Source organism: Sediminitomix flava (assembly GCF_003149185.1).
GTDB lineage: Bacteria > Bacteroidota > Bacteroidia > Cytophagales > Flammeovirgaceae > Sediminitomix > Sediminitomix flava.
On the sequence record NZ_QGDO01000001.1, the window covers coordinates 1,787,814 to 1,845,484 of the forward strand.

At 36.4% G+C, this 57,671-nt stretch carries 50 protein-coding genes, 3 tRNA genes and 1 riboswitch (2 of these 54 cut by a window edge); of the genes, 25 read left to right on the plus strand and 28 right to left on the minus strand.

All coding sequences use genetic code 11. The annotated features are described in order from the left end of the window. The 5 genes from BC781_RS07050 to BC781_RS07070 all read left to right on the plus strand — a co-directional run. On the plus strand, positions 1 to 3,456 hold the 3' portion of the coding sequence (locus BC781_RS07050) for an Ig-like domain-containing protein (protein WP_109616488.1). 606 nt of this gene lie to the left of the window's left edge; only the last 3,456 of its 4,062 coding nucleotides appear in the window; its start codon lies off the left edge, out of view; its stop codon occupies positions 3,454 to 3,456. Beyond that, positions 3,437 to 4,366, plus strand: a complete 930-nt coding sequence (locus tag BC781_RS07055; protein ID WP_109616489.1) for a PorP/SprF family type IX secretion system membrane protein — start codon at positions 3,437 to 3,439, stop codon at positions 4,364 to 4,366. Before BC781_RS07050 ends, BC781_RS07055 begins: the two co-directional genes overlap by 20 nt. Positions 4,367 to 4,386: 20 nt before the next feature. Beyond that, entirely contained in the window at positions 4,387 to 6,639 is a 2,253-nt protein-coding gene (locus BC781_RS07060; RefSeq protein ID WP_109616490.1) for an OmpA family protein, read from the plus strand. Between the two features lie 76 nt (positions 6,640 to 6,715). Then, positions 6,716 to 7,351, plus strand: a complete 636-nt coding sequence (locus BC781_RS07065; RefSeq protein ID WP_109616491.1) for an HAD family hydrolase — start codon at positions 6,716 to 6,718, stop codon at positions 7,349 to 7,351. 186 nt (positions 7,352 to 7,537) lie between these two features. Further along, positions 7,538 to 8,290: an SDR family NAD(P)-dependent oxidoreductase gene (locus tag BC781_RS07070; RefSeq protein WP_109616492.1), complete on the plus strand. Its 753-nt coding sequence runs from the start codon at positions 7,538 to 7,540 to the stop codon at positions 8,288 to 8,290. Positions 8,291 to 8,344: 54 nt separating this feature from the next. Here the strand turns inward: BC781_RS07070 and BC781_RS07075 are convergent. The 3 genes from BC781_RS07075 to BC781_RS07085 all read right to left on the minus strand — a co-directional run bounded on the left by BC781_RS07075 (position 8,345) and on the right by BC781_RS07085 (position 8,668). Further along, a tRNA-Gln gene (locus BC781_RS07075) sits at positions 8,345 to 8,417 on the minus strand. A gap of 61 nt (positions 8,418 to 8,478) precedes the next feature. Then, a tRNA-Gln gene (locus BC781_RS07080) sits at positions 8,479 to 8,551 on the minus strand. Positions 8,552 to 8,595: 44 nt separating this feature from the next. Continuing rightward, positions 8,596 to 8,668: transfer RNA gene (locus BC781_RS07085), tRNA-Gln, on the minus strand. Positions 8,669 to 8,937: 269 nt separating this feature from the next. Here BC781_RS07085 and BC781_RS07090 point away from each other — a divergent pair. Continuing rightward, positions 8,938 to 9,129: a hypothetical protein gene (locus BC781_RS07090; protein WP_109616493.1), complete on the plus strand. Its 192-nt coding sequence runs from the start codon at positions 8,938 to 8,940 to the stop codon at positions 9,127 to 9,129. Here BC781_RS07090 and BC781_RS07095 read toward each other — a convergent pair. Next, positions 9,126 to 9,662, minus strand: a complete 537-nt coding sequence (locus BC781_RS07095) for a hypothetical protein (RefSeq protein ID WP_109616494.1) — start codon at positions 9,660 to 9,662, stop codon at positions 9,126 to 9,128. The genes BC781_RS07090 and BC781_RS07095 overlap by 4 nt on opposite strands. Positions 9,663 to 9,742: 80 nt before the next feature. On the opposite strand from BC781_RS07095, the gene BC781_RS07100 reads away from it, so the two are divergent. Continuing rightward, on the plus strand, positions 9,743 to 10,189 hold the full coding sequence (locus BC781_RS07100; RefSeq protein ID WP_109616495.1) for a type I restriction enzyme HsdR N-terminal domain-containing protein: 447 nt from the start codon (positions 9,743 to 9,745) through the stop codon (positions 10,187 to 10,189). Between the two features lie 5 nt (positions 10,190 to 10,194). Here the strand turns inward: BC781_RS07100 and BC781_RS07105 are convergent, their stop codons facing one another. After that, positions 10,195 to 11,082 carry a DMT family transporter gene (locus tag BC781_RS07105; RefSeq protein ID WP_109616496.1) on the minus strand — a complete coding sequence of 296 codons (888 nt, stop codon included), beginning with the start codon at positions 11,080 to 11,082 and terminating at the stop codon, positions 10,195 to 10,197. Positions 11,083 to 11,375: 293 nt separating this feature from the next. On the opposite strand from BC781_RS07105, the gene BC781_RS07110 reads away from it, so the two are divergent. From BC781_RS07110 to BC781_RS07120, 3 genes are all read left to right on the plus strand, one after another. After that, positions 11,376 to 11,597 carry a DUF2795 domain-containing protein gene (locus tag BC781_RS07110; RefSeq protein ID WP_109616497.1) on the plus strand — a complete coding sequence of 74 codons (222 nt, stop codon included), beginning with the start codon at positions 11,376 to 11,378 and terminating at the stop codon, positions 11,595 to 11,597. Between the two features lie 346 nt (positions 11,598 to 11,943). Beyond that, a complete protein-coding gene (locus BC781_RS07115) occupies positions 11,944 to 13,224 on the plus strand; it encodes an MFS transporter (RefSeq protein ID WP_109616498.1) in 1,281 nt (426 codons plus the stop codon). 157 nt (positions 13,225 to 13,381) lie between these two features. Beyond that, positions 13,382 to 14,674, plus strand: coding sequence for a sterol desaturase family protein (locus BC781_RS07120; RefSeq protein ID WP_109616499.1), 1,293 nt, complete (start codon positions 13,382 to 13,384; stop codon positions 14,672 to 14,674). Between the two features lie 45 nt (positions 14,675 to 14,719). Here BC781_RS07120 and BC781_RS07125 read toward each other — a convergent pair whose 3' ends face one another. Then, the gene (locus BC781_RS07125; protein ID WP_109616500.1) at positions 14,720 to 15,154 is read right to left on the minus strand and encodes a DUF2141 domain-containing protein; all 435 of its coding nucleotides are present in this window, start codon (positions 15,152 to 15,154) and stop codon (positions 14,720 to 14,722) included. 362 nt (positions 15,155 to 15,516) lie between these two features. On the opposite strand from BC781_RS07125, the gene BC781_RS07130 reads away from it, so the two are divergent. Further along, positions 15,517 to 16,359 (plus strand): helix-turn-helix domain-containing protein, encoded by an 843-nt coding sequence (locus tag BC781_RS07130; RefSeq protein ID WP_109616501.1) that lies wholly within the window; start codon positions 15,517 to 15,519, stop codon positions 16,357 to 16,359. A 68-nt stretch (positions 16,360 to 16,427) separates the two neighbouring features. Here BC781_RS07130 and BC781_RS07135 read toward each other — a convergent pair whose 3' ends face one another. After that, complete coding sequence (locus BC781_RS07135; RefSeq protein ID WP_211323675.1) at positions 16,428 to 17,828, minus strand: glycoside hydrolase family 47 protein; 1,401 nt, start codon at positions 17,826 to 17,828, stop codon at positions 16,428 to 16,430. 278 nt (positions 17,829 to 18,106) lie between these two features. After that, the gene (locus BC781_RS07140) at positions 18,107 to 18,679 is read right to left on the minus strand and encodes a 50S ribosomal protein L25/general stress protein Ctc (RefSeq protein WP_109616503.1); all 573 of its coding nucleotides are present in this window, start codon (positions 18,677 to 18,679) and stop codon (positions 18,107 to 18,109) included. 311 nt (positions 18,680 to 18,990) lie between these two features. On the opposite strand from BC781_RS07140, the gene BC781_RS07150 reads away from it, so the two are divergent. After that, entirely contained in the window at positions 18,991 to 19,668 is a 678-nt protein-coding gene (locus BC781_RS07150) for an SDR family NAD(P)-dependent oxidoreductase (protein ID WP_109616505.1), read from the plus strand. Between the two features lie 59 nt (positions 19,669 to 19,727). Here BC781_RS07150 and rpiB read toward each other — a convergent pair whose 3' ends face one another. From rpiB to BC781_RS07175, 5 genes are all read right to left on the minus strand, one after another. Next, entirely contained in the window at positions 19,728 to 20,159 is a 432-nt protein-coding gene (gene rpiB, locus BC781_RS07155) for a ribose 5-phosphate isomerase B (RefSeq protein ID WP_109616506.1), read from the minus strand. A gap of 66 nt (positions 20,160 to 20,225) precedes the next feature. Further along, on the minus strand, positions 20,226 to 21,461 hold the full coding sequence (locus BC781_RS07160) for a glycosyltransferase (RefSeq protein ID WP_109616507.1): 1,236 nt from the start codon (positions 21,459 to 21,461) through the stop codon (positions 20,226 to 20,228). A 392-nt stretch (positions 21,462 to 21,853) separates the two neighbouring features. Next, positions 21,854 to 22,648, minus strand: a complete 795-nt coding sequence (locus BC781_RS07165; protein ID WP_109616508.1) for a glycosyltransferase family 2 protein — start codon at positions 22,646 to 22,648, stop codon at positions 21,854 to 21,856. 60 nt (positions 22,649 to 22,708) lie between these two features. Then, the gene (locus tag BC781_RS07170) at positions 22,709 to 23,479 is read right to left on the minus strand and encodes an SDR family oxidoreductase (RefSeq protein WP_109616509.1); all 771 of its coding nucleotides are present in this window, start codon (positions 23,477 to 23,479) and stop codon (positions 22,709 to 22,711) included. Positions 23,480 to 23,490: 11 nt separating this feature from the next. Then, entirely contained in the window at positions 23,491 to 23,724 is a 234-nt protein-coding gene (locus BC781_RS07175) for a 4a-hydroxytetrahydrobiopterin dehydratase (protein WP_109616510.1), read from the minus strand. A gap of 337 nt (positions 23,725 to 24,061) precedes the next feature. Here BC781_RS07175 and BC781_RS07180 point away from each other — a divergent pair, with 337 nt between their 5' ends. The 6 genes from BC781_RS07180 to BC781_RS07205 all read left to right on the plus strand — a co-directional run bounded on the left by BC781_RS07180 (position 24,062) and on the right by BC781_RS07205 (position 32,694). Beyond that, complete coding sequence (locus tag BC781_RS07180) at positions 24,062 to 25,903, plus strand: LTA synthase family protein (protein ID WP_109616511.1); 1,842 nt, start codon at positions 24,062 to 24,064, stop codon at positions 25,901 to 25,903. A gap of 177 nt (positions 25,904 to 26,080) precedes the next feature. Further along, on the plus strand, positions 26,081 to 27,811 hold the full coding sequence (locus BC781_RS07185; protein WP_109616512.1) for a GAF domain-containing protein: 1,731 nt from the start codon (positions 26,081 to 26,083) through the stop codon (positions 27,809 to 27,811). 176 nt (positions 27,812 to 27,987) lie between these two features. Continuing rightward, the gene (gene nhaC / locus BC781_RS07190) at positions 27,988 to 29,418 is read left to right on the plus strand and encodes a Na+/H+ antiporter NhaC (RefSeq protein ID WP_245935586.1); all 1,431 of its coding nucleotides are present in this window, start codon (positions 27,988 to 27,990) and stop codon (positions 29,416 to 29,418) included. A gap of 177 nt (positions 29,419 to 29,595) precedes the next feature. Beyond that, positions 29,596 to 30,663, plus strand: a complete 1,068-nt coding sequence (locus BC781_RS07195; RefSeq protein ID WP_109616514.1) for an NAD-dependent epimerase/dehydratase family protein — start codon at positions 29,596 to 29,598, stop codon at positions 30,661 to 30,663. 196 nt (positions 30,664 to 30,859) lie between these two features. Further along, positions 30,860 to 31,975, plus strand: coding sequence for a sensor histidine kinase (locus tag BC781_RS07200; RefSeq protein ID WP_109616515.1), 1,116 nt, complete (start codon positions 30,860 to 30,862; stop codon positions 31,973 to 31,975). Then, positions 31,972 to 32,694, plus strand: coding sequence for a LytR/AlgR family response regulator transcription factor (locus BC781_RS07205; RefSeq protein WP_109616516.1), 723 nt, complete (start codon positions 31,972 to 31,974; stop codon positions 32,692 to 32,694). Before BC781_RS07200 ends, BC781_RS07205 begins: the two co-directional genes overlap by 4 nt. A 69-nt stretch (positions 32,695 to 32,763) precedes the next feature. Here the strand turns inward: BC781_RS07205 and BC781_RS07210 are convergent, their stop codons facing one another. Continuing rightward, complete coding sequence (locus BC781_RS07210) at positions 32,764 to 34,215, minus strand: catalase (protein ID WP_109616517.1); 1,452 nt, start codon at positions 34,213 to 34,215, stop codon at positions 32,764 to 32,766. 395 nt (positions 34,216 to 34,610) lie between these two features. On the opposite strand from BC781_RS07210, the gene BC781_RS07215 reads away from it, so the two are divergent. From BC781_RS07215 to BC781_RS07230, 4 genes are read left to right on the plus strand one after another with little or no spacing between them, the layout of a single operon-like run. Beyond that, positions 34,611 to 35,363, plus strand: coding sequence for a polyphosphate polymerase domain-containing protein (locus BC781_RS07215; RefSeq protein ID WP_109616518.1), 753 nt, complete (start codon positions 34,611 to 34,613; stop codon positions 35,361 to 35,363). Between the two features lie 23 nt (positions 35,364 to 35,386). Continuing rightward, entirely contained in the window at positions 35,387 to 36,088 is a 702-nt protein-coding gene (locus BC781_RS07220; RefSeq protein WP_109616519.1) for a DUF4956 domain-containing protein, read from the plus strand. 19 nt (positions 36,089 to 36,107) lie between these two features. Then, positions 36,108 to 36,767, plus strand: a complete 660-nt coding sequence (locus BC781_RS07225; RefSeq protein ID WP_109616520.1) for a DUF2490 domain-containing protein — start codon at positions 36,108 to 36,110, stop codon at positions 36,765 to 36,767. Next, positions 36,764 to 38,095, plus strand: coding sequence for a CotH kinase family protein (locus BC781_RS07230; protein WP_109616521.1), 1,332 nt, complete (start codon positions 36,764 to 36,766; stop codon positions 38,093 to 38,095). Before BC781_RS07225 ends, BC781_RS07230 begins: the two co-directional genes overlap by 4 nt. Before the next feature lie 149 nt (positions 38,096 to 38,244). Here BC781_RS07230 and BC781_RS07235 read toward each other — a convergent pair whose 3' ends face one another. Next, positions 38,245 to 40,245 carry a glycyl radical enzyme family protein gene (locus tag BC781_RS07235; RefSeq protein WP_146201641.1) on the minus strand — a complete coding sequence of 667 codons (2,001 nt, stop codon included), beginning with the start codon at positions 40,243 to 40,245 and terminating at the stop codon, positions 38,245 to 38,247. A gap of 736 nt (positions 40,246 to 40,981) precedes the next feature. Between BC781_RS07235 and BC781_RS07240 the strand changes: the two genes are divergently transcribed. Then, entirely contained in the window at positions 40,982 to 42,649 is a 1,668-nt protein-coding gene (locus BC781_RS07240; RefSeq protein WP_109616523.1) for a pyruvate dehydrogenase complex dihydrolipoamide acetyltransferase, read from the plus strand. Positions 42,650 to 43,011: 362 nt separating this feature from the next. Continuing rightward, a riboswitch (cobalamin riboswitch) is annotated at positions 43,012 to 43,201 on the minus strand. Positions 43,202 to 43,260: 59 nt separating this feature from the next. Here the strand turns inward: BC781_RS07240 and BC781_RS07245 are convergent. From BC781_RS07245 to BC781_RS07300, 12 genes are all read right to left on the minus strand, one after another. Beyond that, positions 43,261 to 43,926, minus strand: a complete 666-nt coding sequence (locus tag BC781_RS07245) for a DUF4097 family beta strand repeat-containing protein (RefSeq protein WP_109616524.1) — start codon at positions 43,924 to 43,926, stop codon at positions 43,261 to 43,263. Positions 43,927 to 44,002: 76 nt separating this feature from the next. Then, positions 44,003 to 44,788 carry a DUF4097 family beta strand repeat-containing protein gene (locus BC781_RS07250; protein ID WP_109616525.1) on the minus strand — a complete coding sequence of 262 codons (786 nt, stop codon included), beginning with the start codon at positions 44,786 to 44,788 and terminating at the stop codon, positions 44,003 to 44,005. A 26-nt stretch (positions 44,789 to 44,814) separates the two neighbouring features. Beyond that, positions 44,815 to 45,600 (minus strand): HEAT repeat domain-containing protein, encoded by a 786-nt coding sequence (locus BC781_RS07255; protein WP_109616526.1) that lies wholly within the window; start codon positions 45,598 to 45,600, stop codon positions 44,815 to 44,817. A 5-nt stretch (positions 45,601 to 45,605) separates the two neighbouring features. Further along, positions 45,606 to 46,142: an RNA polymerase sigma factor gene (locus tag BC781_RS07260; RefSeq protein ID WP_109616527.1), complete on the minus strand. Its 537-nt coding sequence runs from the start codon at positions 46,140 to 46,142 to the stop codon at positions 45,606 to 45,608. Positions 46,143 to 46,251: 109 nt separating this feature from the next. Next, positions 46,252 to 46,803, minus strand: coding sequence for a hypothetical protein (locus BC781_RS07265; RefSeq protein ID WP_109616528.1), 552 nt, complete (start codon positions 46,801 to 46,803; stop codon positions 46,252 to 46,254). A 457-nt stretch (positions 46,804 to 47,260) separates the two neighbouring features. Beyond that, positions 47,261 to 48,361: a tryptophan 2,3-dioxygenase family protein gene (locus tag BC781_RS07270; protein ID WP_109616529.1), complete on the minus strand. Its 1,101-nt coding sequence runs from the start codon at positions 48,359 to 48,361 to the stop codon at positions 47,261 to 47,263. Positions 48,362 to 48,528: 167 nt separating this feature from the next. After that, positions 48,529 to 49,521: an aldo/keto reductase gene (locus tag BC781_RS07275; protein ID WP_109616530.1), complete on the minus strand. Its 993-nt coding sequence runs from the start codon at positions 49,519 to 49,521 to the stop codon at positions 48,529 to 48,531. A 43-nt stretch (positions 49,522 to 49,564) separates the two neighbouring features. Beyond that, positions 49,565 to 50,362: a LytR/AlgR family response regulator transcription factor gene (locus tag BC781_RS07280; RefSeq protein ID WP_109616531.1), complete on the minus strand. Its 798-nt coding sequence runs from the start codon at positions 50,360 to 50,362 to the stop codon at positions 49,565 to 49,567. A 27-nt stretch (positions 50,363 to 50,389) separates the two neighbouring features. Next, positions 50,390 to 51,433: a sensor histidine kinase gene (locus BC781_RS07285; RefSeq protein WP_158281417.1), complete on the minus strand. Its 1,044-nt coding sequence runs from the start codon at positions 51,431 to 51,433 to the stop codon at positions 50,390 to 50,392. Positions 51,434 to 51,679: 246 nt separating this feature from the next. After that, positions 51,680 to 52,255 carry a cysteine hydrolase family protein gene (locus BC781_RS07290; RefSeq protein WP_109616533.1) on the minus strand — a complete coding sequence of 192 codons (576 nt, stop codon included), beginning with the start codon at positions 52,253 to 52,255 and terminating at the stop codon, positions 51,680 to 51,682. A gap of 75 nt (positions 52,256 to 52,330) precedes the next feature. Then, the gene (locus BC781_RS07295) at positions 52,331 to 52,918 is read right to left on the minus strand and encodes a phospholipid scramblase-related protein (protein ID WP_109616534.1); all 588 of its coding nucleotides are present in this window, start codon (positions 52,916 to 52,918) and stop codon (positions 52,331 to 52,333) included. 29 nt (positions 52,919 to 52,947) lie between these two features. Further along, positions 52,948 to 53,439 carry a GNAT family N-acetyltransferase gene (locus BC781_RS07300; protein ID WP_109616535.1) on the minus strand — a complete coding sequence of 164 codons (492 nt, stop codon included), beginning with the start codon at positions 53,437 to 53,439 and terminating at the stop codon, positions 52,948 to 52,950. A gap of 228 nt (positions 53,440 to 53,667) precedes the next feature. Here BC781_RS07300 and BC781_RS07305 point away from each other — a divergent pair, with 228 nt between their 5' ends. Next, complete coding sequence (locus BC781_RS07305; RefSeq protein WP_109616536.1) at positions 53,668 to 55,029, plus strand: cytochrome P450; 1,362 nt, start codon at positions 53,668 to 53,670, stop codon at positions 55,027 to 55,029. Position 55,030: 1 nt separating this feature from the next. On the opposite strand, the gene BC781_RS07310 is transcribed toward BC781_RS07305, so the two are convergent. Continuing rightward, positions 55,031 to 56,782 (minus strand): tetratricopeptide repeat protein, encoded by a 1,752-nt coding sequence (locus tag BC781_RS07310; RefSeq protein WP_245935587.1) that lies wholly within the window; start codon positions 56,780 to 56,782, stop codon positions 55,031 to 55,033. Positions 56,783 to 57,036: 254 nt separating this feature from the next. Between BC781_RS07310 and BC781_RS07315 the strand changes: the two genes are divergently transcribed. Further along, positions 57,037 to 57,671: the start of a chloride channel protein gene (locus BC781_RS07315; RefSeq protein ID WP_109616537.1), read on the plus strand. 1,144 nt of this gene lie beyond the right edge of the window; 635 of the gene's 1,779 nt are visible here — the first part of the coding sequence; it begins with the start codon at positions 57,037 to 57,039; the stop codon falls past the right edge of the window.

Sequence of the window (57,671 nt, forward strand, 5' to 3'; positions counted from 1 at the left end):
CATATGCTTATGTTCTGGAATCAATTGGAAAATGAAAATAATATGATTCTCTGCATCGAGGACAACAATGGAATAAGACCTGGTGGAGATCAAGATTTCAACGATTGTATTTTCTATGTCACTCCAAGTCCAAAATCAAATGCAGTAATCACCCCTGCCTTCGATAATGACCCTCCTGTGGCTTTAGACGACAATGCGACTACAAACTACGACTTCCCTGTCACCATTGATGTCATGGCAAATGACTCTGATCCGAATGGGGATGCTTTGCTACCAAGCAGTGTCTATATTATCAATCCTCCAAATGTTGGAGGAGCCCTTGCTATCGTAGACGACAACGGAAACATCACTTACAACCCTGTTGAAGGGTATGTGGGCCCCGATAGCTTTACTTATGCCATTTGCGATAACACCAGTCAACCCAAATGTGATACAGCCACTGTTTTCATTACCATTGAAGAAGGGAATATAGCACCAAGCGCTCAAGATGATTACTATACCATTGAGATTGGACAAAGTCTTACACAAAATGTATTAGAAAATGATTCAGATGAAGACAATTCATTCGACTTCAATAGTCTTCAAATCATAAACCCTCCTTCTGTAGAAGGCGCAATAACCGTAGTTTCCGATAGTGGCATAATATCATACATACCTCCTTCAGATTTTATAGGTCTAGATACCCTCAGCTATGAAATCTGTGACACTGGAAATCCTACAAAATGTACAGAGGCCACCGTTTACATCGATGTCATCCCGACAAATGAACCTCCTGTTTCAGAACCAGACAGTGCAGAAACAACCAATGAATTAGTAGTAAGCAAAAATGTATTAGAAAACGATTCTGACCCTGACGGACAACTGCACTTACCTAGCTTTGAAATTATAACTCATCCAAGTATTGCTGGTGCTTTCGTTTTCATTACAGACAGCACAATCACCTATACACCTCAGAGTACATTTGTAGGTAGAGATTCTGTACAATATCAGATCTGTGACAATGCCCAAAATGAATTATGTACAACGAACTGGCTTTACATTGATATATTAGAAGGAAACCAACCTCCAATTGCTAATAATGACACAACAGAAGTTATAGCAGGTAACTCCGTATCTATCCCAATCCTAACCAATGATATTGACACCGATGGAGAGTTTGCTTTAAATAGTCTACAAATCATTTCTGGACCTGTGATTGGCGGAGCTGAAGTAAGTATTTCCGACGATGGAACTTTAGTCTATACCTCACCTGCAAACTATACTGGCCCCGATGTTCTGTTATACGAAGTTTGTGACAATGGACTTCCTCAAAAGTGTGATATAGCTACTGTCATTATAAATATCATTGAACCTAATCAAGCACCAATAGCCACTTTAGATACAGTTTCTATTGTTGAAAATACAGAAGCTAGAATTCCTGTAGCAGCAAATGACCTTGACCCTAATGATGATTTAGATGAAGAAAATGTAGATATCATCGTCCCTCCGACTTCAGGGGGAAATGCTGAGATAGATAGTTCGGGAGTATTGGTTTATACCCCTCCCACAGATTTTGTAGGAACAGATACCATAGTTTATCAGATATGTGACCTAGGTGTTCCTCCACTTTGCGACACAGACTCTGTTTTCATTTCTGTTTTACCAACACCGAGTCCTCCTAATGAACCTCCTGTGGCTATCCGTGACGATGTAGAAACCGATGCAAATACACCAATAAACATCAAAGTTATAAAGAATGATGTAGACCCCGATAATAACATCGACTCTACATCAATTGAAATCATAACGCCATCTCCAATTTCAGGAACCGTTGTGGTAATTAACGATGATGGAAGTATCGATTACACCCCTGCCCCAAATTTTGTTGGTATTGATGTTTTAATCTATCAAGTCTGTGACGAAGAAGGGCTTTGTGATACAGGAATTGTATATGTCTCAATTGGCGGAGATCAAGATAATGAACCTCCATTAGCGCTTAGAGATGATGTAATGGGAAAGGTGGATAGTACACTCATCATTCCTGTTTACAAAAATGATATTGACCCTGAAGGTGAACTCGATACAATCTCTGTCGAAATTGTATCAACATCCAATCTTGAAGGAGCAATAGTTGAGCTTGATTCAACTGGAAATATCATTTATACACCTCCTACAGGCTATGTAGGTAACGATGTAGTTATCTACAAAATCTGCGACAAAGCTATTCCAAGATTATGTGATAGTGGTGTTTTATACATTACCATTGAAGAAGAAGATGAAGTTATCCCTGTTAATAATCCTCCTATCACCACCAATGATAATATCAGCATTTACCAAGGCGATACAATCTGTGTTGATGTACTCGTAAACGACATTGATATAGATTTAAACCTAGATTCTACTTCATTGTCAATTGCAGATGGACCTTTAGGAAGTGGCGCTACTGCTTACATCAATGATGAATATAAAATTATCTATAAACCCGATTCAACTTTCACAGGGCAAGACATCATCATTTATAGTATTTGCGATAGTGGTGACCCTAAACTTTGTGACAGTGGAATCCTTACCATTCAAGTTCTTCCTGACACGACTACACAAGTTATAGACAACATACTCCCTGTAGTACAAAATGACACTGTTTACACCACTGTCAACTCTAGCATATTCGCCAATGTGCTAAATAATGATTATGATGACGATGATGGGATTAATAAGAATAGTATCACAATCATCGAATCAACTACACTGACGGGCGCATCAGCTATAGTTGCAGGTTTCGCAATTCAATACAACCCTTCTCCAGATTATATTGGAACGGATCAAATCGTTTACAGAGTATGTGATAAAGCTGAACTAGCCAACTGTGGAACAGCTATCTTAACCATCATCATTGAAGATGAAAACCAACCTCCTGTAGCTGAAGTTGATCAAGCATCCACAAAACAAAATGTAGCAATTACTATAAATCTTACTGAAAATGACGTAGACCCCGATGGAGAAATTGACAATACAAGTCTAAGAATCATAGAGGGACCATTGGTTGGAGGTGCATTTGCTAGAATTTTGGAAAATGGAGAAATAGAGTACACCCCAGAAGCGGACTACTATGGCTATGACACACTGACTTATAGGGTATGTGACAATCACAGAACCAAAGCCTGTACCACAAGTCAAGTGATCATTGAGATTCTTGACCCTAAAAGTTTACCACCAGACATTCCAAATGTCTTCACTCCAAATCAAGACGGCTACAACGATACCTTCTCTATTGACAATCTTGAAGGGCATTACCTCAATGAAATGGTCATTTTCAACCGTTGGGGACAGGAAATATATCGAAAAGGAAACTATAACAATGACTGGGATGGCTACAATCAATTAGGTAACCCATTACCGGGCGGTACCTACTATTACATTTTCAAATCATTTACTACTGGCACCCAATACTCTGGCTATGTTGTTATCAAAAGATAAATCACTTTTACTCTTATTTCTACTACTTCCTATTTTAGGTTTTGCTCAGCAAGACCCTATGTACACGCAGTACATTTACAATAGGATGTCTATAAACCCTGCCTATGTAGGAAGTAAAGGGGGACTCAGTGCTATGGCTTTGCACAGAAGTCAATGGCAAGGTGTGGAAGGTGCTCCTTCTACTCAAAACATTTCACTTCACTCCCCCATCCTAGACAATGAAATAGGTTTAGGACTGAGTGCGGTTAGAGATCAGATAGGAATAAGTAGCCAAACACAATTAGCTTTTATGGCATGTTACCGAATCATCGGACATAACAAAGCACTTAGTTTTGGACTTTCGGGAATAGCCAGCAACTATCAGCATGACCTTTCCCAGCTGAATCCTCAAAATCCGCAAGACCCATTATTGCAAGGAACCGCTACCGAATCATATTGGCAGCCCAATGTAGGTATCGGGATTTACTATTACACGCATAATTATTTTGCAGGATTCTCGATTCCTAAACTTCTTCAACACAAATCTACAAGTACAGACACAGAACTAGGCTCTGAAACGGTCAGACATTACTTCTTAAATGGTGGAGTAAAATTCAACCTCTCAGATCAAGTCAAAATAGTACCATCTATACTATTCAAATTTGTAGAATCTGCACCACTACAAGCTGACATTAGTTCATTAGTTGTTTTGCAAGATCTTATTTGGCTAGGAGGAACATTCAGAACGCAAGATGGCTTGGCTTTGATGGCTCAAATTCATTTACCGCAAGGTTTTTACTTCGGCTATGGCTATGACTTCCCCCTTACAGAGCTAAACACTGTCACTACAGGTTCACATGAGATTGTCATTGGTATTGACATCAATGACAACAACAAAACAAAAAGAATTCTTAGTCCTAGATATTTCTAGGCTACCTAATTGACTTTCTTATGGTAAAATATATCTCATTTTTCCTTTCTCTTTTATTTTTCTGCTTTGCATCATTTTCTATAGATGCTCAGAGTCACAAGAAAAAGAAGAAGAAAAAACAGCATACGCACAAAAAAATAAAACACCACAAACATCTCATTGAAAGGGCTGATCACCATTACGAAATACACGAATACACAGTGGCAGCAAGATTATATGAAAAACTTCCCAAAAATGAAAAAGATGTTGCCATCCTGTATAAGTTGGCAGAATCGTATCGCTTTAGCCATAATCTCAAAAAGGCTTTCAAGTATTATGATATCATCGTAAAGAAATTCAATACAGATCATCCTGATGTTTATTTCAAACATGGTTTATTGCTAAAGTCTCAGGGGAGATACAAAGAGGCCTACGCTTCATTCAGACAATACCTTTCTTATAAGCCTTTAGATGACGACGCTAGAGATATGCTCAGATCATGTAGGGATGAAACATTAACTGAGCTTCAGAAAAACAAATACAATGTTGAAGTAAACAACATCAATATCAATTCTTCAGAGAATGACTTTAGCCCATTACCGTTCAAAGATGGTATTATCTTTTGTTCATCTAGGTTAACGAGAAAAGGCGAAGGAAAATACCTTTGGGACGGACATGCTTTTATTGATCTGTATTACGCAAAAAATGGCATTCTAAATACTTTTAAATATCCAGACAGATTAAGTGATAATGTAAATAGCAATCTTCATGAAGGTCCCGCTACTTACAATGACGATTACAATATCCTCTACTACACAGAGAACGTACCTAAACCTAGAAAACCTAATAAAGAAGCCGATGATGATCATCACACTTTCCACCTACAAATTTATACAAGCCACTACAAAGGTAAAGGCAAATGGACCGAACACGAAGCCTTTGTCCACAACTCGATAGATTATTCAACGGGGCACCCAAGCCTTAGCCCTGACGGCAAAACACTTTACTTTGTTTCTGACATTCCAGGAGGATTTGGTGAAGCCGATATCTACAAATGTGTTTGGGATGATACTGATGGTTGGTCAGCGCCAATTAATATGGGTGAAAAAATCAATACTACAGGAAAAGAGAAATTCCCCTTTATTGCCGATGAGAATACTTTATACTTTGCCTCAAACCGTCATGTAGGATTAGGCGGATTAGACATCTACAAAGCCGATCTTCTAAACGGTGAAGTCATTCGTGTAAGCAATATGGGCTACCCATTTAACTCTTCTCGAGATGATTTTGGAATATGCTTCCTTCCTTCGGAAAACGGTGAATTTTCAGGCTACTTCTCATCAAATAGAAAAGGTGGAAAAGGCGGGGATGATATTTATTCATTCCGAAAAGTAAATCGGACAGTAACAGTAGCGGTAATGGACTCTATCACCCTAGAACCGATTGAAGGGGCTAGTGTATGGATGACTCGTATGGGAGATTTCAAAGAACACTTCCCGACAGGTGTAAAAGGTGTAGCACAAATCAATGCAAGCCCTTCTGATGTAAAAGATTTCTTAGTGGAAAAAGAAGGATATAAAACCAAAAGATTCACTCCACCACCTCCTCAAAAAGATGATAGAAATATCTTATACATCATTGAAATGGCAAAAGGAAAAACCTATAAACTTGAAGGACTTGTTTATGATGCACAAACAAAAGAACCTATAGCCGTTTCTCATGTCACTCTTAGTCGTCCTAAGGTAGAAACTCCCGAAAGCACTAATACAGATGATTATGGTAAATTCAATTTTCCACTAGTAGAAGATCCTAATCTTCAAAAATTGAAGGTTACTAAAGATGGATACTTTGCAAAAGAAATGGATTTAGCTTCTTTCAAGCCAAATGCACAAGGAGTCATTCATGTAAAAATCCCATTGGAAAAACTGGAAATCAATAAGAAAATTGAGATTGAAAATATCTACTACGACTTTGACAAACATCAGATCACTAAAAAAGCGAGTAGTATTCTCGATGAACTGACCTCTATTTTAGTTGAAAACCCAAGTATAAATCTAGAATTGGGCTCTCATACAGATATCCGTGGTTCTGATGAATACAATCAGAATTTATCTCACGAAAGAGCTCAATCTGCAATTAACTACCTTACTGAAAAAGGTATTGCCAAATATAGAATCACTTACAAATATTATGGCGAGAGTCAGAATATTGTTCCTTGTCCAAAACAAGAAGATTGTACAGAAGAACAGCATCAGCTCAATAGAAGGACAGAATTCCGTATCACAAGCTTTTAATACAAGAATGGACATTGTAGCTTTGGTTCTTGAAAGACTAATTTAGATGTAAAGAAAAAGATCTTAACCTGTTGCAATGAAAGAAATAGATAATATCATTTTTGACCTTGGAGGTGTCATCCTTAATATCAATTATGAATTGACACTAGAAGCATTTGGTAAACTATCGGGAAAAGAAGTAAGCCAAATTTATACACAGCATCAGCAAACTTCTGTTTTCGATGACTATGAAACAGGAAAAACAAGTGCTGAAGAATTTAGAACTGGAGTATCTGAAGTATTGGGTTTAAATATTTCAGATCAAGAATTCGACAAAGCTTGGAATGCAATGCTTTTAGACCTCCCAACAGAAAGGTTAAGCTTAATCCAGAACCTAGCCAAAGACAAAAGAGTCTTTTTGCTTAGCAATACAAATGATATTCACATCGAAGAATTTCTTAAGATTTACGACAGAGCTACCAATGGCACATTTGGTACTTGGGAATCTCTTTTTGAAAAAGCGCACTATTCGCATATTCTGAAAGACAGAAAACCACATCCAAGTATTTTCCAAACCCTCATCGATTTGCATAATCTTGAGCCTGAAAAAACTTTATTTATCGATGATACACTCCAACACATAGAAGGAGCAAAAAAGACGGGACTCCAAACCCATCATTTAAAGAATGGAGATACGATCCTTGATCTTTTCCCTAGCTACATTGTTGACTAAAAACATTTGATTTAGCGAATTTCATGTAAAAATGGAATTCGCTTTTTTCTTCTCTTTTCATACAATTTTAATATTTCTAAAGTACTAGAAAAGTCATTGTCCCCAATTCTTAAAAGCACTCTTTTTGAAGAATACTGTTCCATAAAAAAGGAACTCTAATTCAATTATAATTCTCAATAAGAGCATATGAAAAGAATACTAATTACTGGTGCTACTTCAGGCATGGGATTGAGTGCAACAGAATTATTTTTAGAAAAGGGATGGAAAGTACTCATGACAGCTCGTAACCACCAAACAGGAGTAGGTATACTCCAAGACCTCAAAGAAAAAGGCTTTGAACATGTTTTTTTCTTTGCATCTGATGTTTCTAAACAACAAGATGTAAAAGCACTCCACGATTACGCCATGAAAGTTATGAATGGCGTAGATAGTATTATTAATAATGCAGGAGTTTGGACTGGCGGTATGCTTCACGAAACAGATGAAGATGACTGGGATCGCCTGTTCTCAGTAGATGTCAAATCGATATTTCTAACAAGTAAGTATTTTGTATCATATATGATTGAAAATGGTGGCGGAACGATTGTAAATACAGCCTCCGTATCTGGTTTGCATGGAGATTACAATATGGCTGCTTATAATGCTGCTAAAGGGGCTGTAGTAAACCTAGTGAAGGCAATGGCTCTAGATTACGGGAAATACAATATCAGAGTAAATAATGTTTGTCCTTCAGCCTGTGCTACACCTATGTTTTTAGCCAATCCAAAAGAGGTCATTGAAATGTTCAATCAAGCAAATCCACTCAAACGTATTTGCACCCCTGAAGAAGTTGCTAAAGCAATGTACTTTTTAGCAAGTGATGAATCAGGATCGTGTAATGGAATTAATCTGGAAATTTCGGGAGGGCTAAATGTTCATACAGGACAACCCGTACAATAGCGAAACTAAGATTTGATCAAATAAAAAAAGGAAGCCGATAAGCTTCCTTTTTTGTTGTCCCACTAGGGCTCGAACCTAGACTCTTCTGAACCAAAATCAGACGTGTTGCCAGTTACACCATGGGACAAATTCTCATGTATTAATTGGGAGAGGCTATTAAATCCTCTCAGCTAGTTGTATTAAAGTAGTTGTCCCACTAGGGCTCGAACCTAGACTCTTCTGAACCAAAATCAGACGTGTTGCCAGTTACACCATGGGACAGTGCATTTGAAACTTAGCTTTTCGACAACTCAAACGTTGTTGAGTTGTCCCACTAGGGCTCGAACCTAGACTCTTCTGAACCAAAATCAGACGTGTTGCCAGTTACACCATGGGACAATTTTTCGCTGTTTTTGTCTCAAATGCGGTGCAAATGTAAGGAGGATATTCTAATCTGCAAAACATACTTCAAAAAAATAACTTCAATAAAAGTTAACCCGCTGATGTTCAAGAATAAAATTTTCTCTAAAAATAATCCTACTACAAGGACTTCTTAGAATTGTCTTATCAACCTTTTACTTACTCGAGAAAACTAATTGGATGATTTATGAAACAAAATTGAAAAGTTTTATGTTCTTGACCACAGTATATTTGATTGGTGATAAAAAATGAAAAAATCTGTATTTAGCATTAAAATAGGAAAGCAAAAGAAATTCTTCGATAACACAAATAAATCGGAGTTGGCACTTTATCGTAGTCAATTTGAAAGAGCGGCACGAATAAGTGAATATTTAGAACAACGTACAGACAAAGCGCTTGTAGAAGCTCTTCGCGATAAATATTTCACTGAGCTTTCTTAAAACTTTCGGTGCAAGTAGTAATTTGTTCTTGCTATGAACTTCTTGAGTTCTGGTGTTTTTTCATCAATAAATAATGCTACTTGTCCACCTTGTAATTCTATCATGAGCTGATAACTTCCTTTATAGCCATAATAGAACAACATAATTCCTCCCAATACTAAAGACAAAGCCAAGGCTGACTTCATCACACCTGTTAGTAGTCCGATCAGTGAAAAAGCTGATAACAATCCACCAAAAATCAGTGGAAACATTATCCGTCTGAATTGTAATGTTACTTGTTTTATGTAATCTAGGTCAATTTCTCTAGAATGATGCTTCTGTTCAATTTGTAAACTCAAGTTTGTCAAACGCATCTCATCTCCTTCATTGAATACACAGCGTTCTATCGGGTTGTCAATCATTTTTACCCATTTATACCGATAGCTATAAGAATAAGCCACAAAATCATCTGTCGGATAACCCGAAGATATTTCTGAGGTATAAGAACATTTTTGTTCTTCCTTATTCTTAGTATAGTGATATTCGTAATTCATAAAATAAATTAAGCCTTCTTACAGTTTTTACAGTTTGCTGTTTTTACTTTTGTGACCTTATCAAATATACGAAAAGCAGTATGAAAAGGCTGAATCTTCCACACTATGACTATAAACTTCAAAGGAAAGATGATAAAGTTTGGATCTTAGATCAAATCAGAAAAAAATATCTAGTACTCACACCTGAAGAATGGGTACGTCAGCATTTTATAAATTTTCTGATCACAGAAGGATATCCGAAAAGCTTAATTGGTGTAGAAGGTGGCTTAAAGGTAAATCAGATGCAGAAACGCTCTGATATTTTAGTCTATGATAGAAAAGGAAAACCATTTCTACTTGTTGAATGTAAAGCACCTGAAGTAAAGCTTTCTAATAAAACTTTTGAGCAAGCAGCCGCTTACAATAGTGTTTTGAAAGCACCATTTCTAATTATCACAAACGGACTTCAACACTTTGTGTGCAAAATCAACTTTGAAAATGGTTCTTATGATTTCCTAGATGGCTTGCCTCAATTTCCTCCCAAATAAAAGCCCTAACGCTTTCTGTTAGTAAGGTACACTCCTACTACAATTCCTAAACAACCAATTAATTGTAAGGCATGTAATTGTTCTCCATCCCAAATACCCCACAACAAGGCAACTATCGGGATAAGGTAAGTAACAGTACTTGCATAAATAGCGGACTTCATCTGTACAATTCTAACAAATAGAATCCAAGCGAAGGCAGTACCTACAGCTCCTAAAATACAGATAAAGAAAAATGCTTGCCATCCATTAGGATGAGAAGTCAAGCGTTCGCTGAAATCTGTAAAAAGTAAATATCCCCAAGCCAAAGGGCTTAAACACGTCAGAATCCAAGTTACTGTTGAAAGTGTTGGGAGACCTGCTAAATACTTCATAGTAATATTCGCATTGATCCCATAACAAAAAGTAGCGAGCACAATAAGGAAAGCCCAATAATTCAGACTCCCAAATTCACCATCACTATTTACTAAAATGATAAAAACAGTTCCGAAAAAGCCTAAGAACAGACCTCCAATTTTTTCTTTTTGAAACTGCTCTTTGAAAAGTAGTGTTCCTACTAAAAATGTAAAAAGAGGTGTAAGAGCGTTTAAAATTCCTGTTACGGAACTAGAAAGGTGAAGAAGTGCTACACCAAATATTGTGAATGGAATAATGGTACCCATTAAGGCCGACAGCCCCAAATACTTCCATGAAGTTCTCGGAATTTGACGAAAAGCTGAGATTGAAAAGGGTAACATACAAATTCCTGCGGTACCAATACGACACATCGCAAGTTGTAATGGAGTAAAAACATCAAGACTTTTCTTGATCAAGATAAAAGAACTCCCCCAAATGAGCGTAAGTAAAATGATAAAGAATACAGGTAAATTGAGTCTGTTGGTTAGAATTCTGTACATATTTTATTCAAATTTAAAGCTTTTTACGTATATTCTCTTCCGTTAAAAGAATGGTCGTTAGAAGGCTTTGGTTTAGGCACGTTCTTTGTTAAAGCTGAAAATTAAGATTTACAAGTAAAAAAATCATTATATTTTTTTTATTGTAGAGGAATTTTCAGAATAAATAATAATTTCGCAGTGCTCTTTTAAAACAAACTTATCGGAGTGGCTTGCGTAAGCTTAACTAGATATTGTTCTGGAAGGTATTTTGTGAGCGTAAATTTAATTTTTGACAAGCATAACTGAAAAGTAATATGTACTGGACTCTTGAATTAGCTTCATATTTAGAAGACGCCCCTTGGCCAGCAACTAAAGAGGAGCTTATCGACTTCTCTATCCGTACAGGGGCTCCATTGGAGGTTGTAGAGAACCTTCAAGAACTTGAGGATGACGGTCAACCTTACGAGAACATCGAAGAAATTTGGCCTGATTACCCTACAAAAGATGACTTCTTCTTCAATGAAGACGAATACTAGGGGTTTCTTACACCGCATACAAAACACAGTTTCAAATAGCGTTGATACTGTGTTTTTTTATACACTATTTCCTAATACCTCAAAAGAAATATTTTTAACCTTTTCACATTCACAATATTTAAGTACTCCCTTTTATCTCTAACTTTCATACCTAGTTTGTCCTTCAAAACATCCCGTTAATAGATGTTTTGCAAATAAATTCAAACATTGCGATTCGTCATCATTTTGGCTATTGATAAAGATTTACATTGCAGTCATAAGTGACATAATGACACTTTTTTAAGTAAATCTGTTTTTAATAACTAGACCTCCGCCATGAGGTTGCGTCATTTTAATAACCATGATCATGACTGAACAATCAGCAAAACAAACACAAAATCAGTATGCTGTACCATTTGCCATAATGGTATTCTTATTTTTCTTAGTAGGTTTTCTTACTGTGGTAAATCAGCAGTTTCAAGCACCTCTTAAAGAGGTTTTTGATCTGTCGAACACTCAATCTACTTTATTGACATTCACCTTTTTTGCTGCATATCCTATCATGGGTATTCCTGCAGGAAAGTTGGTTGAAAAACTAGGTTACAAAGGTACTCTTTTAGTTTCCCTTGTTATTGTAACCATATCATTCGCCTTATTCTATACTGCAGCTGAATTTACATCATTTACCATATTCCTAATCGGTTCTTTTGTACTTGGTGCAGGAATGACGGTACTCCAAACTGTAGTTAACCCTTACATTATTGCCTGTGGCCCTGAAGAAACTGCATCTTTCCGTATGAACCTTGGAGGAGGTATGAACTCTTTAGGTACGGTATTAGGACCTCTTTTTGTATCTCAAGTAGTATTTGGTGGTACTGGAGACATCCAAGTTTCTGATGTAAAAATCCCTTACTTGGTATTGATTGCCACGGTAATCATTCTTACACTAATTCTTAAGACAGTAAACTTACCACACATTCCTGGTACTACTAAAGAAGAAGGTTCTGAAGGTTCTGCTACTCAATATCCTCACCTAATTTTAGGGGTTGTAGGTATCTTCTGTTACGTAGGAGCTGAGGTTGCCGTAGGAGCCAACATCAACCTTTTCTTGGAACAAGATTTTGGTTATGCTAAAAGTGTTGCTGCTTCGTTTGCCTCTCTTTATTGGTTAGGTTTAATGATCGGAAGGCTTTCGGCTGCTGGTTTATTAAAAAATATCGGAGCAAAAGGTCAATTAACTGGAGCTGCAACCGGTGCTTTAGCTCTAATTGTAGGTACGGTAATCCTTTCTTACTATCCTGACTTGTCATTCAATTTGGACCTTGAGATTGGACTATTGGGTATTTCGATTCACCAAGCAATCTCTGTGTCATGTATTACACTAATTCTAATGGGACTTTTCCACTCAGTAATGTGGCCTTGTATCTTTACTCTTGCTGTTAAAGATTTAGGACCTCACACAAGTCAAGGTTCAGGACTTCTGATGCTTGGTGTTGCTGGTGGTGCCGTGATTCCATTTGTACAAGGTATTTTAGCCGACGTTCTTGGCGATTGGCAATTGACATGGGGACTTGTTATTGCATGTGAACTATTCATTTTGTTCTATGCACTGAAAGGATCTCAAGTAATTCTTCCAAAGAAAAAATAATATAAGCCAAACATATTAGATTGATTGAAGGGTAAGTCTGAAAAGGCTTGCCCTTTTTTTAGCCCTAAACAAATAACCGTACTTTAAACGTTTATATTTTTTCATATATTAGAAGCTACACAAAAAACGACTTCATTTTTTTAATGTCATTCTACACATGGAAACATACGCAAAAACCTTACTCTATGCGATACCTGGCTTTGTCATATTATTATTAATAGAGTTTGTTTACGGCTATTTCAAGGGTAAACAAACCTACAGAGCTATGGATACTATTGCGGGTCTTAGTGCCGGTATTAGTAACATTATTAAAAGTACATTAGGGCTTACAATCATGATCGTATCTTATGATTGGGTAGCTGAAAGAATCTCAATATTTCAAATTGAGGACACGCTAACGGTTTATATTATTGGATTCATCTGTATCGATTTTGCAGGATATTGGGCACACAGGCTTAATCATACGATTAACTACTTTTGGAATATACACCTAGTGCACCACAGTAGTGAAGAATTTAACCTTGCTTGTGCGCTTCGTCAGACCATTTCCAATATTTTCGGTTACTACGGATTATTTCTAATTCCTGCGGCTCTTCTAGGAGTACCAGCAACCGTTATCGCTATTATTTCACCAATTCATCTTTTCCTTCAGTTTTGGTATCACACCAAGCATATACCTAAATTGGGTTGGTTGGAATACATCATCATTACTCCTTCACAACACCGAGTTCATCATGCAATTAATAAAGAATACCTTGATAAAAACCTTGGTCAAATCTTTTGTCTGTGGGATAGAATCTTTGGAACCTTCCAAGAAGAACTAGATGATGTTCCTCCTGTTTACGGCATCACGAGACCAGTGAATACATGGAATCCTTTTAAAATCAACTTTTCTCATCTTTGGATTCTGATCAAAGATGCTTGGCATACAAATAATTATTGGGATAAACTGAGAATTTGGTTTATGCCTTTGGGCTGGCGCCCTTCCGACGTGATAGAAAAATTTCCTATTCCATATATTGAAGATCCTTATAACTTCGAAAAATACGAACCTCAATTGTCAAAAGGACTCAGTCTTTGGTCTTGGGTACAATTTATCACTACACTTGTTCTGATGCTCTTTATGTTTGGCACTTTTGCTGAAATAGGATTTCCACAACTTTTCGTTTACGGAACATTCCTTTTCATTTCCATCTATGGTTATACCGCTATGATGGATAAAGATATTTCAGGAAACGTGGTAGAAATCTTAAGAGGTGTATCTGGAATAAGCTACATCACTCTTTTTGAGGGTTGGTTTACTTTGGATAATTATGTAGCCTTTGGTTCAGAAATCATGTTAGCCTACTTTGCTTTGAGTATTTTTATGGCTATTTATTTTTGGAAAGAAATCATTTATACTACTCCTCAAAAGAAGGATAAAATCGATCAATTGACTCCTCAAGTATAAAAAATAATAAAGTCCTGTTACTGAAACGTAGCAGGACTTTTTTTATTAAAAGACTTTATCGACCACTATATTTAGTTCTTTACTTTCAGCTTCTTCTAAACTGATTTTTGCCATTTCATATTCTGGCCTTCCTATTTTAGGATAGTTACTTATTCCTATCGATTCTTTGGGTATTCCTATCCAGTTGGTATCTGCAAGTCCATTCTCATTCTCATCATGAACTACGATGATCGCATAATTACCTTGTGGCAAACCATCAAAGTAGAAATAATGTTCTGCTCCTTTCAACTCCTCTTTTGCTTTACGAAAAGCTTTTTCATGATCTCCAGGGAAACCATCTTCACCCTTAAATAATAAAATCAGAACATCTCCTTTCACACGTTCGTAACCTGTGGTCTTCACAGTTAGTTTACCTTCGGTAGATTGCCCTTTTGCTATAAAAGGAAGTAAGAAAGTAAGTACAAAAAGAAATCTATACATGGTTCTTATCTAAGTTGTTTATTCTCTATAATGACCACTTTGAAGTCAGAAAGTTTAAACAATATAGAAATACAGCTTCTTTTATATCTTTCGATTCCATGCTAAGAATTACATTTATCATAAAATCACAAAAAACATCGAGAATACTTTCAATAACCTCATGATCGTCTATCAACTGTTTTTTCCTAATCTTTAAAAAAATCAAAAAGAGCTTTATTACAAGGAATTAAGGCTTCTGAAATTGATTCTTTTCATAAAATTGAAAGTGATACCTACTGAATAAAAATCACTACAAATGTGAATGAATTTCTGAATCATTTATTCAATTCCGACCTTATTCCTTGATTTGAAAAATTGGATCGATGGATGCTATCAAAACCTTATGCTTAAAGACTTTCTTAGATGAATCTGAAGATGGATTTCATTTGGCTCGTACAAATCTCGAAAATGAGGAAGACTTGTATATGCACACCCATCATGATTTTTCAGAATTCTTTGTGATCACATCGGGAGAAGGAATTCACTCGATCAATGGCGATGAAGTGCTGATCTATGAAGGAAGTTTTTGTTTTATCAGAGCATCAGACACGCATTGTTTTATTCCCGATGCAAAGAAAGGATTAGTGATCACCAATCTTGCAATCTCAAATAAGACAATCCGTCATTATGAAGAGCGATATTTTGCTTCTCAGAAAAAATATTGGACAGAAGATACCGCCCAACCTTACTTTGGTGTGTTAAGTACTCCCGACTTAAATGAAATTGTATCCCGATTCGATATTCTTTTTGATAAACCTAAAAATGCCATCAACCTAGACTTGTTCATTCTTCATTTGTTTGATGTACTCAACAAAACGGTTCCTTCTGACCAAGGAATCCCTTTTTGGTTGAGCAATGCCATTGAGCAATTCAGAAAACCAAAAAATTTAAAGCTAGGCAAAACTAAGTTCTTAGAGCTTTGCGAACGCTCATCTGACCATGTAAATCGGGTGCTTCAGAAATACTTTAACAAAACACTCACGGAGGTAATTAATGCTGAAAGACTCTCTTTTACAGCAAAACAACTCACGATGACCAACGCTCCACTCAAGGTTATTTATACAAATGCAGGTTATAGCAATCACAGTTATTTCTTCCGAATATTCAAGAAAAAATACGGGCTTACTCCTTTAGAATATCGCTCAAAGAATCATAAGATTTTCTAAAGAAAAAAGCACCTGTTAGCTCAGCCAACAGATGCTCATTTATGATTTGATAATTGCTTATTTTCAGTCTATTTCAAGCCTACTTTATTTCCTTTCCAGCCTTCATCCCAAGTATTTTTGAATGGGTGAGCTTCAGTATTTAAGACATACTTTTCAAAGTCAAATACTTCTTCTGGCGCAAAGAACAAGTAACAGTATTTCATGGTTTCAGCAAAGAAGAAACTCTCTAGTGTATCCCACTTTTCTTTGGTTGTGACATCGCTAAGTTGTACGTAACCATTTTCTACCTGACAGTATTTCTCAATGCTTTCAAACATATGTTTTCCTTGCTCATAATATTGGTCATCGCCTGTTGCTTTCCAAGTATAATACGTTGACTCGATAGCTTCCGGACGGATCATGTAATACTTACTATCCTCAAATGGCTGCATTGTTTCATAGTCAATTGCTTCTGGCTCGATATCGTAAAGGTTCCACATTTTGTAGATAGAAGCTTGCAGTTTTTCAGCTCTCTCCGTATCTCCATCCAACACATAACATAGGTTCCAGAAGCAGTCCAAAGCTCCGAATCTGCTTAAGATACGTTCGCCAGTATTCATATCAGCCCAACCAATCCAGTATCCGTTCTCGGTTTCTTCTGCCAAGTGCGTATCAACTGCTTTGCGAGATACATCCCACATTTCCTTCAAGTCTTCGTCACCAAATAGCAAATAACCTTTCAACAAGTATTCGTAGTAAGCATCAATTCCGCCAGAAATATGTGCGCGAGTATCCTGCCACTCTCCTGTATCACAGTTGATCCAAGACCCCAAAAGTCCTGTTTTTCCTCTACGCTCATACATGGCCACAACGCCTCTTTTACAAAGTTCATAATACTTCGGGTCTCCCGTAAGTTTACTCAACATTCCATACTCCAAAAGCATAGAACCAACCTCACAAGGGTTTGTACCATTTCCGCTTATTTCACCAGTTCTAAGGTTTACCAAACGGTAAGGGATTCCGGTTGGTGTATCAAACACAGGAATCATTCGATCTCCAAGGTCTTTTGCCAATTCTAAGAATCTTGGATCACCATCTAGTTGATAAGAAGAAAGCAAGCCTCCAAGCAGACGAATCGCTATTTCGAACTGTTGTACTTCAAAATCTTTATCGAAATCTAGCTTTGAGAAAATCAGTTCTTTATTTTCTGTCATTTCCTCTTCCAAGCCCATTAAATACATTGTACTAAAGGCATCGACTGGCGTCATCAGCAACGACTCTGCATACCAATTGTGATTTCCTTTTTTGATTGGGTTAACCGCATCTTCTCCCCATGCATAATCTTTATAGGCTGTCCATCCTTTTTTGAATGCAGTTTTTACTCTTTCCTGATAAATTTCTTTTTCCTTATCCGCTTTATTTTGTGCTTTACATGATATTAAGTTTCCTAAAAGGAATAACATCATCAATGTGCTTATCGCTGGTTTCATCTGTTTATTGTTTATTGTACACTAATCATTTCCACATCACAAAGATAGAATTGGGTTTTCCTTGGATCAATTCAGAATTGTACTCTAAAAAACAGAAATAGTGTACTAAAACGACATTTTGAGATTTTCTAAAAAATAGAATTTTCTCATTTGGATTTTATTAAAAAATATTGGAAAATAAATGTATTGAAAGCTGGTTTTGGGAAATATTTAGGCAATAAAAAAGCCGAACCCTAAGGCTCGGCTTTTTAATATCTTCAAACCAAAAAAGAGTAAGATTACTCTCCTTTTGATTGAGCAGATTTCAACGCTCTTGGGATAGCGATTGAAGCTACTGTTACTGAAGAGTTATAAAGGATTTCGTAATCTTTCGCTTCGATATCACCGATACGAACTGATTTACCCAATTCCAAACCTTCAATAGAAACCTCAACGTTCTCAGGCATGTTCGCTGGTAAAGCTTTAACTTTGATTTTTCTAAGTTTAGAAACCAATTTACCACCGACCATAAGACCAGGTGAAGAACCTACGAATTTCACAGGAACTTCCATTTTCACAGCTTTGTCATCTTTCAATTCCAAGAAGTCAGCGTGCAACAACACGTCTGATACTGGGTGGAATTGTACGTCTTGAAGAACAGCTTTCTTGATAGTTCCTTCAATGTTCAACTCTACGAAACATACTTCTGGAGTATAAACGATGTCACGGAACAAAATCATTGGTGCAGCAAAGTGGATTGTTTCCTCTCCTCCGTACAATACACATGGAGCAAGACCTTCAAGTCTCAATCTTTTAGCGTATGATTTTCCTAGGTCCTCTCTTTTGAAACCTACTACTTCTACAGTTTTCATTTCTCTAATTAATTAGAAAGATATAACATGTTTTTAATTATGGTACTTGGTCATTTCTGACCCCATCCCAGACATGTATCTTTGGATAGTCTACGGTCTCCCCCGCGGAGGATGTCGTAAAAAGCGTCGGCAAATATCGGAAATTTTTCTCCAAATCCCAATATTATTTTCAGTACAAACTGTAAATCAATGTAAAGCAAGATGAATCCAAATAAGTTTATTTCCTCCTTCACCTCAAAAACCTGTATTTTTAGCTGTACAGTTTGTAACTTCTTTCAAGAAATTCTCTTAAATGACCATTTAAAATAAACATGCAAAAAATAGCTGTTATCACAGGAGCTAATAGAGGTATTGGCAAACAAATATGTCTCGAATTAGCTCAACAAGGGTTTAAAGTATTTGCAGGAATGCGAAAACTTGAAAACTCGCCCCAAGAATTCAATGATTTAGATATTACTCCTTCTCTACTAGATGTAACCGACGTGGCAAGTGTAGATGCTTTTGCTACAGAACTAGGTAAACAAGCAAGTCACATCGATGTTCTGATCAACAATGCCGGAGTAATGGGTACAAAAGCTCTGGCTGATTTTGATTTGGAAGAAATCAGATGGGTTATGGAAACTAACTTTTTCGGACCTATTCAAATGACTAAGGCAATGATTCCATTTCTTAAAAAAAGTAGTGATGCAAGAATTATCAATATTTCAAGCGAAATGGGAGCTTTCGGTTCCCTGCCGATAGGAGGTTATGGAGCATACCGTATGTCCAAAACTTCACTCAATAGTTTTACAGCAATTCTCTCTTCTGAATTGGAAAAACACAATATCAAAGTAAATTCAATGTGCCCGACTTGGGTCAAGACTGGGATGGGTGGAGATGCTGCCCCTGGAAGTGTTGAAGAAGGTGCTGATACGGCTATTTGGCTTGCGACTGCTAGTGCAATCCCAAACGGGAAGTTCTTACAGAAACGTTCTGAAATAAACTGGTAAACTAAAAAATCCCTAACAGAATGATCTGTTAGGGATTTAATCACAACTTATGAAGTTGCTTATTTACAAGCGATTTTATTCACTCTGTTTTCATGTCTTCCACCTTCAAATTCTGTAGAAACGAAGATGTCTACCAATGAAACTGCGTATTCTACTGCAATAAATCTTGCAGGAAGCGCAATTACGTTTGCATTGTTGTGCTGACGAGTAAGTGCGGCTACTTCAGAGTTCCAGCAAAGACCAGCTCTGATTCCTTGGTGCTTGTTTGCTACCATAGAAACACCTTCACCACTACCACAGATTATAACTCCCAATTCGTTGTCACCTGCTTCAATACTATCAGCTAGTGGGTGCACATAATCAGGATAATCACAAGATTCTTCACTGTAAGGACCAAAATCTTTCACTTCATGTCCTTGTGCTTCCAAATGTGCTTTAATCACTTCTTTATAGGCATAACCTGCGTGATCGCCTCCGATTGCAATTTTCATAATTTATATCAAAATGTTATGATTCTACTGCAAATATCGGAAGCCCTTCAGAGAAAGAAAAGAATTCTATTGAGAAGCTGTCGTTTCTTTTACCTTATCCACAAATAATTCACTTAAAAGCACTTCCACGTGATCTTGCACAACTCTTCTTTCCATGTAATTCTCTACTACTCGTTGTGCATTTTTCCCAATTTGAGTTCTGAACTCTCGATCAGCCAGTGCTTTTGTCACTTTTTCTTTGATGACAGCTGTATCATTACTTTGATTCAGATAAAAAACTTCCTTTTCATCTGTAAACCAGTTTCTCACCTCTGTACTATCTTGACACAACACAGGACGTCCTGTGGCTAAAAGCTTGAGTAGTCCAGATGAAATTCCTGAACGATACATATCTTCGGTACGAGAGGTAATCAGTAAATCTGACTTTGAAAAATAGTGCTTCAGCTCTGAAAGATTCACATTATTAACCACCTCAACTTGTCTGTTCACACCTCTTGAGTGAGCCTCATTTAAAAACCATTCCTCCGTTTCTTTTGATTGATTTGATTGTGTGATTGCTGAAAAACGAATTTTCTGTCCTTCTGCATTCAATTCAGTCAAAACTTCAAGGATATTATTCAAGAAATTCCGATCATTTAATTCTCCCAAGAAAGTAAGAATTGGAATTTCATTATAGTTAAGAATATTAGAACAATCCCATTTGCGTACCTCAATAGATCGAGGTAATAAAGTGATAGGAACTTTCCCTTGAGTAAGAATACTATACTTGCCTCTCAAATAATAAGATGTTACGACAATCTGATCAGCCTTTTTTGCCAATTTTTTATCCGTCAACTGATCATCTGTATATTTCAAATGTTCATGTAGGCCTTTCCCTTTTGTTCTCTCTTCTACATAAGACTGCACTGTTTTCACCTTCAACTTGGTTGCCAAACGCGTAAGCGGATACATCAAGTGCGCTGCCGATTGGTTTATCCAAAGTAAATCAATTGGTTTTTCTGCATGAAGTTCTTTGATACGCTTTATAAGCTGCCTTACAGCCCCAAGTTTATTCGTATAAAAAGAAAATCCACTTGGTCTTTCCTCAGGTCCTGTAACCAATTCGACTGGTACACCAAAAAACGTAGAATGCTTATCAGCCAACTGGCTTGGTATTTTTTTGGTATTTGAATGTTCCAATAAAGCTTGAACATCATGTCCGACTTCCTTTAATCTTGCAGAAAGATTTCGAAATCGTTCTAAATAGTTAGTTCCTTCAGCTAAGTCTGTTGAGGTAATGAAAACAATATTGAGATTTTTCATAAAAAATATGACGGCTTATGTATTGAGTAGAGAAAGATGCTATTTCACTTTTGTGTTGAGAGTAGTAAGGTAAAAATAGTGGAAATAGTATGCTCTACACCCTAGTTGGTAATAGTCCTACAGTACTTTATGTGTTGTATAGTTTCTAGCTACTTACTCAAATCTTAAATCACTTTAATCTTCTTGTAAATATTTGTGCAGAAATATAAGAAAATCACAAATTTATCTCTATTTAAAGAGGTGTAAATCTGATGGATTAAGTCAAAAAATGCAAAATATATCAGTTTTATTCTTGATTTAATACCATAACAATGTGTGAAATAGTACATAAAAAAAGTCTTCAAACCTTAAGCTTGAAGACTTTCTTAAATATCACTTTTTACAGATCTATTTTATCGAGTATTTTTTCCTGCTATCAAATTTTTTAGTTTCATCAAGTATTCAAATGCAGAAGGTGGCAACTTCTTTCGGATAGCTGTAACCTTCTTTTCATAGCTAATCAATTTCTTATAATGCTCATCTACTTCAGATCTGTCATCTCTTTCTTTCACAATAGCCCAAGTCTCTTCCTTAGCTTGAACAGCCTGAATATCAGAAAGACCACCTGACCTAAAACAAGCTATATGGATAGGAATATGATGAAACTTTACCCCATCTTTCCATCGGTTATAGATAAAATGGAAATCAGCACAACGTTTCCATCTCTTCCCTTCAAAAGGATGGTCTAAGAGTAATTGTGTTTTGGTAAAAAGCGCTTGGTGACTAAAGATCATTCCTTTCCATAAATCCTCTACGGGTAATGCTTTTTTCACTTTTGTGAGTTTATCATAAACCACTTCATGATCTCCGTAAACCAAACCAAAACCACTCATATCTTGGCTAAATATTTTTTCAACGGCATCATCTGCTGCAAACCAATCTCCAGCGTTCATAAAAAGAATCCAATCACCAGTTGCCATTTTCACTCCTTTGTTCATGGCATCATAAATCCCTTCATCTTTTTCACTGACCCAAGTATCAATTTTATCGCTGTATTTCTGAATGATATCAACGGTTCCATCATTTGAGGCTCCATCGATCACCAAATACTCAATATTCTGATAAGTCTGTGCTAAAACACTCTTTATGGTTGTTTCTATTTCTTCTCGACAATTGAACGAGATTGTGATGATTGTGACCTTTTGCATAGTAGCAAATTTGAAAAAATGTTTTTTCTTATTCGAAAATTTGATGGTAAAAAACGCAAACTACTTCTTCGCGATAAGCTTTCTGAGGATACTTGGGAAGAAGCGTTTCAGCCACAAACCAAACTGCTCTTTAAAAGCCCCTACGTAAACTTCCTCTTTTTCTGCTTCAATAGCTCTGACTATTTTTTGAGCACACTCTTGAGGAGAAATTCCTTTCTGCTCCAACTTCCCAATAGCTTTACCATCGGCATTCAAGGCATTTGCTGACAAGTTAGTTGCTACATAACCCGGTGTTATTACTTGAACCTTCAACCCTTTATATGCATATTCTGCTCGCAGAGAATCAAAAAAACCTTGGACAGCATGTTTTGATGTAGAGTAAGCCGCTCTTTCGGGTAAACCTATTTTTCCTTGCACCGAGCTAATCTCTACAATCATAGGATCGAGTTGATTGAGTAAAAAAGGCAATACGGCTTTAGTGAGAAATACATGTCCAAAGAGGTTAATCTCCATAATTTTTCGAAATGCTTGTTCAGTCATCTCTTCAAAAGATGCTCTTTGGCTTATACCACTACTCAAAATAAGTAGGTCTAATCTCCCGAAATGTTGATCTACTTTTTCTACTACCTCAGGAAAAGTTGGGGTATCTTCCATATCAAACGGTAGAACTAAACTTTCTGCATCTACACTTTTAGCAATACGTTCTAGTTTTTCAGCATTTCTTCCCGAAAGAATAAACTTGCATTCATAAGTCGCTAAAGCAAATACCAAAGCCTCTCCTATTCCTGAAGAGGCTCCTGTTATCCAAACTACCTTTCCTTTTAGTTCCATATTTTAATTGACTATGCCAATATCTGATCAATCGCTTCAGCCAATTTGCGATCTTTTTCAGTTACTACATTTCCTGCATCATGAGTCGTAAGAGCAATCTCAACCTTATTCCATACATTCGACCAATTCGGGTGATGTTCATGTTGCTCGGCCAAAAATGCTACACGTGTCATGAAAGCAAATGCTTCTTGAAAATCTTTAAAAGTGAAAACTTTTTGAAGTTGATTATTTTCTTCTTTCCACATAAGTATTGTTTTTGGGATTTTGTGATGTTTCTATGATTTACCAAGGGTAATAAAGGTACAGAACTCGTTTTAATTTGTCCTTATCTCATATTCTTTTTTCGAATTATACGTTCGCAGAACCAAAATACACTTGATATCCTTTTAGAATCAAATTAACTGAAAAACACCATTCAGTAGACCTAATTAACGCCTCAGCAATTTTAAGTTTTTAACTAAGAAAAAAAGATCGGAACTTGTCCATAACTTACACCCAAGTTCTGCGCTAACATTAGGCCTAGAAAAAAGGTGAACTGTGTAACAAACTAGATTAAGAGATTTCACTAACAATTACGGCTTTATGCAAACTAGATTAACCTTACTTCTAAAGAACTTTTTCTTTTGGTTGGTCTTTTTCCAAATTGGAAGATTCCTATTTATCATCTACCAACTTGAGCTATCCATCAACTTTGACTTTAGTACTTTACTGAAATCAATGTTTTATGGAGCAAGAATGGATATGTCTGTAGCAGGTTACATGAGTATAATTCCTGCATTAATGTTGACAATTTCAGCATTGTTCAAACCTCAGAAATGGGTAAAAACAGCGATTTACATCCATACATTCATTTTTATGATTCTGTCGTCCCTCACGATAGTTTCCGACATGGAATTATATTCTTATTGGAACTACAGAATGGACGCCACACCTTTGCTGTATTTAAGTACAGGCTTCACTGAAGTAATACAATCTGCATCACCTTTGGCTGCTGTTAAGCAAGTTTTCTTATTTGCCTTAATGATTCTTGCAGGAAGTAAAGCCTACAATTGGTTAACAGCATCTTCCTTTGACAATCTGGAACGTGTATACTGGTCATCTCCTGCTACCCTAGTTTTTGCGGGCTTATTGATTATCCCTATCAGAGGAAGCTTCGATGTAGCACCTATGAATGTTGGCTTTGTTTACTTTCATGAAAAGCCTTACCCTAACCATGTTGCAATTAATGTTTTCTGGAATGTTCTTTATTCTTTAGGAAAAGTAAATAAGAGCAAGTACCCTGAAAACTTCTATGATAAAACTTTGACAGAAGAACACTTTGCAGAACTTTACGAGCCTGCAAAAACACGTAATCTTCCTACAAAACTCTTAAAAACAGATAAGCCAAATGTAATTCTTATTATCCTTGAAAGCTTTACAGCTGACCTTGTAGAATCCTTAGGAGGAGAAAAAGGAGTTACTCCAAACTTAGAAAAGCTTATCGATGAGGGTGTTTTATTCACCAATGTCTATGCAAATGGTGATCGTACAGACAAAGGATTGGTAGCGGTTTTAAGCAGTTACCCTGCTCAACCAAAAACATCAATGACCAAATGGAGCCAGAAAACACAAGAATTGCCTTCTCTGCCAAATGTCCTTAACAACGAAGGTTATCATACTTCATTCTTTTATGGAGGAGATGTGAATTTTGCGAACATCAACAGCTACCTTCACAATAGTGAATTCCAAGAAATCCTTTCAAAAAATATTTTCCCTAGTGAATTATCAACGTCCAAATGGGGAGTACATGATCATTATGTTTTTGATAAAGCGATTGATATTCTGAAGGCAAAAGATCCAAGTAAACCATTCTTCCAAACGATTCTGACATCTAGTAGTCATGAACCATTTGATGTACCGATGGAAACTGTCTTTGAAGGGGATGATAAAAAGTCTTTGTTCATGAATTCGGCTCATTACACTGATCGATCTTTAGGTGTTTTTATTGATCGTTTGAAAGAAGAAAAGATTTGGGATAATACCTTAATTATGTTGGTAGCAGACCACGGTATTCCTCACATCAAAAAGCATAGAAATAGTGATGCTGGAAAATTTCATATCCCTATGATTTGGACTGGTGGAGCCTTACAGAATACAAACTTAAAAGTTGATACTTTCGGTAATCAGACAGATTTAGCAGAGACCTTCATCAGACAATTGAATGTAGACTATGACTTTGTCTTCGGGAAAGATTTGTTACAATTCAACGATCAAGGCTTCTCATTCTTTACCTTCAACAATGGTTTCGGGTACCTTACTTCAAAGGCCAAAGTCATTTATGACCTGAATGGAGATTACTTTATTTCCAAAGACGGTAAAAACTATGATCAAGAAAATGCGAAAGCTTATATGCAAAAAGTTTTCACAGACTTCAATAATAGATAAAAAATTCTCTTTCATATATCTTTCAAATCCCTCTTCGGTAACACTTACTGAAGAGGGATTCGTATTTTTTCAGTATTTCATTTTCATATTCAAACAGATCTTGTATCAAGCTACCTTCCTTTCTAAGTTTCCTTCTAACTTACTACATACCCAAAACACATAGACTGTTATCTCATCATGACCTTAAGACAGAAGCTTTTTTTTGCCTTCGGTTTCCCTCTTTTATTTGCCATTGTAATAGGCGTACTGACCTATAAATACATGGAGCATACATCTATTCTCATGGATGAAATCCAAATATTAGATCATTGCTCACAATTGATAGACAAGGCACAGTATCATGAAACAGTTTTTCTACTTGATGAATCTCATGAAAATGATTTTTTCAAGGATAGAAAAAGTAATGGGTTACAGCATACAGAAATGCTCATTGACTCAGTAGAGTTTATCTTGAATGACTTTTCTAGTGAATATGATCAAGAAATTGATTACTCCTACTTTATTTTCTTTCATCAACTGAATGATTTTCTATATAAAAAAAGAAAGCAAATCTATCAGCTTTCTAGCCTGTGTCTACAGAATGGAAATGAAAATTGGGGGCTCATCGGAGAATTAAACAGAAGGTCTATCAATATTGAGTCTTCGAGCATGAGCTTCGATAGAAAATACTTAAAAAACTGCCTGCATTATGAAAAAGCATTCCTTCTTTCAAAAGATTTGAAATATGAAGTTCTTTTCGATGATGCAATCACCTCTCTCTCGCAACATATTTTACTGAGTTATCAAATACAGTCGGGAAATAGCTTAGAGGAAAAAAAGAATTATACAGATTTGCTCAAAAAAGTGAGTCAGTATCAGCTTACGTTCAAGAAACTGATTAAACTTAGTCAGAAAATAGGATTAGATAATTCTACAGGAATAAGAGCTGAATCAGACCACCTTTATACAGATATTCGATCAGAATTAGAGCGCTTGAAAGAGAAGGTTGCAGCAGAAAATCAGTCGGATGTGATGATGTCTGAAATGCTCTTACTCATCTTTCTTTGTGTCCAATGTTTTCTTGTTCTGATTGGAGGAGGAGTTATAATACAGCAATTCAAAAACCGAATAGATACACTGAGTACCGCATTCAAAGATTTACGAGCAGGGCATTTTCTAGATGAAAAGTATCTTAAGCATGGAAAAGATGAACTTCACTTTCTATCTAAAGAAATATTTTTACTCAGTAAGTGGATAGAAAATGTATCTACTTATGCCAAAAAGATTCGGTTTGAAGAACGAAACTATGAATATCCAACAGCTTACAAACAAGGAGAACTACCTGAACACCTTGCTCAAATAGAAGAGCGAATCATTCATTTCCAACATGAGAAACAACTCAGACATTGGATTACTGAAGGAATGAATAAATTCTTGGCTTTACTTCGTGAAAAGCACCAAGAGGAAAATATATTCGATGTCCTCACTCGAGAATTATCACATTTTATCGGAGCCAATCAAATGGTTTTCTACATTACGGATAATCCTAAAGCGCCGAAATATCTTATTGCCCAATCCTTTTTTGCCTTCCAATATAAAAGAAATCAACTACACCAAGTAAGTGTAGATGAAGGACTCATTGGTCAAGCTTTTAAAGAAAAACATACACTCCATCTTACGGATGTCCCTAATAACTACACAAGCATCACTTCGGGCTTAGGCGATGCTACACCATCAAACTTATTGATTCTCCCTCTGATATCTTTCAACGAAGTTGTAGGGCTTATAGAAATAGCTTCATTCAAAGTATTTGATGAGTATCAGATTGAGTTTTTAGAAAAAATAGCACAAAGTATCGCGGCTACTATAGCCGATGAAAAGACAAATATCACGCATCGTACAGATTCGTTAGAGAACTCTTCCTCATAATTAATTCTTCATCATTATGCCTTATTTTCTTTAAATAAGACAATAAAATGCTTCTTTGTTTTTAAAATTGTGTTCTGGAAGTTATACGCTTCCATAAAAAACACTTGAAACCTAGTTTCAGTGAGCAACAACAATCTATATAGCGTTATACAATTATGAGCTCTAACAAACATAAAATGCCTACTATTTGGGAGGCTTTGGTTCCTATCTTGTTTTTGATCGGAGCGCTTATTCTAAATTTTTCACTATTTGGAGATGCCGGACTTGATGGTTCTATTCAAACTATTTTGATTCTGGCCACAGCTATTACTGGATTGGTCGGTGCACGTTTGGGTATTAAGTGGGATCAGATGATTGAAGGAATGGTAAACACTATTTCAAGTGCAATGCCATCTATTTTAATTCTCCTGTTTATTGGTGCTTTATCGGGTACTTGGCTGATTAGTGGCATTGTTCCTTCCATGATCTATTATGGATTAAAAATATTAAACCCTACCATTTTCTTATTTGCGTCTTGTATCATCTGTGCGATTGTATCTGTAGCTTCGGGTAGTTCATGGTCAACAGTGGGTACTGTCGGAATTGCATTATTGGGGATTGGTACAACTTTAGGTTTTGAACAAGGAATGGTAGCTGGAGCTATTATTTCAGGAGCTTATTTCGGAGATAAAATCTCACCGCTTTCTGAGACTACAAACTTAGCCCCTGCCGTAGCTGGTACAGATTTAATATCTCATATCAGATATATGCTGTTTACTACAGTTCCTACAATTAGTATCACACTCGTTATTTTCATCATTCTTGGTTTCACAGCTCACGATGGAAGTGGTACTGTAAATGTAGATAGCGTTATGGTTGCTTTAGAAAATAAATTCAACCTAAATCCTATTCTCTTCATTGTTCCTGTAGGTGTATTCTTCATGATTGCGAAGAGAGTTCCTGCAATCCCTGCCCTTTTAGTGGGAGCAATTTCAGCGGCAATTTTAGCGATTTTCTTCCAACCAGAAGCTATTCGTGAAGTTGCAGGGCATGAACTAAGCTTTGGTTTAGCTTCTCTGAAAGCCGTGATGATGGCTGGTTTCGGAAGTATTTCACTAACTACAGAAAATGAAATAGTGAATGAACTTCTTTCTTCTGGAGGAATGGCAGGAATGCTAAATACGATTTGGCTTATTCTGACAGCTATGTGTTTTGGTGGTATGATGGAAGCAACAGGTTTACTTCACAAACTCACTTCTACAATCATGAGAGCAATCAAGACTGATGCTTCTTTGGTTGGGTGTACAGGCTTCAGTAGTATTTTCATCAACTTCGCTACTTCTGATCAATACCTTTCAGTAGTTCTTCCTGGTAAAATGTATCAAGAAGCTTTTGAAGAAAGGGGACTTGATCCTGTGAACTTGAGTAGAACATTAGAAGATTGTGGTACAGTAACTTCTCCGCTTATTCCATGGAACTCATGTAGTGTCTATCATTCTACAGTTCTTAGTGTAAACCCTATGGCATTTATCGGATACTGTTTCTTCAACTTGATCAGCCCGATCATGACTATGATCTTTATAATTTTCAATATCAAAATTAAAAGACTAAAGAAAGAGCTTGCCTAAAGGCATCTTTTCTCAAAAATATAAAGCATTCATCTAGCGTTAGATGAATGTTTTTTTTATATCCTACTCTCAATCTGCTTTTTGTGTAAATCTTCCCGTGATCTGTGTTCTTTCTTAAAAAGTAGAATCTTGATATTTGTATTGTAATCTTAATCTCATCTAAAAAACAATATCAAAATGACACAGATAGATAAATCAAAACCCGTAATGGTCACTGGTGCTAATGGTTATGTAGCGAGTTGGTTAGTAAAAAGACTATTAGACGAAGGAATTACGGTACATGCTGCAGTTAGAAACCCAAATAATGAAGAGAAAATTGGTCACTTAAAAGAAGCTGCCGCAAATACAACTGGAGAAATCAAATTCTTTAAAGCTGATCTTCTGACAGAAGGTGCATATAAAGAAGCTATGGAAGGTTGTGAACTCGTTTATCATACGGCATCTCCATTTACAACTGAAGTTAAAGACCCTCAGAAAGAATTAATAGAGCCTGCAGAAAAAGGAACTGCAAATGTTTTAAACACAGCAAAAGAGACTCCATCTGTAAAAAGAGTTGTTGTTACAAGTAGCTGTGCGGCTATTTATACTGATGCTATTGATTCTGTAAATGCACCAAATGGTCAACTCACTGAAGACATCTGGAATACTACAGCCTCTTTAGACTATCAACCTTATTCGTATTCAAAAACATTGGCTGAGAAAAAAGCTTGGGAAATTGCAGATAGCCAAAGCCAATGGGATTTAGTCACAATTAATCCATCATTGGTATTGGGCCCTGCATTAAACCCAAAAAATACGACTTCGGAAAGTGTGAATATCATGAAAATGCTTGGTGGAGGAGATATGAAAATGGGTGCGCCTAAAATGGGATTAGGTTTAGTAGACGTTAGGGATGTGGCTGAAGCACATTTCAAAGCAGGATTCACACCATCTGCAAAAGGGAGATATATCACCTCAGCACATAATACTAACTTCTTGGAAATGGGCACAATACTGCTTCCTAAATATGGTAAGCAATTCCCTCTGCCTAAAAAGCCTCTTCCAAAATGGTTATTGATGCTTGTAGGTCCACTTACCAACAAGTTATTCACACGTCAGTTTATCAGAAACAATGTAAATATTCCTTGGAAAGCAGATAATTCAAAAATCAAAGATGAGCTTGGAATCTCCTTCAAACCGATGAAAGAAACTTTGGAAGATTCATTCCAAGTACTAATTGATGAAAAGATATTGAAGGCATCTTAAATCATTAATTCAACCTTTCCTGCCCAAAAAGAGTCTAGTCAACTGAAGTTTTTCCTTTAAGGAATAACCTCAATTGACTAGACTTTTTGTATTTGTAAACATTTTAGTTTCATAGATAAAAAACTCCTTTCTATTGATTCTTTTTCAGACTTCGAATTCATTACACTAAGTTTATATCAAATTTTGAATTGGAGGAATGAAACAAGAAAAACTATTTAAAGGCTTTGAATATATCATATTGGGGTTTATTGGTGTACTACTATTTGTACTTCCGATATTCTATGAATACGATTCTTATTCAATGGACTGGGATAGGGTTTTCAATATTTGGAAAGCTTACATTCCTTTTCTCCTCCTTTTTTCGCTCAATCATTTTGTCTTACTTCCCTATTTCTTTTTCAGAAATAAAAAAATATACTTCCTAATTGCCAATCTGTTATTGATAATTGGACTGACTGTATCCACACGTTTCGTTTTCAAAGATAGTGGTCGTCCATTTACAAGAGAGCAAATGGAAATGCCAAGGCGAAATAGACCTCCAAGAGAAGGTTTACCTCCGCATAGAATGCCAGACCCAAGGCAAAGACATCCGCTTCCCCAACAATCTCCCTTACGTCAACTTCCTCCAGAATTGGGTTTTGTCTTATTATCGATACTGATCATTGGTTTCGATACGGGCCTAAGCCTGTCGGTAAAATGGGTCGCTTCAGAACAAGACCGTGTAAATACAGAGAAAGAAATGGTAGAATCTCAACTTGCATTTCTTCGGAATCAAGTAAGTCCACATTTCTTTATGAATACTCTCAACAACATTCATTCGCTCATGGATATTGACACAGAAGAAGCCAAAGAATCCATTATTAGGCTGTCGAAATTGATGCGTCATTTACTTTATGATTCAGAAGTCAAAGAAATTCCGATAGAAAAAGAAGTCCAATTTGTTGGAAACTACATAGATCTCATGAAGCTTCGTTTTTCTGACAAAGTAAAAATCACTTTCGACATCTCTTCAGAACTGCCGAATATCACTATTCCGCCTTTGTTGTTTACTTCTTATGTTGAGAATGCCTTCAAACATGGCATCAGTTATCAACAAGAAAGCTTTATCCACATCATGTTTGCTTTTGCTGAACACGAATTATATTTCAAGGTTGAAAATAGCAACCCGAAAAGCATTCAGAAAGAAGGGCCTTCTGGTGTGGGTCTTGTGAACTCCCAAAAGCGTTTAGAGCTTTTGTATGGTAAGAATTTTGAGCTAAACATAAGCGATATAAAAGAAAGCTATACTGTAGAATTAAAAATACCCGTATGATTAGATGCATCACCATAGACGACGAGCCTTTGGCTTTAAGACAAATTGTCAATTATATAGAAAAAACACCTTTTTTAGAATGTGTAGGACAATTTGAAAATGCACTTGAGGCACTCACTTTTCTGAAAGAAAATGAGGTAGATTTGATGTTTGTGGATATTCAGATGCCAGATATCAGTGGGATGGATTTTGTGAAAATGCTCAAGAATCCTCCTCGAATTATCTTCACTACAGCTTACAGTGAGTATGCTGTAGAAGGCTTCAAGGTTGATGCTGTCGATTACCTGTTGAAACCCATAGGCTACCCCGACTTCTTTAAAGCAGCCGAAAAAGCGAGAGACCGTATAACGCCCATAACAAGCAAAGAAGTTGAAAAAAATATTGAAGGAAATTCTGAATTTCTATTTGTAAAATCAGAGCATAAAATGCTACGTATCAACACTTCTAAAATCAAATACATAGAAGGGATGCGTGAATATGTCAGAATCCATTTGGAAGATCAAAAACCAGTAATGGCACTAATGAGTATGAAGAAAATAGACGAGTTTTTACCTTCTGAGCACTTCATGCGTGTACACCGTTCTTATATCGTGAACTTAAACAAGATAGAGGTTATAAACCGCAGTCGTATCATTTTTGATGAAGATGTGTACATTCCTGTCAGTGATCAATACAAAAATGACTTTCAAGCTTTCTTAGATAAAAACTCATTGGGCTAAAAAATTAAAACCCCAACTCGCTAGCTCAACGCTTTGAGTTGGGGTAAAACATTATCAATCTTCGTTTATTTATTTTTTCAATTTATCTTTTACCATCTGTCCATAAGCAGGGTCAGCCTTCGTAAAATATTCAAGCATTCTTTCTTGTGCACTTTCAGATGCCTGTGAAAGTCCTCCAACTATATTACTCGTCAATTGGTCTTTCTGATCATCAGACATAATTCGGAACAAATCTCCTGCTTGAGTGAAATTGTCTTCATCGCGTGTATCAAAACGATCTATTGTTCCTGCCGTTAATCGCATTGGCGGTTCAGCCACTGAAGGGTCTTGCTGAGGCATTTCTTTCTGATCGTTCGGATAATAATTCACCTTTTCTGTCTGTGGGCTATCACTTCCTGTATGGAACGGACAACCATGTGCCATAGCTCCATCTTTTTGGTAATGATTTACAGGGCACTTTGGTGCATTTACAGGCAACTGATTATGATTTGCCCCTACACGGTAGCGGTGAGCATCGCCATAGGCAAACAATCTTGCTTGTAACATTTTATCTGGAGAAGCTCCTGTTCCTGGAACCAAATTGGCTGGTGTAAATGTTGCTTGTTCCGTTTCTGCAAAGTAATTCTTCACATTTCTATTTAATGTCAGTTTACCTACTTCGATCAATGGATAGTCTTTATGAGACCATACTTTTGTCAAATCAAACGGATTAATTTCGTAAGTCTCTGCATCCTTTTCTGGCATAATCTGAAGCTTTACAGTCCAAGATGGGAAATCACCTCTTTCAATTGCTTCCACCAAATCTTTCTGATGTCCGAAAGGCTCCTTTTGAGCAGCTTCTTCGTTTGTAAGAGTTTTAATTCCTTGATCAGTTTTGAAATGCCATTTCACCCAATAGCGTTCTCCACTTTTATTCCAAAGACTCAAAGTGTGCGAGCCATAACCATTGATGTGACGCAATGAATAAGGAATACCACGATCAGACATCAAAATTGTGATCTGATGAAGTGATTGTGGATTGCTTGCCCAGAATTCAAAGTGAGCGAAAGGGTTTGGAAGATTCGTCTGAGGATTTTTGTTCTGAGAATGAATAAAATCAGGAAATTTCTGAGGGTCTCTGAGAAAGAAGACAGGTGTATTATTACCTACGATGTCATAGTTTCCTTCTTCTGTATAAAATTTTACGGAGAAACCTCTTACATCTCTCACATAGTCACCCGAATCTTGTCCTCCTGCCACTGTTGAGAAACGTAAAAAGAGTTCTGTTTCTTTTCCTTCTCCATTCAAAAAGTTAGCACAAGTGTACTCAGAAAGGTCTTTGGTCAGTTTAAATGTTCCGTACGCACCATATCCACGTGCATGTACAACTCGCTCAGGAATACGCTCTCTATTAAAGTGAGCCAATTTCTCCATCAATTGCCAATTGTCAAAAGTTAGTGGGCCTCTTTCTCCTGCAGAGATACTGTTATTATCATCTGAAATTGGAGCTCCATTTTGAGTAGTTAATTTCTTATTAGTCATGTTTAGTTGTTTTAATGACCATACACATCACTCTCATAATGAAGTATGTGCACAATCAGTTCGTTTGCTTTAAGAAGAGAAAATACTTTTCTCTCTTTCGCACCAATTTAGATGTTTGCACAATGTTACCTTTAATTTTTCTACCAAAAGAGCTTTTTCATCTACCAAAAAACACCTTCCATCTACGACTTTAATTCCAATGCCTGAAGTCACCAGAAATAAAAACATTCCCTAAGTATAAAGTCATTGTTTTTTGTTGATTTTTAAATATTTGAAAAATAATTATTGATCATACACACACCAATTCGTAGATAAAATCCCTCGATTCATTGATTGCTTTTCTGTTCAGATAAGGTAAGCCATAGATTCACAACAACTAAAAACAAATATGCAATATGGTTTTACCTACTTATTCACATCTAATCAACCAATATGAGTCCATAAGTCTAGAAGAAATACAGGCCGTGAAACTCATGAATAGAGTTGATCAAAAGTTCTTGCTTACTGCAAGGCAACTAACAGAACTTCTTCGTCTTTTGTCGGAAGATTATTATGTCATGGAAATTGAGAACAAACGCTTGCTCCAATATCAGACACATTACTTCGACACTAAAGAAGATGCCATGTACCAAAACCATCAGAGAGGGAAACTGAACCGATTCAAAATTCGGCATCGTACTTATGTGGACTCTGAAGTCGCATTTTTGGAACTAAAGTTTAAAAACAATAAAGGGAGAACTGAGAAAATCCGAATCCCATCGGCCACCGCTCATGGTGATTTCTCTAAAAAAGAAAGTTATTATTTGGCCAATCATTCTCCTTATAAAGCTCACGAACTAAGTCTGAAACTGAAAAATAACTTCCAACGCATTACGCTTGCCAACAAAGATTTTACGGAACGCTGCACCATAGACGTAGAACTAAACTTTACAAACACATTAGGGACAGAGTCTTTGGGTGGGCTGAGTATTGTAGAGGTAAAAACAGACCAACAAAACCAAAAGGCGATTATTCTGAATGCCCTTAAAAAATTAGGTATTCGCCCTTCCCGATTCAGCAAATATTGTATAGGCAGAGCTTTATTAGAACCACACTTAAAAGCCAACCGATTTAAACGAAGAATACTCAAGCTGAATACGCTTTTATAAACTAATTCAAAACCAAAATTAATATGGATCTTAACTTCATTACAGAACAACTAAACACACAGACCTCATCAGTAAGTGTCTTCCAAATCGGGGTATTTCTTATCCGAATGCTCATTAATCTCCTCTCTATTACTGCACTCGTTCGTGTGCTTTACGCCCGAAACAATAGAAATAGAGACTTCTTTTTCACCTATTACGGCATCGGTTTTACTGTATTCTTGATCTGCTATATGCTCCAAAATGTAGAACTAGAATTAGGTTTTGCTCTTGGGCTTTTTGCGGTTTTCGGAATTATCAGATACCGAACAGATCCTATTCCAATCAAATCAATGACTTATCTGTTTGTCGTGATTGGTATATCCATCATCAATGCATTGGCAGGAAATCATATATCTGAATACTATTTATTTCTGGTCAATTCAATTATGATCTTAGGGCTATGGGCTGTAGAATCAAGTCTTTTTCTCAATAAAGAACAAGGTCTTCTGATTTTCTATGAAAAAATAGAAAACATTAAACCCGAAAACTCAAACCAACTTCTTCATGATCTTTTTGAACGCACAGGCTTATTGATCACTCGTTACGAAATCAAAGATGTAGACTTTTTGAGAGATGCCGCACACATTCAAGTTTTCTACCTAAGAGAAGATGCCTCACAGAAAGAAGTAGAACGAGTAAATGATCGAAAATCGGCATTGAAGGTAGTTTTCAGAAATCCAGTATAGCGCTAAAACCAAAATAATCATGAGATTTTTTCAGAAATATATATTACTCTGTGCAGCCTTTTTCATAAGTATTCAACTCTCCCTTGCTCAAGAAGTAGAAACAGAACAAGAATTTCAGACTTGGACTTCATTTACACTTCAGAAAAAACTTGGAAAGGGTCTTTCTCTTGATATCAAACCTCAATTAAGATTTGAAAATACTGAAATAGACAAAGGTCTATTTGATGCTGGTCTTCAATACAAATGGAATAATTTCATCAAAACAAAAGCTATTTATCGCTTTGGGCTAGAAAATAAAACAGAGACCAATGAAATCAGCCATCGGTTTGCCTTAGACTTAAAAGGCGAGAGAGAATGGAATAGATGGGAAGGAAGCCTGAGATTACGGATGAGTACAATCACTGACTTTGAAGAAGAAGACAACGATGGATTAAACCTCAGATACCGAGCAAAAATGGCTTATAATCTTCCAAAAACAAGTCTCAAACCCTATATCTCGGCAGAACTTTTCCAAGATCTAGAAGCTCAGCAGTTTTCAAAAGTCAGATACAGTACTGGAGCCAGCTACAAATTATTCAAACATAATTATATCGGGTTCCGATACTCACTTGATTACTACCTACTCAAATACAAAAACAGGCATATCATTAGCCTCAACTATAAAATCAAGATCAAATGAAAAAACTAAAAATATTTATTATTCTTCACCTTTTCTTAGGAGCCACCTTTGCCTGTAGAGAATCTACAATTGATGAAAATGATATAATTATTGAAAAAGAAATTGATACACCAGACTGGACTGAAAACACACATAGCAATGCTGTTGAGCCAAACTATGAAGTTGTTTTTCCAGAGGATCAAGTCCTCCAACTATACATAACTTTGGACGATGGTGACTGGAGCAAAATGCAAAATGATCTTGCCAGTAATTTAGGTGGAAATCACTTCCCCGGTGGAAGAACCGACATAGACTTCGACCCCATTTGGGTAGCGGCTAGTCTTGTATATGAAGGAACAGAATGGTATAAAGTCGGAATAAGATACAAAGGGAATTCTTCATTGAAAGGCACTTACTCTTCAAACTCTGATAAGTATTCTTTCAAACTAGATTTCGATGAGTTTGAAGATGAATATCCAGATATTAAAAATCAGCGTTTTTTTGGTTTTAAACAGTTAAACCTAAACAACAACTATGATGACGATTCATTTGTAAGAGAAAAAACGGCATCAGACCTGTTCCGTTCTTTTGGAGTTCCTTCAGCTCGAACTACTTTCTGCCAAGTGTACATCGATAAAGGAAATGGCTCTGAGTACCTCGGTCTTTACACGATAGTAGAAGAAGTGGATGACACTGTTTTAGATGCTCAGTTTGAAAATGGCGAAGGTAATTTGTACAAGCCAGATGGAGATGCGGCCACTTTTGCATCGGGTACTTACAATCAATCTGAAATGGAAATCAAAACTAATGAAGAAAGTAGTGACTATTCAGACGTAAGAGCTCTCTATGAGATTATCAATGCGACTACGAGAGATGAAGGTTGGCAAGAAGAACTCGAAAACATTTTTGATGTCGATCATTTTCTCAAATACTTAGCCGTAAATACCGTCATTCAGAACTGGGACACCTATGGAAACATGACACACAATTTCTATCTCTACAATCATAATGGAAAATTGGTATGGATACCTTGGGATAATAATGAAGCCTTTCAAGAAGGAAAAATGCAAGGAGCCCTAAGCCTTGGTTTAACTGAAGTTGAAGATTTTTGGCCTCTTATCCGCTATATCATAGATGTGCCTAGTTATGAAGAACAGTATCAGGCATATGTAAAAGACTTTAGTGAAAATTATTTCACTCACGAAAACATGCAAAATATCTATATGAATCATTCTATGCTCATTCAAGAATATGCACAAAGTGAATCTTGGAATTTTGAAGGAGCAATCAATGAGTTAGTTCAACACGTATCAGAGCGAACAGAGGCCGTCAATCAATATTTAAAATAACACAACAGGGTGTAACCTTATTAATCGACAATTTTATAGCTTGCTTAAAGCTGCTTCTCTTTAGAGGAGCAGTTTTTTATTTTTTCATCAAAAAGAAAAACCTCTTTCATCCGAAGACAAAAGAGGTTTAGAATAGAGAAAGAAAAGAATTACTTGATCACACAAGAATCACCATCACAGAATCTTTCACTTTCTGCATCTTCACCTTTCATATTTCTGAAATCTAGGTTTTTCAACTTTCCTTCCAACTCTAGATATTTTTCTCTTGTAATTTCCTCATATGGCATTTGAGGGAAAACAGCTCCTTTTTCCAATTTTGGCAAGAAACTCACAGACTTCAGTTGGTACTGATAGTAGTTCAAAATCGGATTGATTTGAGAAGCTTCATCTTTCTTAAACGTCACTGTAACCGAAACTTGGTTATCTGCCCAATACTTTTGTAAGAATGCAGCCAAACTCACTTGCTCCCAGATACTCACCTCATTCAAGGTTCTCACATTCGGAATATGTACAGGAACTGAAACAACCATTGTATTTGCCTCAGATACCGAAGGCTCTACATCGTAACCTGCATCAATACACTTTTTGATCAAAGGAGAATCTTCTGCAATACGGATACGACGGATGTAATGGTTACTTTCTGGGTAGTGAATACCTGGAGTCACTCCCGGAAGCAATGAAACTGTACCACTTGGCTTAATCGAAGTTGTCTTTACAGAACGAGGTACACATAACCATTCAGAATAGATCGTATCCCAATCTTGAATAGTGTGATAGCCTTCGTCACACCAAGTTTTGAACTCATCCAAACCATGAGATTCTACAAACTGAGCGATACCACTCATAGAGGTACCGATACGTCTGTTTCTCAACAATACTCTGTTTGTTTCTGCACAGTGCGTATTTCCTAATGTCACTGTTTTTGCGTACAAGTAAGCAAACTTCAAGGTACGTAAGAAGTCTTCTTTACTTTCAGCTCTAGTAGGGAAAGTCTCTACCAAACAACACATTTCGTAGCTTTCCAAAGACTGCTCTGCGCATGGGTTTGTACCCGCTGCACGTCTATCTTTGTTATCCTCTCCATCTACCAAACGACCAAACTTCTGAATGTTGTCCAACCAAATATAACCTGGCTCTCCATTCACAGCAGTCTGTGCCGCTACTTTTGTATAATCCATACCCAGACCTGCAAAAACTGAGTTATTAGAAGACCATCCAAACTCTGCTCTACGCACGTTTGAACCTTCCATTTCTCCAGTTTCTTGGTTCCAAGTATAATCTTTCAATTTCAAGTATTCTTCATCCGAAGGATCACCGAATACAATTTCTGCACTTCTACGAACATTACCAGCTACGACACAGCAACCGATCATATTCATCACATCCACAATATCAGTTGTCGAAAGTGGACTGCCACTTTCTCTACCACTAAAGATATCATTGATCTGCTTATGAAGTTTAATCAATGGACCAGGTCCAGAACTTACTCCACCAAATCCTTTTATAGGCTCACCTGCCTTACGGATTTTAGAATAATCGAAGTTCACACCCACTCTTCCTTTATGGAAATAAGCATCTAGAAGCATTCCGACACTCTGAACCCAACCTTCTCTTGTATCTGGAATTTCAAAGTTGATTGCCTCATTCCAATCTGGTTGGAAAACGCCAATCAAACCAGCGCCTTTTACATCAAAACCAACTCCGACACCAAGCATTGACATATCCATCAAGAACTCGAAAGGCTTTGTTGCGTCTTGATCAATCTCATCTGTACTTACAAAAGCACAGTTATTCAAAGCTGCAAATAGGTTTCTTTTGATCGTCAAATCTGTACCCATAGCCCACAATCCTCTACCCGGAGGTAAGAATTTCATTTGGAACATACGATCATACATTTCCTGAGCGGACTGTTGTGCTTTATCATCATCCCAACCCAAATGGTATTTTAAGATGTGATTTTTTTGAATTGTATATGTACCCTCAACAACACGCCTGACAGTTTCCCACCATTCTTCATTCACTCCGTCCTCTTTCAGACGAGAGTACGTACGAATATACACCAATTCCCCTAGTCCATTAAAGCCAAAGGGAGGTCTAACATTTTTGTACTTGTCTAAGAATTCTTCAGTTAACGTAAATCTATATTCCATTTTCAGAATAGGGTTTAAGATTTGTTTATCAATAAGGTGAAACATGAAAAATCATTCCTGATCTTTCTTTATTGCTTGTAATGGTCAATAGTATTATTAGAAGCTATAACATGTAAAAAAGACTTAGGTTATCTTTATTAGCTAAAAAATATAACAGACTAACAATCAATAAATTAAATTAATCCAAGCTTTTAATTTACTTTTAATTCATTACACTCTGTTATGAATAATGTGACTAAATAGTTAGGAGTGGATCTCTATTCTATTTCTTTGTATCTCACATCAGAGAATATCAAAGGTAAATCAAAATAATGTATTAGAAAAACAATATTAAAATACGATGACATATTTTTTAATCAGCACTTAACAATTGTATAATTTCAACAATTGTGAAATTCCCATACGAATAACTGATTCTATTTTATTTTGAATGAAAGTTATTAGAATATTCCTAGAGGTTTCATTTCAATTTAGTTTATTAATTTCATGTGAAATTGGATTTGAGACCTAGCGAACCTCAGATTGAATTAATATGTTCCTTCAAAAACTTTAGTTCGACTTAAAATAACACACGTTAACAGCTTAATATAGACTCTTTATAAGAACTTCTTGAACAATAAGAGACTACTTAGGTTTTACTTTTTATGTTCTTCGTTGTGTAGATAGGAGAATACTATTATTTTTGAATTTGAAAACGAAAATATATAAGAGTTAACATTTACAAATTCTCATAAAAATGGCAGAAGTTATTAGAATGCCCAAGATGAGTGACACCATGAAAGAAGGTGTTATTGCTTCTTGGCTTGTGAAAGTTGGTGACCAAGTATCCTCAGGTGATATCTTAGCTGAAGTTGAAACTGACAAAGCAACAATGGAATTGGAGTCTTATGAAGACGGTACAATTCTTTATATCGGTGTTGAGGCTGGTGAAGCTGTAGAAATAGACGGCATTATCGCAGTAATCGGAGAAGAGGGTGAAGATTACCAATCGCTTCTTTCTGGTGCTGCTGCTCCTAGTGCACCTGCTGCTGAAGCTGCTCCTGTAGAAGTTCAAGAGGAAGCCGCTGCTCCTGCTGCACCTGCAATTGATACATCATCAATCCCTGCTGCTGTAGTTCGTATGCCAAAAATGAGTGACACTATGAAAGAAGGTGTTATTGCTGCTTGGCTTGTGAAAGTTGGTGACGAAATCGCTTCTGGTGATGTAATTGCAGAAGTTGAGACTGATAAAGCTACAATGGAGTTAGAATCTTATGATGACGGAACTCTATTATATATCGGTGCAGAAGCTGGTCAAGCTGTTGCTATTGATGGCGTAATCGCTATCATTGGTGAAGCTGGAACTGACTTCCAACCATTATTGGACGCTGCTGCGGCTCCTGCTGCAACTACTCCATCGGCACCTGCTGCTCCAGCTCCTGAAGTAAAAGCTGAAGCTCCTAAGGCAGCTGCTCCTGCTCCAAAACCAGCTCCTGCTGCTACTAGCAGTGCTCCAGTTTCTCGTGAAGCAGCTCCTGCTCCAGAGTCTGACGGTAAAAGAGTATTCGCTTCTCCATTGGCTAAGAAATTGGCTGCAGACAAAGGGTTCAATATCGCAATGATTCCTGGTTCTGGAGAGCACGGACGTGTAGTAAAAAGAGATGTTGAAGCATTCGTTCCTCAACCAACTGAAGCTCCTGCTGTACAAGCAACAGCTTCTGCGGCTGTAGCTGCTGGTGTTGAAGGCTTCAGAGATGAGAAAGTTTCTCAAATGCGTAAGACGATTGCAAACCGTCTTTCAGAAGCTAAATTTACTGCGCCTCACTTCTACTTAACGGTAGAAATTGATATGGATCAAGCAATCGCTTCTCGTAAGAGTATCAACGAATTTGCAGCTCCAACAAAAGTTTCATTCAACGATATGGTAATCAAAGCTGCTTCTGTTGCTTTGAAACAACATCCATACATCAATGCTTCTTGGCAAGGAGATAAGATCGTACACCACGATCATGTACACATGGGTGTAGCTGTTGCTGTTCCTGACGGTCTTCTTGTACCAGTTGTTCGTTTTGCAGATACTAAGCCTCTTTCAGCTATCTCTGCTGAAGTAAAAGATTTGGCTGGTAAAGCAAAAGATAAGAAACTACAACCATCTGATTGGGAAGGAAGTACTTTCACTATCTCTAACTTAGGTATGTTTGGTATTGAGTCATTCACTGGAATCATCAATCCTCCAAACGCTTGTATCATGGCAGTTTCTGCGATCAAGCAAGTACCAGTAGTGAAAAACGGACAAGTTGTTCCTGGAAACGTAATGAAAGTAACAATGTCTTGTGACCACAGAGTGGTAGATGGTGCTGTAGGTGCTCAATTCCTACAAACATTCAAGTCATTGCTTGAAGATCCTGTAAGAATTCTTGTATAAGGAATAAAAAACAGATCATAGATAAAGAGTCATTCTGAAATTAAATTCGGAATGACTCTTTTTTTGATGAATTTCTTTTTGAGAAAAAGTACAAAAAAGGCGCCCGTTGAGAGAAGGAGGGCGCACTTTTATTCAACATAATCAACCTAATATGGAGTTATTTCTTAGTCAAGCTTTATATTCTCCTTCTGAAAAAAATCAGAGGATACTTTTCATCATCCTCAAATTGAGTTGATGGTAGATTCTTGAAAACTTTAGGGAAATGAATGGTATAACTCGATAGGCTATTGAATAAATATACCCATAGACACAACTAGTTTATAGCCGTGAAACATCATACCTTTTACTTAACTCCCGAAGTACAAGTATCTATTCATTTGGCAGGTCTTCTGACTCACTCCTCGGATTTATGCCTTCTCGTTTTTTAATGAAAACAATGGCGAAAAATATAAACCGATTTTTCGGAGTTTACAGCTGCGGGTACAGTTCCTGAGTTTCACAGGATTCCCTTTTCAACTACAATAGTTGTAGTACCAAAGCATAGCAAAATTTGTTAGAAATAGTAAGACTTTAAGTGACATAGATCACTGACTCACAAGTCTTTTATCATCCTATTTTGACTTTCTTAAATAAATATCTCCATTGATTACTTTTAAGTTTATTTCTTCGCCGCCACCCTCATAATTATGGCTAAGTTTTGCTCCAACATGGCGTTTAGTCAACTCTGGAAAGTCAAGGTCAGAATAGATATCTCCATGAAGTGTTGATAAACTAAAGTCAGCTCCTTCTTTAGTATCCCATTCCAAATCTATAAAACCATTGATGGTCTTTACATTGGCTTTAGACTTTACTTCCCTTAGTTCTATATCTCCATTGATACTCTCTAAGCTGAATTGCTGATTTTTAGGTAAAAAAATCTGATACTTCACCTTAAAATGACTTGAGGTTCGAATCGCTCCATTCTTGTGAGGAACTTCATATTTATTCATCTTATCAAAATCATATTCAGAACGTACAGAACAACCTTGTCCATTTTTATCAACAATCAACTGATAAACCTCTTCATAAGGATAATCTGTATCTAACTCTACTACTGCGACAATCTTTAATTTGTCTTCTTTCCAGCCCTTTACTTGAATAAACTCTGCAAATTTCAACTCTAATTCGATGGACTGATCTTTAGTAACTTTCACTTCTTGCTGAAATGTTTGGGCTGTTTGTTCCCTGCCTGCTATTCCGAAAAGGAATGCGGAGATTAATAATAATATGCGAAACATGGTGGGTAAAGATTTGAAGGTAAAAGAAACTCAGAAAGCAATTTCTACTATTACTTTCTGAGTCTGATGAATCGGATTATTTGCTTTGTCTGAGATAAATATCGTTACTCGTTGCTTGAAGGTGTACAGAAGTTCCTCCGCCATTTATCGTCCCCTTGAAGTTATTTAGGCTATACATGGCTACTGGAGAACTACTTTTTTTATTAGATGCAGATACAATATCAAAATCGGTATACACCTCTCCTTGATAGGTTTTCAAGCTCAAATCAACTTTTGAATTCTTTGGTAAAACAACTTCCAACACACCCGATGTACACGAGAGTTGATGTGGTCGATCGATCAATTCTGCATAAGCACAATAAATATCTCCACTCGTAGTATTCGCTATAACGGGACCATATACATCTTCTAATCGGATAGTAGCATTTTTTCCTTTCACCTCAATTTCTCCTTTCAAAGATTTTAGGCTAAAAGTATTATCATCAAAGAAACTAGACTCTTGGATATTCAAGGCCACATTTTCTGGCACTTTCATTTCTATTTTGATTTTCCCCTGCATAGCCTTGGCTAAAAAAAGTGTATTTCCTTCTTGCTGCATTGCTAGCCCTACGCCTGTATTATCTCTAAGCCTAGTCAGAGGTTTTAGACCTTGTGCTCTTTCCGGCAACTCCCTAAATTCTCCTTGAACTTTGATCAACACTTCATTCCCTTTATATCCTTCTATGGTTAAATCAGTCTGATCAATATCTAGTCTGATTTTATTCTCTGCTGAATTTTTCAGCTTTATTTTATACTCTTTTTCAGAAGCAAACAAACTTTGAGTAAGAAGTACACCAAGTACAAACAATAGTATCTTTTTCATCTCTTTTAGATTTTTGAATTCATTTTTTAAAGCATTAAACCAACTCCTTCAGCAGCCTTATCAATAAGTAGAGGATGACCTTCTTTGTCTTGCATCAACTCTCGCATTCTAGGCAAAGCTGTTTTCACCTTCCACTGCGAAAGGATTTCGATAAGGGCAAACTGTACAGAAACATCATGTTCTTCATCCAAAGCTTCTGTCAGTGCTTTTTGGACTCTACTATCGTAGCCAAAACGTTGCAAGGCATAAGCTGAATTCTGACGAACATTTGGGTTTTGATCATATCTGACCGATGAAATTAAGGCCATTACAATTTCACTCACTTCTTCGGGTAACTCATTTGCATAACTCACAGCTTGAATTCGATCACTTGCTGAAGGAGCCTTGAGCATATTCAGAATTAATAGCTTTTTGGTTTCCTTCATTTCTTCAGAAAGCTGTACAAAATTCTGCTCCCAATCACCTGTTGGTGAATCTGACGTTGATGAATTGAATTGCATTCCGAATACAAAAAGAATGATAGCTGCGGCAACTTGCCCTCCTATTTTCCAATAAGCTTTAAAAGAAATCGTCTTCCCTTTAGCTTTTTGTTCTTCTGTCTCTAAAGCTTCGTAAAAAACTTTATCTACAGAAGTAGGAGTCTCTGTCACGTTCAATGAATCAAGATCTTTAAACAAGGTTTCAAAGTCTTCTAAATCTTGCTTTGTTTCATCATCTTGTTTCAGAGAAGTTTCTAGCTCTTCTGCTTCTTGTTTTGACAAATCACCTTCGAGGTAACGGATGAGTTTATCATCAAGTGGTTCTTTCTCCATCTGAGTTAATGTTTTTCATACTGAAAATAGATTTCACGCAGTTTGCCCAATGCTCGGTGTACTTTCACTTTTACATGAGTAGTACTCAAACCTAGCATTTCAGCAATTTCTGCTTGTTTTACCTTCAAGATTTTTGACATCACAATCAATTCTCGATCGGTTTCATCCAAATCAGCTAAAGCAAATTGAAGCTGTGCACTTACTTCCAGTTGCTCTAACCGAACCTCTGCACTTTGTTCTACCTCCTGAATTTTCTCTTCTTGTAGGGGTAAAGGTGCTTGATTACTTTTTTCAAAATGCCTAGCCCGAAGATTACGAGCTATACCAAAAAGCCAAGGTTTAAAAGCGTAGTCAGCGTTATAACTCGATCGGTACTTCAACATCCGTAGAAAAACATTCTGAGTGAGATCATCACTCTCTGTTCTATTCTGAGTTGTGTATAAAAAATACTGATACACTTTTTGCTTGTAACGCTCAAAAAGCACTGCTGCCTTTTGTAAATCGCCTTGACTAACGGCTTGCATTAACGCCTCGTCAGTCATTCATTTTTTGGTTTCGTGTTTTAGCCTTTCACATATAAGTATCGGGCTATTTGGAAATGGTTACAGATTCTTCGAAAAAAATTGAAAAAAAATTCTGTGAGCTAAAAGATTAGTATTCTACGAACTTAATTTTCTGTCTCTCTTCCCATTGATTTTCATCTTTATTTAAGATCAATATTTCATCCCAACCACTAATTGCTCCGTCTCCTAAGGTAGAAAAATATGTTCCAACAATAGCGATTGCCTTACTTTTAGCCGAGTCAATCTCTATACTTTTCACCTCTTTGATAAATAAGTTTGTTGAACGAGGATTCCGAAACAATAAAAAATCTTTAAGAAGATCATCCTTTTTCATCACTTTCCCTATCGTATTCTTCATTAAGAAAGCATTTAGTAACACAAGTTCTGAATTCGAGAACTTATGAATGCGGTAAGCTAAAAAATTGGACAGATCGCGTCTTTCTACACTATCTAAGAATGTAGTTGTTCCAAATGCTACAGAATAATTATCATGAATATTGGGATGAATAGAATTTCGGATAAGATTATAAATCTGAGTAGTATCTGACTCTACAGAATGAACTTGAGTTTGTGGGCTTGTACAAGAATAGTTTAGAAATAGAGCTAAAATTGAAACGATAAAAGAGAGCTTCATATACATATTTAGTTCTTTGTATTATAGCTAGCGCAACTATAAGATTGAGAAAGCTAGACGATCTCTATAATTAGAAACGAAATTCATAAAATTTAATTCTTTGTTGTACTTTCTTCTCAATAGAATTAAAAAATGACTATTCTAAGAATTAAAGAATTATCAAAAGGTATTTATCGGTAAGGACTAAGAATCTTTCCTATTTATTTTACTTTCTGATATTCAGTGAAATCCTAAAAAAGAGAGATATCAAAAAAATATGGAATTAATATTTGTTAACAATATACATATTGTTATATTTGATTATAAGAAAGGAATTCAAAAACTAATTCATACTAAGGGCAAAGAAATTTGTCGTGGACGAAAAGTCCGTTCGTAACTCAAAAACTATTACTCTATTACTAACTATTACAATAAAGGCTGGAACCCAATCCAGCCTTTTTTATTTTCTATAAATTCTAAAAATCTATACGCCTACTCTTGAGAAAAAGAAATCCAATTGCTTTTTAACATCATGAGGTAGTTCTGGCAAATAAGCTTTCGGAATTAAGAATGTTGATAAGTTGAAAAGATCTAAGAAAATACGATTATTCTGTGTCGCTTTCTTCAAATACTTATGACCTGATGAACCTCCTGTCCCTATTTTAGTACCAAGCATTCGTTGTGCCATAAGCGCATGTCTGTACCTCCAAGAGGTAAATCCTTCATCAATATCAATGAGCATATTTAAAAACTGGAATGGCTGCTGAAGTACTGGTTCTTCTCTATACAAGAAAATAAATAAAGCATTGAACAAAGCTTTGCGAGATAATCGGATATTCCCTTCAGCTTGCCAAGCTTCATAGTTTTCTTCATTCAATAAGGCATTGAAAGTTGAACGAGTCATCTCAAGATGCGTCAGTTGAATCTCACGCATTTTGTCATTTAAGGTAGGATTCTCCACAATTAATTTGTGATCTTCTTCCAACATTTGATCTACTGCAGCAGCATACTGCTCCCAAAAATCAAAGATTTTCTGCTGCGTAAAAGGCAAACGTTCCAGCCACGCTTCCATACTATCAAAAACGGATGTTACTTTCTCTGTCTCATCAATTCTCGATTTATCTTGATCATTTAGTCTTCCTGTAAAAAATTCTCTGTCTACCCCTTCTCTTTGATCTGTTTTCAGTCCTAATCTGATTTCAATCTCTCTAAATTGTACCGACTGAAAACCTGACGCAGGCACCAAAAGATCACGAAACTCAAGAAAATCCATTGGAGTCATCGTTTCCAATACGCCCAGATGTCCTTGAATAACTTCCTGAACTTTCTGAATTCGCTGTAAGCGAGTCACTGCCAAATGAATTTCTTTTTCATCAATCTCTTCTTGTGAAAAGATTCGTTGTACATCTGCAATCTCATGAATGATTTGCTTAAACCACAATTCGTAAGTCTGATGTACCAATATGAAAAGCATTTCATCGTGACATTCCTCGCCATACTTTTTACTCAAAGGCAATTGAGCATCCAATAATTTATCGAGCTGTAGATAGTCTGCATAATATACGGGTCCTCTGTTCTTGTGCATGATATTGTGTTTATTATAGTTAGTTTTTACTTGATATGATTAAAACACAATATATTAAAAAATGCACGTCATATACTTTACATAAGATAAGGTCTGATGTGAAAAAAGCTTTTCAGTTCTTAAAAATTCAACTGAAAAGCTCCCTTTATATTCGAAGTCTATCAACTCTAATTCCAAGCTAAGGCAGATCGTTTTGCCCAATAATCTTCTGAAGATTCTGCCAAAGATAAAAGTGTAGATAATTCTTTTGTTGAAAATTTTAAATCAACTGCATTCAAATTAGACTGCAATTGCTCTTCTGTACTTGCCCCACTCAATGCAACACCACACCATTTCTGATGAAGAATAACCGCTAAAGCTACAGCATCAATTTCCACATTGTGATTTGCAGCTATTTCGGCTAAAACTTGTTTTTTCTCTACAAAATCAGCTTCTACATTTCTTGAAGTCAATCGTCCATTTGCTACGCCTTCTTTCACAATCACTCCCATTCCTTGTTGGGCTGCCTTCTCTAAATATGGAGATAATACCGACTCCAAGATATTCCAAGTTACTTGAACCGTATCAAATAAAAGTTCTGAATTATATTGAATTTCTAATGCTTTATCGAGTGTTTCATTCTGCTTAATTCCACTCAAACTAAGCCCTATTTTTACTCCTTCCTCTTTGTATTTCCAAAGCTGATCTAAGACTTCTTGATTATCTAACACACCACTATCAATAGTGGCAGAATGTATTTGATAAATATCGAGGTAGTTCTTAAGAAGAGACTGTGATTCTGCCCATTGTTTCTGAAGGTTTACTAAAGAATGTTCTTTTACTTCGTGTTTTTCGGCAGAAATCGACCAATCGGCGGTATATGTGTAGCCCCATTTAGAGCCTATTACTAAATCTTTTGAGGATGGATTTTTTTGAAACCAAGAATGAAGAAATTCTTCGGCTTTTCCATAAGATCGGGCTGCATCAAAGTATCGTATTCCTTTTTGGTAAGCAATCGCTAACATTTGGTGCATTCGTTGTTCCATAGCTTGAACAGAATTCTGTTCTGCCAAATCAGCTCCATGTCCTAAATTGATATAACCTGGACGTCCCAATGCGGCTGTACCCAAGCCTATCGGACTCACTTGTAATCCTGTATTTCCGAGTTCTCTTAATTTCATAAGTCTTTGAGGTTTGAAACGAAAATACAGGATTTATTTCAGTTTATTGATTGATCCAATTTTTAAAAAGTCTTGCTTTTTCCCTACTCACCATGATTTCCTCATTGAAACTCATTGTAGGCTTTACTAGCAATTTCCCATTGAAATATTGTTCGATACTCTGAATCGCATCAATATTCATGATCATCTGACGATTCACTCTAAAATACTTATCAGGATTAAGCTGCTCTTCCAAACGTTCTAGGGTAAGATCAACTACATATTCTTTCTTATCATAAGTGACTGCTAAAGTCGTTTTGTTGATTGAATGGAAAAGTGCAATATCTTCTACATTCAATTTCAGAAATCCGCTACCATAATTCACCAAGAATCGATCTCTGTATTTGATTTCTTTCTTCTGAATACTCTCAACCAATTCTTTGTAATCTACTTCCTCTGTAGCTCCTCCTCCAAAGTATTCTTCTGCTTTAGAGAAACCGAACTCAACTTTTTTAATTACACTTTCTAAATCTTGCGGATTGATCGGTTTTAATAGATATCCCATGCTATACACCTCAAAAGCTTGGATAGCATATTCATCGTATGCTGTGGTAAATATCACAGGAACAGGTTGGTCTATTTTTTCTACAATTTCGAAACTCAGACCATCAGAAAGCTGAATATCTAAAAAAAGTAAGTCTACATTATCTATGTTATCTTGAAGCCATTCTGTCGTATCTTTTACGCCCGTAAACTTTTCCAAAATCACCCAATTTGGGCGTACTCTTTTGATAAGATTGACCAATAATCGTTGTGAAGGCAACTCGTCTTCGACAACTACAACATTAAAAACCTCTTTCATTCTTCTGATGCGTTTAAATAAGAATACTTAATCCTCTTTGTCTAACAAGGGGATACTTACTATATATTCTTGTTCTGTCTTTTCGATTATTACTTTTCGATCTGATATAATTTCATAACGTCCAAAGATATTCTTTAACCCTGTTTCGGTGGAATAAGTTGATGTCTTTGGTTGTAAATTATTGATCACATAAAGCCTATCTCCTTTTGTCTTGATGTCGATCAAGAGAGGCTCTTTTTCACTTACTACGTTATGTTTGATCGCATTTTCTATCAGTACTTGTATGGATAGTGGTGGTATCTGACATTCCAACAACTCCTTATCTAGCTTACAACAAATTTGTAAACCTTCTCCCAAACGAGTTTTCTGAAGGTAAGCAAACTTCTCTATAAATTTCATTTCGCTACTTACAGAAACCGTCATCTTCTTGCTGCTTTGCAAAACATAACGATAAACATCTGAAAGGTGCTGAGTAAACTGAACCGCCTTATCTTGATCTTCATAAATTTCGGAGATCAAAACATTAAGGCTATTGAAAAGAAAATGAGGATTTAGTTGATCTTGAAGTGATTGATAATCGGCCTTTAACTTTTCTTGTTTTAAAGTCTCAATTTCAGAGGTGGCTTTCTGAATATGTAAGATTGACTTTCGAACAAATAAGGCTGAATTGAAAAAGAGTACTAAGAATACTCCAGAAATCGTATCTAATACAATTGTGAAATATTGAGCAGACCCATCTACCATTCTATTTTCCCACAGCTCTTCCTTTCTGAAAAGAAAGATGTAGAAAATAAATAAAGAATGACACCATATATAACTCAGTAAAAATTGCTTGAAAGGTCTTTTCTTCCAATGGTTGAACCAAGGCATTTTCTTGTCCAACATATGATCGATAAAGACATTCCCTTCGCTGAAAAGTCCATAGACAACCATGAGTTCTAAAAGAATCCATTTGTCTAAACCTTCTACAGGATTTGTGTGCCCATTCATTTCCCGTACAGACAATACATGTATCACCGCAATTAAGCCTGAGGCAATCCAACGGAATAAGAAGGATCTTTTGGTGTACATATTTTCATTTTTGACCTTGCAAGGGTCAAAATTATTTACGTCCATCAATAACATCTAATCACATTTCTTTTCAACTAAAATAAATTCAATTTAAGACTATTTATCTATACAAAGCAGTTATTCTATTCTGAGACGTAGCTTTCTAAAGCTGAATCGAATAAAATAAGGCATAAAAAAACAGCCTTTATATCTTTACCTAAATATAAAAGCTGTCGGTGAAAGGTTCATTCCCTTTATTACAAATGATTAACTAGGGGTAGACACCTCTAATTTTTCTAAAATCTGACTTGTATTCAATACAGTTGCAAATTCTTCATTCAAGGATGCCAAAGCTGTTTCATGCATCAATTCGCTGCTGTAATCCATTCCATCTATTCCCTTTCTGTCGAAAGTTGCTGTAGCATCTGCAATCAAGAAAGTCTCGTAACCTAAATTCCCTGCCATACGAGTGGTTGTCGAAATACAGTGATTTGTTGTCAAACCCACAATCACCAAAGTTTCGATATTTACAGCATCCAAACGTTCTTTCAAATCCGTCCCGATGAAAGCACTATTCACATTTTTTCCAATTACAACTTCTCCATCTTTTGGCGCTACAATTTCCAAAATTTTATTGCCTTCATTTTTCGGATTTAGAGGCGAATTTTCTTCTGTAGAGTCATGCTTTACATGGAAAAGAGGCATTTCATTCGCTCTCCAATATGCTAGTAACTTAGCAGCATTTTCTTCTGCAAATAAATTGTTTCGGTTACCTCCCCAATGCTCTTCATTTTTAAAGCCTTCTTGAAGGTCTATCAGTATTAGTGCTGGTATAGATTTCATGGAATAATCTGATTTTTTTCTTTGGAAAAAGAAAACCTTAGTCTCAAAAACTAAGGTTTCCTATGCAAATATATACTATTCTTTCAAGACCATATCAATACACATGACAGCAGCCAAAATCAACTGTCTGATTGGGTGGTCTGCTGGAATATTCGCATCAATTTCCAACATATAATTATCTGCCGTAGTGAATAACTCTTTTCCTAACCCTGCCCATTCTTTACTCACATGAGCAAACTGCACATCGTCTTTCACAAACTTAAAATCCCAGCTTGTCCATTTACCTTTCAGTTTACAAAGCTCATTTTCTTGAGCATCCAATACTGAAAATTTCCCTCCGATTGAGAAAAACTTTTGTTTGAACATACCAATCAATTGATCATTGGCATCGAAAACTTCTACTGTTGAAAGAAAAATTGAAATCCCTCTTTTCACTGTCAAAACTTTCTCGCCACTTGCTGTACGGATTTCAATATTGAATGGCGTCATTCTTTTGTAATCCGTAAAACGTAACAACTTTGTGAAGAAACCAAGATTCTCTTCACGACAAGTCATAAACATTTCATTGGTTTCTGGGTCGTAGATATCATAGTTATTAGATGCCTTGAACATCCCTACGTGTTCTTTGATAAAAAATAGGTTTTTAGCTAATACTTCAGTCATCTGTCCAAACTTTTGGTTGGTTATAAATTTTATTTAATCAATTTCTTCATAATGTAATCATCCATGACATAGCCCTGCCCAATATCTGCCACGACCTCATCTACACTTTTAAAACCCATTTTCTCATAGGCTTTTATACTCCCCGAATTGTACTTATTTACGGTCAACGAAATTTCTGTACACTCATTTTTAAGCGCAAAGTCCTCCACAAACTTCAATGCAAGCTTTGCAAAACCTTTTCCTCTCTCTGACTTATGGATATAAAACTTACTCAAGAACATAGCTTCGGCTCTTTTTTGTACTGCCAAATAGCCCACTAGACCACTTTCCTCAAGTCCGAAGTAATGATAGTTTTCACTTTCTATCTGAGTTTGAACCGCATGAACCGATTGGAATTTATCCAACATATAACTCACTTGTTCCTTACCGATGATAGGTGTGTAATGATCTTCCCAAATTTCAGCACCAAGCTTAGCTACGGCCTCAATTTGATCTAAAGATCTGATATTAAAAATATTCATGGATATACTCGTTTGAAAAGTTACTATATCTTGATTTTATATAAGAATCACAAGATAATATGAGTTAAAAAATTCTTAAGTAAGAAAGATTTTTAGAGAAGAAAACAGAACCTATTCACTTGATTAACTGAAAATTAGATTCTTTCATGCATATTTGGTTTAATTTTAATAGATTAGAATAATCTCATAGATAACTTCCTATTCTTAACCTTACTGTTTTTCAGCCTAATGAATACTGAAACCCAAACTTCTACATTCGATAAGCAAATTCCTTTGCAAAAGAACCCAAATAATCGCTTTCTAAACTTATTCCGCTTTATTCGAGATTCTCTCCCCTTCTTACAAGAAAATGAGCGGAAGTATGGTGGATTCTATGAAATTGAACTTGGTTTCAGCAAACTTGTCATACTTTCAGAGCCAGAACTCGTGAAAGATGTCCTACAACATCAGCATAAATCTTTTATTAAGTCGCCCGAATATGAAGTACTAAGTGATTTATTAGGAAAGGGTTTACTCACCAGCGAAGGAGATCATTGGCAACACCAACGTAAACTTATTCAGCCTTCATTTCACAAATCATACCTTCAGAAAATTTATGCACTCATGCTCGATGAGATTGTGAAAGCAGCTGATACGCTTTCTCAAAAGCCTGAACGAAGCATTGAAATAAACCAAGAAATGATGCGATTGACACTAAATGTTGTAACACGCTCTATTCTTGGAAGCCAAATGACTCCTGATTCTGACAAAATCCATGATACCGTAACCGATTTACTTAAATACGGAACATCTCGTATCCGTAATCCATTTTTCAGATTGTTATACCCAATTTCCTATCAAAAATATAAATCGACACAACACATCAAGTATTTAGATAATTTGGTGTACAAAATTATTGAAGAACGTCAGCGAACTCAACATCCTCATAGAGATTTGCTACAAATGTTACTGGATTCTAGAATGGAGGATACCGGAAAAGCTATGCCTTTGAGACAGGTCAGAGATGAAATTATGACTTTTATGATGGCTGGTCATGAAACTATAGCATCTGCATTGAGCTTTATATTTGCACACCTTGTTCACGATCCTAAACTCTACAAAAAAGTACAAGAAGAGTTGAAACAAGTACTAGATGGCAGACATCCCGATTTTGAAGACCTTCCGAAACTTCAATTACTCCAACAAATCATAGATGAAGCACTTCGTCTTTATCCTTCTGCTTGGGTTGTTGGTCGAAAGGCAAAAGAAAGTGTCAAGGTAGGAAATACGATCTTCCCAAAAGACAGTGTATTTCTTATTAATATTTTTGCCATGCACCGAAGTGATCGTTTCTGGAAAAAAGCGGAAGAATTCCAAGTTGATCGATTTACCTCAGATTTCAAGAAAAACATGAACAAATTCCAATACATTCCTTTTGGTCTTGGCCCTCGTATGTGTATCGGGAATCATTTTGCTCAGTTTGAAATGCTGACTGTTTTAGCCGTTTATCTACAAAAATTCAATATGCTAGCTCTAGATGAAGAACTTCCTAAGCCTAAAAACACATTGACGTTAAGACCATCAAAACCTATTCGAATTTTATACAGATAAACTATTTAGAAAACCAAACACTAGAAGTCGTCAAAGGGGTATCTGCATATTTCCAAGCTGTCTCTAATTCCTCTTCCATTAAACTTACTAATTCGTATTCATTCAACTGTTCTGCAGCATACTTAATTCCATGTAATGCCCATCCATTTTTGGGGTATCGGGCAAGGTCTTCCCCCAATGTGGTTATTGCATCTATGTACTCCTTTGATTCAATCTGAATAGCTGCAAGGTAGTGTCTGACAGAAAGTAACCAATCTGGTGGTTCATTATAATTCAACTCATCTTCAATTTCTACAGCTTCTTTAAGAAGTTTAATACTATCGTCATATTGACCTTGAGATGCTAAAATATGGGCTTCCAATACCTTTTGAGCAATCTCTAAAATTGGAGTGATTGCATTTATCCCCCAAATACTCATATTCTCCAGACTCTTATCCTTACTGTCAGTTGTTAAAGCTTTTAATGCTCTTTTTGCATTTGCAGGATCTTTATGCCCCACATAAGCCATACCTCTAGCAAAATGACGAATAGCATTAGGGTATTTTAAAGCTAAATCTTCTTTGGGCATCGCCAATATTTCAGCCCATTTGCCAAACTTAACATACACCCAATATTTAACCGCTCGAAAATGTTGCAGCGTTTCCCAACCTTCTTCCTTCATCACAACGGTATCCGAATGCAAAGAAAGTCTACGTGCTGCTTCAATTGCCCACTCACTATTTCCTTCTAGAATGGCCGTTGCGACCAAAAAATGATAATTATGCGGATAGTAAGCCAAAGGGTATGCCCCTTGTGCATGGCAGGTTGCTGTATAAACACTATCTACTTTTACTGCTTTTGCATTCGCTAATGAAGCTTTGTGGTAATCTCCTGTTCGGATATAAATATGAGCTGGCATGTGTACTAGATGCCCTAATTTTGAAGCTCCTCCTTTATCAAAAAATGTAGCACTCGAAAGTCCTTTCTCTGGTGTTTTTGAACCTTCTATGGCATGAATATAAAAATGATGTGCACCTATATGAGTAGAATCTAGCTCCAGTACATTTTTCAAAATACTTAAAATTTCTGGAGTCCATGCCTTAGGCTCTCCATCTTTCTCCCATAAGTCCCAAGGATGTAAATTCAATAAAGCTTCAGCGTAAAGTGTCCCAATATTCGTATTGAAAGGATATTCTTCATAAAGCATCTTCATTGCATTTGCGTAAGCCACATCCAAATGCGTCCTATCTTTTAAAGGCTTATTTACATACCTTTTTTCTAAAGCTTCAATGAGTGCTTTTTCTTGTGAAGAACATTTTTCCTTTAGCTCTACAGCTTTTTGAAGGGCTTCATAAGCTCGAGGGTAATTATCATAATCCATCTTCGCATTATAATTGGGCCCTAAAACATAGGCAAAACCCCAATACGCCATTGCACAAGTCGAATCTAGCTTCGTTGCGTAATAAAATGACCTAGCAGCCTCAGCATGATTAAAACCAAAAGTCAATGCTAGACCTTGATTAATATATTTCTGACAATCTTCATTTGTTGTTGAAACAGGAAAACTCACCAAATCCTTTTGCAGTAATAATGGAGCTTTCTTATTTGTATTGTACCAAGAAGTATCTGTCGTTGCAGAAACACAAACTACAGCAGGGTTTCCATTGAAAGAATTAGTAGAATCTTGCTGTCCTCCACAAGCGTATACAGTTAAGAGAATACAAATGAAAATTACGATAGATTGATAATTCATATAGTTTTTCACCCCTGTCATCCATTTTCAAATTATTGTACGGGATATTACTTTTTGAGTAGTCTTTAAATTGTTTACATTTGCCTAGTGCAATTGGGCAAAGCAATTCTTTACTATCACAAACAATTTTTTCTCATAGAAAGTCATTTCGAAGAGATGCTTCTTCGTTCACTGAAGGAATATATTATCATATGTCAGTCAAAACTTCGATTTTTATCTTCCATCAACTTTGTCTAATTCGTTCAATTTTTGTGAAAATTATCAGAGGTTAGAAAATGGGATCGTACTTATCCGCATTAGATAGGGTACTAAATTGGCGTCGACGTCATTTATCAGACAACAGCTTTACATTATTTACAAGTGCTATCATCGGTATTCTTTCAGGCTTAGCCGCCGTAATTTTGAAGGAAACGGTTCACATGATACACACTTATCTTACAACAGATTCTTATGATGAGAACTACTTTCAACTAACTTACCCCATTATAGGTATTTTAGCTACGGTGGCTATTGCCAAGCTTTTATACCGAGGGCCTGTAAAGCATGCGATTTCACATATCCTTTATGCCATTGCCCGACAGAAAAGTGTGATTGGTAAAAGTAAAATGTATACTTACATGGTTACCAGCGCCTTTACCGTTGGTTTTGGAGGATCTGTCGGACTTGAGTCTCCGATTGTACTAACGGGTTCTGCTATCGGTTCTAATATTGCCCGATGGTTCCATATGGATACCAAAAAGAGAACACTAATGATTGGTTGTGGTACTGCTGGGGTTATCTCGGCAATCTTTAACGCCCCAATCGCAGGTATGATTTTCAGTACCGAAATCATTCTCACGGGTATCACAATCTCTAATTTCACTCCGCTTCTTATTGCATCAGTGAGTGCAACACTTGTTTCTATTCTTAC

Bases quoted from the DNA above. Each gene is read 5' to 3' on its own strand.
- BC781_RS07135 (WP_211323675.1), bottom strand. From the start codon at position 17,828: ATGAAACCAGCGATAAGCACATTGATGATGTTATTCCTTTTAGGAAAC.
- BC781_RS07295 (WP_109616534.1), bottom strand. From the start codon at position 52,918: ATGACTGAAGTATTAGCTAAAAACCTATTTTTTATCAAAGAACACGTA.
- BC781_RS07065 (WP_109616491.1), top strand. From the start codon at position 6,716: ATGAAAGAAATAGATAATATCATTTTTGACCTTGGAGGTGTCATCCTT.
- rpiB (WP_109616506.1), bottom strand. From the start codon at position 20,159: ATGAAAATTGCAATCGGAGGCGATCACGCAGGTTATGCCTATAAAGAA.
- BC781_RS07070 (WP_109616492.1), top strand. From the start codon at position 7,538: ATGAAAAGAATACTAATTACTGGTGCTACTTCAGGCATGGGATTGAGT.
- BC781_RS07260 (WP_109616527.1), bottom strand. From the start codon at position 46,142: ATGACTGACGAGGCGTTAATGCAAGCCGTTAGTCAAGGCGATTTACAA.
- BC781_RS07130 (WP_109616501.1), top strand. From the start codon at position 15,517: ATGGATGCTATCAAAACCTTATGCTTAAAGACTTTCTTAGATGAATCT.
- BC781_RS07160 (WP_109616507.1), bottom strand. From the start codon at position 21,461: ATGAAAAATCTCAATATTGTTTTCATTACCTCAACAGACTTAGCTGAA.
- BC781_RS07120 (WP_109616499.1), top strand. From the start codon at position 13,382: ATGGAAACATACGCAAAAACCTTACTCTATGCGATACCTGGCTTTGTC.
- nhaC (WP_245935586.1), top strand. From the start codon at position 27,988: ATGCCTACTATTTGGGAGGCTTTGGTTCCTATCTTGTTTTTGATCGGA.
- BC781_RS07110 (WP_109616497.1), top strand. From the start codon at position 11,376: ATGTACTGGACTCTTGAATTAGCTTCATATTTAGAAGACGCCCCTTGG.
- BC781_RS07300 (WP_109616535.1), bottom strand. From the start codon at position 53,439: ATGAATATTTTTAATATCAGATCTTTAGATCAAATTGAGGCCGTAGCT.
- BC781_RS07175 (WP_109616510.1), bottom strand. From the start codon at position 23,724: ATGTGGAAAGAAGAAAATAATCAACTTCAAAAAGTTTTCACTTTTAAA.
- BC781_RS07220 (WP_109616519.1), top strand. From the start codon at position 35,387: ATGGATCTTAACTTCATTACAGAACAACTAAACACACAGACCTCATCA.
- BC781_RS07235 (WP_146201641.1), bottom strand. From the start codon at position 40,245: ATGGAATATAGATTTACGTTAACTGAAGAATTCTTAGACAAGTACAAA.
- BC781_RS07285 (WP_158281417.1), bottom strand. From the start codon at position 51,433: ATGTACACCAAAAGATCCTTCTTATTCCGTTGGATTGCCTCAGGCTTA.
- BC781_RS07240 (WP_109616523.1), top strand. From the start codon at position 40,982: ATGGCAGAAGTTATTAGAATGCCCAAGATGAGTGACACCATGAAAGAA.
- BC781_RS07185 (WP_109616512.1), top strand. From the start codon at position 26,081: ATGACCTTAAGACAGAAGCTTTTTTTTGCCTTCGGTTTCCCTCTTTTA.
- BC781_RS07115 (WP_109616498.1), top strand. From the start codon at position 11,944: ATGACTGAACAATCAGCAAAACAAACACAAAATCAGTATGCTGTACCA.
- BC781_RS07125 (WP_109616500.1), bottom strand. From the start codon at position 15,154: ATGTATAGATTTCTTTTTGTACTTACTTTCTTACTTCCTTTTATAGCA.
- BC781_RS07230 (WP_109616521.1), top strand. From the start codon at position 36,764: ATGAAAAAACTAAAAATATTTATTATTCTTCACCTTTTCTTAGGAGCC.
- BC781_RS07245 (WP_109616524.1), bottom strand. From the start codon at position 43,926: ATGTTTCGCATATTATTATTAATCTCCGCATTCCTTTTCGGAATAGCA.
- BC781_RS07215 (WP_109616518.1), top strand. From the start codon at position 34,611: ATGGTTTTACCTACTTATTCACATCTAATCAACCAATATGAGTCCATA.
- BC781_RS07205 (WP_109616516.1), top strand. From the start codon at position 31,972: ATGATTAGATGCATCACCATAGACGACGAGCCTTTGGCTTTAAGACAA.
- BC781_RS07210 (WP_109616517.1), bottom strand. From the start codon at position 34,215: ATGACTAATAAGAAATTAACTACTCAAAATGGAGCTCCAATTTCAGAT.
- BC781_RS07310 (WP_245935587.1), bottom strand. From the start codon at position 56,782: ATGACAGGGGTGAAAAACTATATGAATTATCAATCTATCGTAATTTTC.
- BC781_RS07225 (WP_109616520.1), top strand. From the start codon at position 36,108: ATGAGATTTTTTCAGAAATATATATTACTCTGTGCAGCCTTTTTCATA.
- BC781_RS07140 (WP_109616503.1), bottom strand. From the start codon at position 18,679: ATGAAAACTGTAGAAGTAGTAGGTTTCAAAAGAGAGGACCTAGGAAAA.
- BC781_RS07170 (WP_109616509.1), bottom strand. From the start codon at position 23,479: ATGGAACTAAAAGGAAAGGTAGTTTGGATAACAGGAGCCTCTTCAGGA.
- BC781_RS07265 (WP_109616528.1), bottom strand. From the start codon at position 46,803: ATGTATATGAAGCTCTCTTTTATCGTTTCAATTTTAGCTCTATTTCTA.
- BC781_RS07255 (WP_109616526.1), bottom strand. From the start codon at position 45,600: ATGGAGAAAGAACCACTTGATGATAAACTCATCCGTTACCTCGAAGGT.
- BC781_RS07290 (WP_109616533.1), bottom strand. From the start codon at position 52,255: ATGAAATCTATACCAGCACTAATACTGATAGACCTTCAAGAAGGCTTT.
- BC781_RS07180 (WP_109616511.1), top strand. From the start codon at position 24,062: ATGCAAACTAGATTAACCTTACTTCTAAAGAACTTTTTCTTTTGGTTG.
- BC781_RS07200 (WP_109616515.1), top strand. From the start codon at position 30,860: ATGAAACAAGAAAAACTATTTAAAGGCTTTGAATATATCATATTGGGG.
- BC781_RS07095 (WP_109616494.1), bottom strand. From the start codon at position 9,662: ATGAATTACGAATATCACTATACTAAGAATAAGGAAGAACAAAAATGT.
- BC781_RS07195 (WP_109616514.1), top strand. From the start codon at position 29,596: ATGACACAGATAGATAAATCAAAACCCGTAATGGTCACTGGTGCTAAT.
- BC781_RS07100 (WP_109616495.1), top strand. From the start codon at position 9,743: ATGAAAAGGCTGAATCTTCCACACTATGACTATAAACTTCAAAGGAAA.
- BC781_RS07280 (WP_109616531.1), bottom strand. From the start codon at position 50,362: ATGAAAGAGGTTTTTAATGTTGTAGTTGTCGAAGACGAGTTGCCTTCA.
- BC781_RS07250 (WP_109616525.1), bottom strand. From the start codon at position 44,788: ATGAAAAAGATACTATTGTTTGTACTTGGTGTACTTCTTACTCAAAGT.
- BC781_RS07275 (WP_109616530.1), bottom strand. From the start codon at position 49,521: ATGAAATTAAGAGAACTCGGAAATACAGGATTACAAGTGAGTCCGATA.
- BC781_RS07055 (WP_109616489.1), top strand. From the start codon at position 3,437: ATGTTGTTATCAAAAGATAAATCACTTTTACTCTTATTTCTACTACTT.
- BC781_RS07305 (WP_109616536.1), top strand. From the start codon at position 53,668: ATGAATACTGAAACCCAAACTTCTACATTCGATAAGCAAATTCCTTTG.
- BC781_RS07270 (WP_109616529.1), bottom strand. From the start codon at position 48,361: ATGCACAAGAACAGAGGACCCGTATATTATGCAGACTATCTACAGCTC.
- BC781_RS07090 (WP_109616493.1), top strand. From the start codon at position 8,938: ATGAAAAAATCTGTATTTAGCATTAAAATAGGAAAGCAAAAGAAATTC.
- BC781_RS07060 (WP_109616490.1), top strand. From the start codon at position 4,387: ATGGTAAAATATATCTCATTTTTCCTTTCTCTTTTATTTTTCTGCTTT.
- BC781_RS07105 (WP_109616496.1), bottom strand. From the start codon at position 11,082: ATGTACAGAATTCTAACCAACAGACTCAATTTACCTGTATTCTTTATC.
- BC781_RS07165 (WP_109616508.1), bottom strand. From the start codon at position 22,648: ATGCAAAAGGTCACAATCATCACAATCTCGTTCAATTGTCGAGAAGAA.
- BC781_RS07150 (WP_109616505.1), top strand. From the start codon at position 18,991: ATGCAAAAAATAGCTGTTATCACAGGAGCTAATAGAGGTATTGGCAAA.